56 protein-coding genes and 1 pseudogene (1 of these 57 cut by a window edge) are annotated in these 57,671 nt (G+C 39.0%); 45 read left to right on the forward strand and 12 right to left on the reverse strand.

Going from position 1 to position 57,671, the window contains the following annotated elements:
* The 6 genes and pseudogenes from NQ782_RS03590 to NQ782_RS03615 form a co-directional block, all read left to right on the forward strand.
* A protein-coding gene (locus tag NQ782_RS03590; protein WP_057052384.1) for a T6SS effector BTH_I2691 family protein crosses the window boundary here: on the forward strand, nucleotides 1-563 show its end. Its footprint begins 2,191 nt before the window's first position; the window shows 563 of its 2,754 coding nt (coding positions 2,192-2,754); its start codon lies beyond the left edge, outside the window; the stop codon is at nucleotides 561-563.
* A gap of 1 nt (nucleotide 564) precedes the next feature.
* Nucleotides 565-1,341 (forward strand): putative type VI secretion system effector, encoded by a 777-nt coding sequence (locus tag NQ782_RS03595; protein WP_000864764.1) that lies wholly within the window; start codon nucleotides 565-567, stop codon nucleotides 1,339-1,341.
* Between the two features lie 3 nt (nucleotides 1,342-1,344).
* Nucleotides 1,345-2,128 (forward strand): annotated as a pseudogene (locus NQ782_RS03600) (putative type VI secretion system effector).
* 3 nt (nucleotides 2,129-2,131) lie between these two features.
* Nucleotides 2,132-2,920 (forward strand): putative type VI secretion system effector, encoded by a 789-nt coding sequence (locus NQ782_RS03605; RefSeq protein ID WP_017815965.1) that lies wholly within the window; start codon nucleotides 2,132-2,134, stop codon nucleotides 2,918-2,920.
* A gap of 11 nt (nucleotides 2,921-2,931) precedes the next feature.
* Nucleotides 2,932-3,837 carry a tetratricopeptide repeat protein gene (locus NQ782_RS03610; protein ID WP_057093494.1) on the forward strand — a complete coding sequence of 302 codons (906 nt, stop codon included), beginning with the start codon at nucleotides 2,932-2,934 and terminating at the stop codon, nucleotides 3,835-3,837.
* A 402-nt stretch (nucleotides 3,838-4,239) separates the two neighbouring features.
* On the forward strand, nucleotides 4,240-5,406 hold the full coding sequence (locus NQ782_RS03615; protein WP_057093492.1) for a winged helix-turn-helix domain-containing protein: 1,167 nt from the start codon (nucleotides 4,240-4,242) through the stop codon (nucleotides 5,404-5,406).
* A gap of 79 nt (nucleotides 5,407-5,485) precedes the next feature.
* Here NQ782_RS03615 and NQ782_RS03620 read toward each other — a convergent pair whose 3' ends face one another.
* Nucleotides 5,486-5,944 (reverse strand): GNAT family N-acetyltransferase, encoded by a 459-nt coding sequence (locus NQ782_RS03620; RefSeq protein ID WP_000615565.1) that lies wholly within the window; start codon nucleotides 5,942-5,944, stop codon nucleotides 5,486-5,488.
* Between the two features lie 314 nt (nucleotides 5,945-6,258).
* Nucleotides 6,259-6,918, reverse strand: coding sequence for an epoxyqueuosine reductase QueH (locus NQ782_RS03625; protein ID WP_001007559.1), 660 nt, complete (start codon nucleotides 6,916-6,918; stop codon nucleotides 6,259-6,261).
* A 426-nt stretch (nucleotides 6,919-7,344) separates the two neighbouring features.
* Between NQ782_RS03625 and NQ782_RS03630 the strand changes: the two genes are divergently transcribed.
* From NQ782_RS03630 to NQ782_RS03645, 4 genes are all read left to right on the forward strand, one after another.
* On the forward strand, nucleotides 7,345-7,632 hold the full coding sequence (locus NQ782_RS03630) for a hypothetical protein (protein WP_000342965.1): 288 nt from the start codon (nucleotides 7,345-7,347) through the stop codon (nucleotides 7,630-7,632).
* A gap of 188 nt (nucleotides 7,633-7,820) precedes the next feature.
* Nucleotides 7,821-8,273, forward strand: a complete 453-nt coding sequence (gene soxR / locus NQ782_RS03635; RefSeq protein WP_057093182.1) for a redox-sensitive transcriptional activator SoxR — start codon at nucleotides 7,821-7,823, stop codon at nucleotides 8,271-8,273.
* Between the two features lie 161 nt (nucleotides 8,274-8,434).
* On the forward strand, nucleotides 8,435-8,869 hold the full coding sequence (locus tag NQ782_RS03640) for an I78 family peptidase inhibitor (protein WP_000720055.1): 435 nt from the start codon (nucleotides 8,435-8,437) through the stop codon (nucleotides 8,867-8,869).
* 861 nt (nucleotides 8,870-9,730) lie between these two features.
* On the forward strand, nucleotides 9,731-10,666 hold the full coding sequence (locus NQ782_RS03645; protein ID WP_000065199.1) for a dihydrodipicolinate synthase family protein: 936 nt from the start codon (nucleotides 9,731-9,733) through the stop codon (nucleotides 10,664-10,666).
* Nucleotides 10,667-10,722: 56 nt separating this feature from the next.
* Here NQ782_RS03645 and NQ782_RS03650 read toward each other — a convergent pair whose 3' ends face one another.
* Nucleotides 10,723-11,631, reverse strand: a complete 909-nt coding sequence (locus tag NQ782_RS03650) for a DMT family transporter (protein ID WP_267581177.1) — start codon at nucleotides 11,629-11,631, stop codon at nucleotides 10,723-10,725.
* Nucleotides 11,632-12,048: 417 nt separating this feature from the next.
* Between NQ782_RS03650 and NQ782_RS03655 the strand changes: the two genes are divergently transcribed.
* The 6 genes from NQ782_RS03655 to NQ782_RS03680 all read left to right on the forward strand — a co-directional run bounded on the left by NQ782_RS03655 (nucleotide 12,049) and on the right by NQ782_RS03680 (nucleotide 17,223).
* Complete coding sequence (locus NQ782_RS03655; RefSeq protein WP_057094103.1) at nucleotides 12,049-12,732, forward strand: GntR family transcriptional regulator; 684 nt, start codon at nucleotides 12,049-12,051, stop codon at nucleotides 12,730-12,732.
* A gap of 168 nt (nucleotides 12,733-12,900) precedes the next feature.
* Nucleotides 12,901-13,833: a 4-hydroxyproline epimerase gene (locus NQ782_RS03660; RefSeq protein ID WP_000859583.1), complete on the forward strand. Its 933-nt coding sequence runs from the start codon at nucleotides 12,901-12,903 to the stop codon at nucleotides 13,831-13,833.
* Entirely contained in the window at nucleotides 13,830-14,933 is a 1,104-nt protein-coding gene (locus tag NQ782_RS03665) for an FAD-binding oxidoreductase (protein WP_057094100.1), read from the forward strand. Before NQ782_RS03660 ends, NQ782_RS03665 begins: the two co-directional genes overlap by 4 nt.
* The gene (locus tag NQ782_RS03670) at nucleotides 14,934-15,164 is read left to right on the forward strand and encodes a 2Fe-2S iron-sulfur cluster-binding protein (RefSeq protein ID WP_057094098.1); all 231 of its coding nucleotides are present in this window, start codon (nucleotides 14,934-14,936) and stop codon (nucleotides 15,162-15,164) included.
* The gene (locus tag NQ782_RS03675; RefSeq protein WP_031988360.1) at nucleotides 15,164-16,426 is read left to right on the forward strand and encodes an FAD/NAD(P)-binding oxidoreductase; all 1,263 of its coding nucleotides are present in this window, start codon (nucleotides 15,164-15,166) and stop codon (nucleotides 16,424-16,426) included. Before NQ782_RS03670 ends, NQ782_RS03675 begins: the two co-directional genes overlap by 1 nt.
* A gap of 44 nt (nucleotides 16,427-16,470) precedes the next feature.
* Complete coding sequence (locus NQ782_RS03680; RefSeq protein ID WP_031988361.1) at nucleotides 16,471-17,223, forward strand: AraC family transcriptional regulator; 753 nt, start codon at nucleotides 16,471-16,473, stop codon at nucleotides 17,221-17,223.
* 65 nt (nucleotides 17,224-17,288) lie between these two features.
* On the opposite strand, the gene abaF is transcribed toward NQ782_RS03680, so the two are convergent.
* The 3 genes from abaF to NQ782_RS03695 all read right to left on the reverse strand — a co-directional run bounded on the left by abaF (nucleotide 17,289) and on the right by NQ782_RS03695 (nucleotide 22,038).
* Complete coding sequence (gene abaF / locus NQ782_RS03685; RefSeq protein WP_000214024.1) at nucleotides 17,289-18,578, reverse strand: fosfomycin efflux MFS transporter AbaF; 1,290 nt, start codon at nucleotides 18,576-18,578, stop codon at nucleotides 17,289-17,291.
* Between the two features lie 155 nt (nucleotides 18,579-18,733).
* Nucleotides 18,734-20,314, reverse strand: a complete 1,581-nt coding sequence (locus tag NQ782_RS03690; protein WP_057094096.1) for an aldehyde dehydrogenase (NADP(+)) — start codon at nucleotides 20,312-20,314, stop codon at nucleotides 18,734-18,736.
* A gap of 152 nt (nucleotides 20,315-20,466) precedes the next feature.
* Nucleotides 20,467-22,038 carry an APC family permease gene (locus tag NQ782_RS03695; RefSeq protein ID WP_000203768.1) on the reverse strand — a complete coding sequence of 524 codons (1,572 nt, stop codon included), beginning with the start codon at nucleotides 22,036-22,038 and terminating at the stop codon, nucleotides 20,467-20,469.
* A 449-nt stretch (nucleotides 22,039-22,487) separates the two neighbouring features.
* Here NQ782_RS03695 and NQ782_RS03700 point away from each other — a divergent pair, with 449 nt between their 5' ends.
* Nucleotides 22,488-23,867: an L-serine ammonia-lyase gene (locus tag NQ782_RS03700; RefSeq protein ID WP_057093525.1), complete on the forward strand. Its 1,380-nt coding sequence runs from the start codon at nucleotides 22,488-22,490 to the stop codon at nucleotides 23,865-23,867.
* A gap of 42 nt (nucleotides 23,868-23,909) precedes the next feature.
* Here the strand turns inward: NQ782_RS03700 and paaZ are convergent, their stop codons facing one another.
* Entirely contained in the window at nucleotides 23,910-26,012 is a 2,103-nt protein-coding gene (gene paaZ, locus NQ782_RS03705; protein ID WP_057093527.1) for a phenylacetic acid degradation bifunctional protein PaaZ, read from the reverse strand.
* Nucleotides 26,013-26,277: 265 nt separating this feature from the next.
* Between paaZ and paaA the strand changes: the two genes are divergently transcribed.
* From paaA to NQ782_RS03775, 14 genes are all read left to right on the forward strand, one after another.
* Entirely contained in the window at nucleotides 26,278-27,216 is a 939-nt protein-coding gene (paaA, locus tag NQ782_RS03710; RefSeq protein ID WP_000431128.1) for a 1,2-phenylacetyl-CoA epoxidase subunit PaaA, read from the forward strand.
* A gap of 32 nt (nucleotides 27,217-27,248) precedes the next feature.
* Nucleotides 27,249-27,539, forward strand: coding sequence for a 1,2-phenylacetyl-CoA epoxidase subunit PaaB (gene paaB / locus NQ782_RS03715; protein WP_000389648.1), 291 nt, complete (start codon nucleotides 27,249-27,251; stop codon nucleotides 27,537-27,539).
* 12 nt (nucleotides 27,540-27,551) lie between these two features.
* Nucleotides 27,552-28,307: a 1,2-phenylacetyl-CoA epoxidase subunit PaaC gene (paaC, locus tag NQ782_RS03720; RefSeq protein WP_001016792.1), complete on the forward strand. Its 756-nt coding sequence runs from the start codon at nucleotides 27,552-27,554 to the stop codon at nucleotides 28,305-28,307.
* 16 nt (nucleotides 28,308-28,323) lie between these two features.
* Nucleotides 28,324-28,824 carry a 1,2-phenylacetyl-CoA epoxidase subunit PaaD gene (gene paaD / locus NQ782_RS03725; protein WP_016685655.1) on the forward strand — a complete coding sequence of 167 codons (501 nt, stop codon included), beginning with the start codon at nucleotides 28,324-28,326 and terminating at the stop codon, nucleotides 28,822-28,824.
* Nucleotides 28,825-28,847: 23 nt separating this feature from the next.
* Complete coding sequence (gene paaE, locus NQ782_RS03730) at nucleotides 28,848-29,909, forward strand: 1,2-phenylacetyl-CoA epoxidase subunit PaaE (RefSeq protein ID WP_000077460.1); 1,062 nt, start codon at nucleotides 28,848-28,850, stop codon at nucleotides 29,907-29,909.
* Between the two features lie 8 nt (nucleotides 29,910-29,917).
* Nucleotides 29,918-30,691: an enoyl-CoA hydratase-related protein gene (locus NQ782_RS03735; protein ID WP_057093746.1), complete on the forward strand. Its 774-nt coding sequence runs from the start codon at nucleotides 29,918-29,920 to the stop codon at nucleotides 30,689-30,691.
* Nucleotides 30,691-31,482: a 2-(1,2-epoxy-1,2-dihydrophenyl)acetyl-CoA isomerase PaaG gene (gene paaG, locus NQ782_RS03740; protein ID WP_057093748.1), complete on the forward strand. Its 792-nt coding sequence runs from the start codon at nucleotides 30,691-30,693 to the stop codon at nucleotides 31,480-31,482. The genes NQ782_RS03735 and paaG overlap by 1 nt, the downstream gene beginning before the upstream one ends.
* A gap of 2 nt (nucleotides 31,483-31,484) precedes the next feature.
* Nucleotides 31,485-33,023: a 3-hydroxyacyl-CoA dehydrogenase gene (locus tag NQ782_RS03745; RefSeq protein WP_057093750.1), complete on the forward strand. Its 1,539-nt coding sequence runs from the start codon at nucleotides 31,485-31,487 to the stop codon at nucleotides 33,021-33,023.
* A 12-nt stretch (nucleotides 33,024-33,035) separates the two neighbouring features.
* Complete coding sequence (gene pcaF, locus NQ782_RS03750) at nucleotides 33,036-34,244, forward strand: 3-oxoadipyl-CoA thiolase (protein ID WP_002069396.1); 1,209 nt, start codon at nucleotides 33,036-33,038, stop codon at nucleotides 34,242-34,244.
* A 40-nt stretch (nucleotides 34,245-34,284) separates the two neighbouring features.
* Entirely contained in the window at nucleotides 34,285-35,574 is a 1,290-nt protein-coding gene (gene paaK, locus NQ782_RS03755) for a phenylacetate--CoA ligase PaaK (RefSeq protein ID WP_000377856.1), read from the forward strand.
* Between the two features lie 53 nt (nucleotides 35,575-35,627).
* Nucleotides 35,628-36,593: a phenylacetic acid degradation operon negative regulatory protein PaaX gene (gene paaX, locus NQ782_RS03760; protein ID WP_086231151.1), complete on the forward strand. Its 966-nt coding sequence runs from the start codon at nucleotides 35,628-35,630 to the stop codon at nucleotides 36,591-36,593.
* Entirely contained in the window at nucleotides 36,580-37,185 is a 606-nt protein-coding gene (locus tag NQ782_RS03765) for a DapH/DapD/GlmU-related protein (RefSeq protein WP_057093754.1), read from the forward strand. Before paaX ends, NQ782_RS03765 begins: the two co-directional genes overlap by 14 nt.
* 77 nt (nucleotides 37,186-37,262) lie before the next feature.
* Nucleotides 37,263-37,646, forward strand: coding sequence for a PaaI family thioesterase (locus tag NQ782_RS03770; protein ID WP_057093756.1), 384 nt, complete (start codon nucleotides 37,263-37,265; stop codon nucleotides 37,644-37,646).
* A 126-nt stretch (nucleotides 37,647-37,772) separates the two neighbouring features.
* Entirely contained in the window at nucleotides 37,773-38,021 is a 249-nt protein-coding gene (locus NQ782_RS03775) for a hypothetical protein (RefSeq protein WP_057093758.1), read from the forward strand.
* Nucleotides 38,022-38,103: 82 nt separating this feature from the next.
* Here NQ782_RS03775 and NQ782_RS03780 read toward each other — a convergent pair whose 3' ends face one another.
* Nucleotides 38,104-41,292 (reverse strand): DEAD/DEAH box helicase, encoded by a 3,189-nt coding sequence (locus NQ782_RS03780; RefSeq protein WP_000097769.1) that lies wholly within the window; start codon nucleotides 41,290-41,292, stop codon nucleotides 38,104-38,106.
* A gap of 822 nt (nucleotides 41,293-42,114) precedes the next feature.
* Between NQ782_RS03780 and NQ782_RS03785 the strand changes: the two genes are divergently transcribed.
* The gene (locus NQ782_RS03785; RefSeq protein ID WP_057094554.1) at nucleotides 42,115-42,678 is read left to right on the forward strand and encodes a TetR/AcrR family transcriptional regulator; all 564 of its coding nucleotides are present in this window, start codon (nucleotides 42,115-42,117) and stop codon (nucleotides 42,676-42,678) included.
* Here NQ782_RS03785 and NQ782_RS03790 read toward each other — a convergent pair.
* Nucleotides 42,662-43,066, reverse strand: coding sequence for a helix-turn-helix domain-containing protein (locus NQ782_RS03790; RefSeq protein WP_057094553.1), 405 nt, complete (start codon nucleotides 43,064-43,066; stop codon nucleotides 42,662-42,664). The genes NQ782_RS03785 and NQ782_RS03790 overlap by 17 nt on opposite strands.
* 238 nt (nucleotides 43,067-43,304) lie before the next feature.
* Here NQ782_RS03790 and NQ782_RS03795 point away from each other — a divergent pair, with 238 nt between their 5' ends.
* Both NQ782_RS03795 and NQ782_RS03800 read left to right on the forward strand, forming a co-directional pair.
* Entirely contained in the window at nucleotides 43,305-44,369 is a 1,065-nt protein-coding gene (locus NQ782_RS03795; protein ID WP_057094551.1) for a catalase family peroxidase, read from the forward strand.
* Between the two features lie 12 nt (nucleotides 44,370-44,381).
* On the forward strand, nucleotides 44,382-44,954 hold the full coding sequence (locus NQ782_RS03800; RefSeq protein ID WP_057094549.1) for a cytochrome b: 573 nt from the start codon (nucleotides 44,382-44,384) through the stop codon (nucleotides 44,952-44,954).
* 139 nt (nucleotides 44,955-45,093) lie between these two features.
* Here the strand turns inward: NQ782_RS03800 and NQ782_RS03805 are convergent, their stop codons facing one another.
* Nucleotides 45,094-45,378 (reverse strand): DUF1330 domain-containing protein, encoded by a 285-nt coding sequence (locus NQ782_RS03805; protein WP_001277471.1) that lies wholly within the window; start codon nucleotides 45,376-45,378, stop codon nucleotides 45,094-45,096.
* A gap of 62 nt (nucleotides 45,379-45,440) precedes the next feature.
* Nucleotides 45,441-46,103: a GntR family transcriptional regulator gene (locus tag NQ782_RS03810; protein ID WP_001049495.1), complete on the reverse strand. Its 663-nt coding sequence runs from the start codon at nucleotides 46,101-46,103 to the stop codon at nucleotides 45,441-45,443.
* Between the two features lie 152 nt (nucleotides 46,104-46,255).
* Here NQ782_RS03810 and NQ782_RS03815 point away from each other — a divergent pair, with 152 nt between their 5' ends.
* The 10 genes from NQ782_RS03815 (at nucleotide 46,256) to NQ782_RS03860 (ending at nucleotide 55,984) form a co-directional block, all read left to right on the forward strand.
* Nucleotides 46,256-46,858 carry an amino acid synthesis family protein gene (locus tag NQ782_RS03815; protein ID WP_000420414.1) on the forward strand — a complete coding sequence of 201 codons (603 nt, stop codon included), beginning with the start codon at nucleotides 46,256-46,258 and terminating at the stop codon, nucleotides 46,856-46,858.
* The gene (locus NQ782_RS03820) at nucleotides 46,827-47,618 is read left to right on the forward strand and encodes an alpha/beta fold hydrolase (RefSeq protein WP_057094547.1); all 792 of its coding nucleotides are present in this window, start codon (nucleotides 46,827-46,829) and stop codon (nucleotides 47,616-47,618) included. The genes NQ782_RS03815 and NQ782_RS03820 overlap by 32 nt, the downstream gene beginning before the upstream one ends.
* A 30-nt stretch (nucleotides 47,619-47,648) precedes the next feature.
* Complete coding sequence (gene tgnA / locus NQ782_RS03825) at nucleotides 47,649-48,581, forward strand: flavin-dependent trigonelline monooxygenase reductase component (RefSeq protein ID WP_001293244.1); 933 nt, start codon at nucleotides 47,649-47,651, stop codon at nucleotides 48,579-48,581.
* A gap of 2 nt (nucleotides 48,582-48,583) precedes the next feature.
* Nucleotides 48,584-49,621, forward strand: coding sequence for a flavin-dependent trigonelline monooxygenase oxygenase component (tgnB, locus tag NQ782_RS03830; protein WP_001212561.1), 1,038 nt, complete (start codon nucleotides 48,584-48,586; stop codon nucleotides 49,619-49,621).
* Nucleotides 49,622-49,632: 11 nt separating this feature from the next.
* Nucleotides 49,633-51,102, forward strand: a complete 1,470-nt coding sequence (gene tgnC, locus NQ782_RS03835; protein ID WP_057094545.1) for a (Z)-2-((N-methylformamido)methylene)-5-hydroxybutyrolactone dehydrogenase — start codon at nucleotides 49,633-49,635, stop codon at nucleotides 51,100-51,102.
* A 122-nt stretch (nucleotides 51,103-51,224) separates the two neighbouring features.
* Nucleotides 51,225-51,368: a hypothetical protein gene (locus tag NQ782_RS03840; protein WP_081313759.1), complete on the forward strand. Its 144-nt coding sequence runs from the start codon at nucleotides 51,225-51,227 to the stop codon at nucleotides 51,366-51,368.
* 38 nt (nucleotides 51,369-51,406) lie between these two features.
* Nucleotides 51,407-52,813 (forward strand): cytosine permease, encoded by a 1,407-nt coding sequence (locus tag NQ782_RS03845; RefSeq protein ID WP_000081163.1) that lies wholly within the window; start codon nucleotides 51,407-51,409, stop codon nucleotides 52,811-52,813.
* Between the two features lie 25 nt (nucleotides 52,814-52,838).
* Complete coding sequence (locus NQ782_RS03850; RefSeq protein ID WP_032046157.1) at nucleotides 52,839-54,008, forward strand: hypothetical protein; 1,170 nt, start codon at nucleotides 52,839-52,841, stop codon at nucleotides 54,006-54,008.
* 138 nt (nucleotides 54,009-54,146) lie between these two features.
* Nucleotides 54,147-55,604 carry an NAD-dependent succinate-semialdehyde dehydrogenase gene (locus NQ782_RS03855; RefSeq protein ID WP_086267432.1) on the forward strand — a complete coding sequence of 486 codons (1,458 nt, stop codon included), beginning with the start codon at nucleotides 54,147-54,149 and terminating at the stop codon, nucleotides 55,602-55,604.
* The gene (locus NQ782_RS03860; protein ID WP_000064100.1) at nucleotides 55,601-55,984 is read left to right on the forward strand and encodes a carboxymuconolactone decarboxylase family protein; all 384 of its coding nucleotides are present in this window, start codon (nucleotides 55,601-55,603) and stop codon (nucleotides 55,982-55,984) included. Before NQ782_RS03855 ends, NQ782_RS03860 begins: the two co-directional genes overlap by 4 nt.
* Nucleotides 55,985-56,047: 63 nt before the next feature.
* On the opposite strand, the gene NQ782_RS03865 is transcribed toward NQ782_RS03860, so the two are convergent.
* Complete coding sequence (locus NQ782_RS03865) at nucleotides 56,048-56,953, reverse strand: LysR family transcriptional regulator (RefSeq protein ID WP_001163450.1); 906 nt, start codon at nucleotides 56,951-56,953, stop codon at nucleotides 56,048-56,050.
* A gap of 98 nt (nucleotides 56,954-57,051) precedes the next feature.
* Between NQ782_RS03865 and NQ782_RS03870 the strand changes: the two genes are divergently transcribed.
* Nucleotides 57,052-57,648 carry an NAD(P)H-dependent oxidoreductase gene (locus NQ782_RS03870; RefSeq protein ID WP_057094541.1) on the forward strand — a complete coding sequence of 199 codons (597 nt, stop codon included), beginning with the start codon at nucleotides 57,052-57,054 and terminating at the stop codon, nucleotides 57,646-57,648.
* Nucleotides 57,649-57,671: the final 23 nt, after the last annotated feature.

Genomic DNA, 57,671 nt, shown 5'->3' on the forward strand with positions numbered 1-57,671 from the left:
GGGAAAATGGGTTTCAATTAATATCAGGTTTATTAGCATCTTCAGCAGCGGTATTGGATATTGCTGGTGGGGGAATGGATGCCTTAAGTTTTCAAGAGAAAGCAAATAAAATTCGATTATATGGTGCAAGACTGGCTGTTTCAGCAGCTATTATATCTTTTTGTATAGATGCATTTGCTGTGTATAAGGAAAAGGAAGGTGATAAAGATAAAATTCTTATGGCTTTTCTATTCACAAAGGCAACCGTATCCTTAGTAATGGTTGGAGTTGGTTTTGGATTGTTACTAAATTTACCGATATTACAAAATTCATGGGTAGTGTCATCAGCTAATAAAATAGCTTTTACAAGAATCCTTTTAAGAGCAAATTTTATACGTATTGCAGCATATTGTAATTGGATCGGTATTGGTTTTTTGGTTATTGAATATTTGCTTAAAACATATGTGTTAGATGATGATTTACAAAAATGGTGTGAGAAATCAATATTTGGTAAAGATTCAAGCAAGTTTAAGCTATTTAAAGATGAAGAAGAAGCTTTTAGTAAAGCTATTATGAGTATTTAGTATGAAAGTTATTCAAGGTGAAATTCAGAAACTTACTATTGAAGATTCTAAAATTCTTCCTTTAAAAAATATAGAAAAACAAGCAGTTGGTTCTGCGATGCTTGGAGCTTTAGCATCAAGTAGTACTTTAATGACTAATGCACCAATTATGCTTATGGCTGCAAGAGGAATTGATGCTAAAACTTTTACTTGTGAAATCAATGGTTATAAGGTCATAGGGCAATTTACTACTGTACAGTTTCAAGAAAATGATCCACTTGTTATTGTGATTAGTGATGAACAAGAACAGGGTCGGCATTTAGCTTACTCTATATTGGATCCTCGGACGGGTCTATTATATATGTTATATGAAATGGGGAGGTCACTTAAAAACTCTTATAAAAATATTTGGCAGCTAGTTTTTATTTGGTCTATAAGTGCTAGTATTATTTTTACGGGACTATTTTTTATATTTGATATTTTTTCTGGAAAAGAAATTTTCAATTTTTCTTATTTAATTGAAAATCTAAAATTATTTTTCTTAATTCTTTGTGTACTTTTAATTTTCTTTAGTTTATTTATGAATCTTGTTTTTAGAAGAAGCTTTAAACAAGCTGCTGAGTTATCAGAGAAAATCTTTTCTATTTTAGGTTTTAAAAATGTAGATGAACAAGATTTTTATAACGATTTTATTATTAAAGATGGAGTACATGTCAGTGTTATGGAGTATCGAAAAAATTTAAAAGGCCCAGATCCATACCCAGAAGATTATTTTAGTAAGAATACAACAAGCGAATAAGTAGTGGAACTTAAATTAAACCTTAAGCTAGTTAAAGGTCCAATACATTCTTTAGAAAAAGCAAATTCTAAAATTCCAGTAAATCAGAATATTGGTGGAATTGCGGCTGGGACCGCTTTTGCTGGTGTGCTCGCTGAGAGTAGTTCGTTGCTGACCAGTGCACCTATATTAGTAATGGCCGCTAAGGCTAAGGATGGTATAACTTTTATTGGTGAAGTAGAGGGATATCCAGTAATCGGACAATTTACGACAGCACGTTTTGAAGAAAATGATGAGTTGATTGCTGTAATTAGCGAAAAACCTGTAGATGGACGTTATCAGGTCTATGCAATTATCGACCCTAAATCAGGCTTATTGTATATGATTTATGAGATGGGGCGTTCAGTAAAAATGGGTTATAAAGCCATTTTTAAGCAAACTTATTATTTTACATTGTTGTCATGGGGTTTTCTCTTAATTTTTATTTTATTTTATTTTTAATTTTTCTTATTCTGTGAATACCATTTTATATTTTCTAGAGATTGTTGGCACTACTTTATTTGTTACTGTAGCAATTTCTGGTTTTGTTAATTATTTTGGTTATAGGAAATCGTATGAAAATTTTGGAACATTATCGGAGCAAATATTTGAAAAGCTAGGATTTGAATATCCAAAAGAACAGGATTTCTATAATGATTTTTTAACTGATGATGGTGTTCAGATTAGTGTAATGAAATATAGAAAAAATTTAAAAGGTCTAGATCCATACCCAGAAGATTATTTTAGTAATAATACAACAAGCGAATAAGTAGTGGAACATAAATTAAACCTTAAGTTAGTTAAAGGTCCAATATATTATTTAGAAAAAGCAAAGTCTAAAATTCCCGTAAATCAGAATATTGGTGGAATTGCGGCTGGAACTGCTTTTGCAGGAGTCCTCGCTGAGAGTAGTTCTCTACTTACCAGCGCACCTATATTAGTGATGGCGGCTAAGGCTAAAGATGGTATAACTTTTATAGGTGAAATAGATAAGTATCCATTAGTAGGGCAATTTACGACAGCACGTTTTGAAGAAAATGACGAGTTGATTGCTGTAATTAGCGAAAAACCTGTGAATGGGCGTCATCAAGTTTATGCAATCCTCGACCCGAAGTCTGGTTTATTATATATGATTTATGAAATGGGGCGATCAGTAAAAAAAGGTTATAAAGCTATTTTTATGCAGACCTATTATTTTGCTCTAATTTGTTTGGGGAGACTTTCTATAATTCTTTTAGTCCTTTATATATTTGATGCTAATTACTCATGGGGTTCCTTTTTTGATTTGATATCTTGGGTTCTCCTATTTTTAATTCTAGCTTTTTTATTTATGGGTTTTATTAATTATTTTGCTTATCGGAAATCATACGAGAATTTTGGTAATTTGTCTGAACAAATATTTGAAAAATTAGGTTTTGAAAATCCTAAAGAGCAGGATTTTTATAATGATTATTTAATTAATGATGGAATCAACATCAGTGTTATGGATTATAGAAAAAACTTAAAAGGTAAAGACCCTTATCCAGAAGATTATTTTGATAAGAAAAATTTTTTGAAGTAAAAGGTTGTTTAATGAAGCTTAGATTGTTTGTCATTACCTTAATATTAGTCACATCTGCATGCAGTCAGCAGAAGGAAGAACACACTTATGGAGCTTTGACTAAAGATTATAAAGATGTGTCTGAATATAAGTCTAAACATGAACTAGAAAAGGCTGCAAAAGCAAATGACGCTGAGGCTATTTTTGTATTGGCATTTATGTATGCCACAGGCGAAGGTGAAAAACTTGATCAAAAGAAAGCATTGGAACTATTTGAGAAATCTGCACAACTAGGCTCCTCAAATGCCATGTTGCAATTAGGATTAATTTATCGGAATGGTAATGATTTAATAAAAAAAGATAATTTAAAAGTATTAAAGTGGTTTGAACAGGGAGCTAAGAAAGGTAATCCTTCAGCTATACATAATTTAGGCGTTTCATATTATAAAGGGTTAGGTATAACAGAAGATAAAGCGAAAGCTTTTAAGTATTTTAGTCAATCTGCAGAATTGGGCTTATTACAATCACAGGTAATAGTTGCGGGTCTTTTATACAACGGTGAAGGTGTAACTAAAGACCACAAAAAGGCTTTTGAGTGGGCATTAAAGGCAGCAAATCAGGGGGATGTTGAGTCGCAAAACAATATCGGTTTAGCTTATGAAAATGGAGATGGGGTTACAAAAGACCCAGTGCTTGCTAAAAAATGGTTTGAAAAAGCAGCTAATAATGGTTCTGTATTAGGGCAATATAATCTTGCTCTTAAGTATTTTGATGGTAATGGTATAGAGCAGAATTTTTCAAAATCAATTGAGTATGCAGAAAAAGCAGCTAATGCGCAGAATAAAGCTGCCATACAATTGTTGGTTGATATCTATTCAAATGATAGAAACCCTAAATATAATCCTGAGAAAGCTAATTATTGGAAATCTAAGCTCTAATTGAGATGAGTATAAGAATTTTTAAGGCATGTTAGTATCAATATGAACATGCCTTTTTTAACTGAGTCATTATAATAAATTATTAAAAAATTAACTTTGTATCGCTGAATGTACTTTAAAATCTTGTTTTTAGGGTGGGTGAAAATAAACATACTGTGTAATATATTTAGGAGAAAACAGTTTTTAACTCTTAGTAAAGAATCGATAGTGCAGAAACAAATTATCAACAAAACTCTGATGGTTCATACATAGCTTGAGGTTGTTCAATTGGCTGCTGAATATTAGCAACACAACGGACAGAATATAAGCGTTATTTTGATTTGGTTTTCTCATTTGGGGTTGGTGAGGCTTTATTTCTAGCTATATTAATACCATCAGCCATCATCAAGTTATCGGCTCCCATTGCTACAGTGGACATCTTCTTTGAAAAAAATAGCTTTATTAAAACAGGGCTTAGGAAAAAATAGTCCATTCGCAGCAGGTAGGCAAGGAACATTAGAGGCGATTGAGCATTTAGGTTATGTACAGATTGATACCATATCTGTCGTTGAACGTGCTCATCACCATATATTGTGGAGTCGAGTGCCAAATTATGATTTAAGCCATTTAAACAGTTTGGTTCGTGAGCGGCAGATTTTCGAATATTGGTATCATGCGGCATCTTATCTTCCTATGAAAGATTATCGATATGCATTACCGGCAATGATGTCTGTCAGAAAAGGGGAAAGTCGCTATTTTAATAGAGGCGATCAACGCCTTATGAATGAAATTCTGGCACGTGTTCGTGCCGAAGGTAAAATTCGGTTAAGGGATATTGATAAGAAAAATAAAGAGAGTTTAGGGAATTGGTGGAATACCGGTCCAGGCCGCCGTGCTTTTGAGCAGTTATATATGCAAGGTGACCTGATGATCTGTGAACGTAATGGTATGGAAAAAGTTTACGATTTAACTGAACGCTGCCTACCTGAAAATATTGATTTAAGTTTGCCTACGCTTTACGAATATGCTCAGTATTTATTTAATAATACGCTTCGAGCTCATGGTGCATTTACGTGGAAACAATTGGTTCATTTAAAGAAAAATGATTTAAAAGAAACCATGCGTGTTGTGCTAAAAGAGCAGATTGATGCAGGTGTTGTATCAGCGATTAAACTTGCTGAGGGACAAACTTTATATGTTGATGTAACTGCAATAGAGCAACAATTGGATACTGATTTTGGTCTAAAAATACTTTCGCCTTTTGATAACTCTCTTATTCATCGTGACCGTTTAACTTCTTTATTTGAATTTGATTATCGGATCGAATGCTATGTACCAGCGGCCAAACGGGTATTTGGATATTTTTGTTTGCCTATTCTTTATCAAAATGAGTTAGTAGGACGAATCGACTGTAAAGCACACCGGACAGTAAAAGAACTAGAAGTGATTAGTCTACATTTAGAAAAAACGGTAAAAGATAAAGAGCATTTCTTTTTTGAATTAGATCAGGAACTCAAGCGTTTTGCAGCATTTAATCAATGCTCAACTGTGAATGATAAGGTAGTCAAACTCATTCGCAGCAAGCTTTAAGTACCAATCTATTTGGGTAGTCAAAAATGATTAAAGCTAAAACACCAAAAGAGTAAAAATTTTTGGTGTTTAACTTCGCTTAGTTCAAAGACATACGGTACTGAATAACGCCGGGATTTTGTGCAATCCAATCATAGAGCTTTTGGGCTGTTTGATTGCTTTCTTGAGTATGCCAATATAAACGTTCACAGCTATGTTCGGTGGCTTGCTTCTGTACATACTCAATAAGTTGTTTACCAATGTGTCGTCCACGAACTTCAGGTGATACATACAGATCTTCTAAATAACAGTAGTTATTTTCTGCCCAAGTAGACCGATGAAACATATAAGTGACAAAACCTAAGATACGTTCTTTATTTTTGGCAACAGCACAATAAATAGGTTCTTTTTCATCGAAAAAACGATCCCAAGTCTTTTTTGTGATATGGAGGGGTAAATTGACCTGATAGAAATTTTGATAGGCAACCCAATATTCTAACCATTGAGTATAGTCTTGTTGTTGAACTGGCGAGACTTCGATCGTTTCATTTTGAATCATAATTACACTTCATTCTGACTAATTGATGAAATTATATATTGGATATGAATGTTTTATAGAAACATTAAAGTATTAAAAACTAACACAATAAATTTGATGAGAAAAGAAATTGCTTATTTTTATAACTTTCTAAAATAAAAATTTTTTTATTAATCTTATTTTAAGCTAGCTTTATTATTCTAATAAAACAAAGCTCGTCTAAGTACACCTTTTAGCCACATTCTCCAGATGTGGCTCTTTTTATTTGCGGTTAGAAAAATCTAGAAGTATATAAATATAATTAAATATTTATTTTTGAATCGCTATAAATTTTTTTAATCATTTTCCATTGCATTACTATAAAACTTAACACCTATTTTAATGCGATCTCGACCATTACTCATACGCCAGCGATTCGTATCACGTAGGGAATACACACAGCCACAATATTCTTGCTGGTAGAATTCTTCACGTTTACTAATCTCAATCATGCGGCTAGAGCCACCATTTTTTCGCCAGTTGTAGTCCCAGTACTGAATATCGGGATAGTGTGAAGCAGCGCGAATCCCGCAGTCATTGATTTGCGCCATATTTTTCCATCTTGAAATCCCTAAAGAGCTGCTGATTAGACTAAACCCATGTTCATATGCATACAAAGCGGTACGCTCGAAGCGCATATCAAAACACATGGTACAGCGGATACCGCGTTCAGGTTCATTTTCCATACCTTTAGCACGGGCAAACCAATTATCGGTGTCATAATCTGCATCAATAAAGGGAATATTATGTTTTTCTGCGAAGCGGATATTTTCTTCTTTACGAATGAGATATTCTTTTACCGGATGAATATTAGGATTATAAAAGAATATAGAAAAGTTTATATTAGACTCAATTAATGACTCCATTACTTCTCCAGAGCAGGGAGCACAGCAAGAATGGAGTAATAATTTATTATGTCCAGATGGGAGTTCGAGTTTTTGACGTTGAATAGCCATAATTAAAAAATAAGTTATATTTTTATATATTTTAGATTTTTTAACTCCTTATAAAAATGAATTTTTTTCAATTAATGATGAAAATATCTAATCTTTATTATTTGTGCTGAATAATAAAGTATTTTTTAATTTTATTACATATAACAAATAATATATTATATTTGTGTAATATTATTAAAAATAATTTTAACTTTCTATTGTTAAAAAAGTGCACTCAATGGAAAATAGTAATAATTTTATATTTGTGTAACTATTTGTCTTTTATATATTTATCTACTAAGTTTTAGCTAGGAAAATTGTGTGATGAACGTCTCAAATAAGTATTATTTTTTAAATTTAAATATTTTTTTAGATTTATATTTTTAATAAATTTATACTAAAACAGTTATTCTATTTTTCTCATTTGAGTATGTGATATTTTAAGATATGGACGATTGGCAATGTAAGTATTGTAATGGTTACATTATGGTTAATCATTCAAGGATAGAGGTAGGGGAAAAAGTTTACTTTTTGGTATATAAATTCGATGCAAAAAATGAAAGAAAAAAACTATATAAAAAAGGAACTGTAATTGCACGTTGTGATAGTATTTTACATATCGAATCAAGAAAAAAGACATATAAAATAGAGGAGGCTAAAGTCTATCCTTTAGGCGCACCTATGCCATTTGTTTATAATATGTTCTGGATATGTGGTTGTGAAAACAGACCATAATATTTTTATTGAATCTAAAATGAATAGTGAATTTAAATAATTTTGATGTTTTTTTATTCAATTTTGCAAATTATAGTTTTTAATTTTTATAAATAGATTAAATTGCTGAAAGGTTAAAGTTAGATTGCAATTTGACAAAATTTTAGCATCCTTTTATAAGACCTCAACTAAGCTTGAGATTAATAAAAATGAGTGAAAGGAATCAAAGTCGTTTGTTAACGGTTGGTGAGGTTGCAAAACGTAGCGGTGTTGCAGTTTCAACCCTTCATTTTTACGAATCTAAAGGTTTAATTAAAAGTATAAGAACCAATGGTAACCAACGCCGTTTTACTCTAGTGGCGTTACGCTACATTGCGATCATTAAAATTGCTCAAAAAGTTGGTATTCCATTAGATGAAATAAAACAAGCCCTAAGTAAATATCCGATGGGTTCTAAATTAACTGCACAACAATGGAAAGAGCTATCTCTCGATTGGCGGAGGAATTTGGATGAGCGTATTCAAAAACTCACAAGACTCAGAGACGAAATGGATTGGTGTATTGGATGTGGTTGTTTGTCATTAGAACAATGTCCATTAAGGAATCCAAATGATGTGTTGGGACAAGAAGGTGCCGGGCCACGTATTTTAGAAAGACCATAGAAGATAAATTTTATTGTTAGATATAACGCATCATAATTTAACATTTGCAATAGAGAATTATTTTGTAAGTTGCTCTCTATGAAGGTTTTTTATTGTAAACAAGTCATATAAAACATAAATTTTTTTGATATCTTTATTTCTTTTAGTAAGAAGCAAAATTTATGAAAAAAATTATCTTTCTTGGTTTAGCGCTTGTTTCGTTAACGGCTTGTTCATCAGTACAACATAAAGATTCAACTCCTCCAAAAATTGGTTCACCAAATCCTGCTAGTCAATATTGCGTTGACCAAGGCGGGAAATTAGAAATTAGAAATGAAGCAAATGGTCAGGTAGGTTATTGCCATTTGCCAAATGGACAAGTCGTCGAAGAGTGGAAATTATTCCGTGATAATCAGGCGAACTGCGTTTCAGAAGAAGCTCAAAAATTAGTTGGGCAATCTGGTTTAACCGATGATCAAATTAAGCAAAAAACGAAGTCAGAAATTGTTCGTAAAGTTGCTCCAGGTCAACCGATGACAATGGATTATCGTTCAAATCGAGTAACTGTCACAATTGATCCAACTTCTAAAAAAATTACTCAAGCAACATGTGGTTAATTCTTTAATTAAAGAATTAATTTAAGTTCGAACAAGAAGGCCTGTCAAAAGACAGGCTTTTTTTAGACAGCCAAATAAATTGTTAAGCTTAATCACATAATTTTTCATAATGCACAAAAACCTGTTAAACCTCATTCAAAGAAAAACAAACATAGGTGTTAAGTTTTAAGTTCCTTTTAAATCATGTGTAGGACCGAGCTATGATGCAAGCAATGTTTTTCTTTAGTGCTGGAGCAGTTTTTGGTTATTGCTATCGTCATTACGATGCTAAAGTTAAAAAAGCCAATGATTCAAAATAAATGATTAAAAAAGCCTGCTTCTTGAGTAGGCTTTTTTCTTTGTATTATTCCCACCCATTGAATAGAACATATTTTAAGTAATCATAAAAAAAGCCCCTAGCGGACTAGAGGCAGAAAAACTTCAGATGCAGGTAACAGGTGAATTATGCATCTGAGTTAAGTAGGTTGTATCAAACCATGTAGAGCACTTTACCAGTAAAAATGAGTAAAAATAGGGATGTGCGACTAATGGCTAATGTTTCCTGTATCTTTTTTAATCATTTTTGAAAGTAAATAATTTTCTTCAGACCCGTTTAATTTTTGAATTTTTATTATTAATAAATCAGAAAAAAGCTTTCAAAATATATCTTATTCATCAGTTCTACAGTTTTTATCTTTGTTTTTTATACGTTTTTTTAGATGAAAAGAATTTTAGAACAAAGACTATTCTTTTTTATGTATATCGTATACGATATATGAAGAATGATTGGACAGCTATTGATACCCATTCCATAACTTTTGAGATGGATTAACTCAAAAGTACAACTACCAATAGTTTTAACTATATTACTGAGGAATAATTATGAGTAATATCTTCACAGGATGTATCCCGGCGCTAATGACTCCATGTACTCCTAACCGTGAGCCAGATTTTGATGCGCTTGTGAAAAAAGGGCATGAGCTTATTGAAGCGGGAATGAGTGCGGTAGTGTATTGTGGTTCAATGGGCGATTGGCCTTTATTGACCGAAGCTCAACGTCAAGAAGGGGTAGCACGACTTGTAGCTGCTGGTATTCCGACAATTGTGGGTACTGGGGCAGTTAATTCAAAAGAAGCAGTTTCTCATGCAGCTCATGCAGAAAAAGTAGGTGCACAAGGGCTTATGGTAATTCCACGTGTATTATCACGTGGTGCATCACCAACTGCACAAAAGGCACACTTTTCTGCGATTTTAAAAGCTGCTCCTAGCTTACCTGCGGTAATTTACAATAGCCCGTATTATGGATTTGCGACTCGTGCAGATTTGTTTTTTGAATTGCGCCGTGAATTTCCAAACTTAATTGGTTTTAAAGAGTTTGGTGGTGCTGCTGATATGCGTTATGCAGCTGAGTTCATCACTTCTCAAGATGATTCTGTAACATTAATGGCTGGTGTAGATACTCAGGTTTTCCATGGTTTTGTTAACTGCAATGCAACGGGTGCAATTACGGGCATTGGTAATGCTTTGCCTAAAGAAGTTTTGCAGTTGGTTGACCTTAGTAAGAAAGCTGCAGCAGGCGATGCGAAAGCTCGTCGTTTGGCACAAGAATTATCAAGCGCTTTAGAAGTTTTATCATCTTTTGATGAAGGTACTGATTTAGTCCTTTATTACAAGTACTTAATGGTACTTAATGGCGATAAAGAATATACCTTACATTTTAATGAAACGGATGCATTGAGTGAATCACAACGTAAATACGTTGAAACTCAGTATGAATTATTCCGTACTTGGTACCGTAACTGGTCAGCTGAAATCTAAGCAAATATCTATAAAAAAAGAGGCTAACGATTTAGCCTCTTTTTTACTTCTATTATTTATTTTTTAGTGAGAACAATAACGCAGAGGAATATTAAAACTAAACCTAAATAACTATTCATTGTTAAACTTTCGCCTACTACAACAACTGCCAATAACGCTGCAACAGGAATTTCGACCAAAGCTAACGTCATGGCTTGACTGGCTGGAATACGTTTTAAACCAAAGCTAAAAAATAAATAGCCTAAGAACATAGGTACGATTGGGATATAAAGGGCTACCCAAATATTATTTGGATAATTAAATAGGTGAGTTGCTGTAATTAATAAAGTAGGTAATAACAGAACTGCTGAAATCCCAAAGATCACGCCCATGGCAGCTCTTGAGTCGATGCCTTTATGGATTAAGTTTTTCATAATCCATGAATATGTTGCATAACTCAGACTTGAGAGTAAGCCAAAAAATACACCTAATAACCGTTCGGATTGGCCCCCTTGATGTTGGTGACTATGTTCGCCTGCATATGAGAGTAAAACGACTCCTAAAAAACCAAGAATAAAACTGATAAGCCATTTTAAAGAAAGCTTACATTTATCTAATAACCACTCAAGCATGACTGAAAACAAAGGGGCGCAACCAATTGAAATAACAGTACCAATAGAAACACCAGCTAATGAGACTGAGGAATAAAAAGCAAACGGGCAAAGAATAGAAACAATGACGGCAATCAAAACTTTAGTTTTATAGTCAAAAAGCTTTCGGTAATCTTTTTTAATAGCTTTTAAACTTAAAAATGTGTGAATTAAACCACCGAAGCCCACAGAAATAGTAGCAATTACAAGTGGACTGATGCCCTTTGCAAAAGATGCTGCTGTGCCTGCCGTACCCCATAGAAAAGCAGCAAATAGTACAGATAAGAAACCCGTATAATAAGTCAGGGAAAATTTTGCTTCTGTTGGCGTACTCATATGAAGTGACTCAAACTCTGAAAGTTTTATGCAGCAAGATTTCTACAAGATAATAATTTTTACCTTGTAAGGAATAATCAGCTCAATGGATAAGAATTTTTGACAGTTTCCCGTCAAGAGAACAGGGTAGTATGCTGGTATTTATGACGATTTGCTTGGTTAAATACAATAAAATAATGACGATTTCGGCATAGTCTAATAATAGTTTTGTGAATTAAATGGTATAAAGTATACTTTGTATATGAATGATTTTAAAAATTATTGGTTTATAGTGATATAAAAATAGTTTTTAAAAGCTTTATATGAAGGATAAGCCGTACCGAAAATGATGCTTTCAAAGCAATAATTTCATTATGGTGGATGACTAAAATTATCATCTTTTTGTTTGTGTCATATTTTGAGGTTAAGAGAATATTCGTGACGCTACCATCTTTTAATGTATCAAATCTTGGTGCAATGCCTTCGGTATCTGAAGTTATTGTCAAATATATTAGAGAAGCAATTATTGCAGGGCATATTGCTGAAGGTGAGCCTATCCGTCAGGATGAAATTGCCAAGCTATTTAATGTCAGCAAAATTCCGGTACGTGAAGCCTTAAAGCAACTTGAAGCCGAAGGCTTAGTAGAGTTTATAAAAAATCGCGGTGCAATTGTGACCCGAATCTCTGAAGAAGAATTAGCTCAGATTTTTGAAGTACGGGTTATGTTAGAAACGAAGCTGATTCAGCTCGCCGTGCCGAATATGACAGAAGAGACTTATAAAAAGGCAGATGAAATTTGTAATGCCTTTATTGATAACATGGATATTGGAAGCTGGACCACATTAAATTGGCAGTTACATGCCTGCCTGTATGAACCAGCACAGCGGCCTTATATGCTCGGATTAATTCGTTCTATTTACGATAAAATTGAGCGTTATTTAAGATTACAAATGAATGTTTCCGAAGGTAAATCGCGTGCAAATGATGAGCACAAAGAAATTGTGAAAGCCTGTAAAGCCAAGGATGTTAATTTGGCGGTTAAGTTAATTGAAGAGCATATTAATGGTGTTTGCCAATCACTTTATGAACATCTACCTCACCATAAAAATGGGAAAAACTAAGCGCTGCATTCTTTATCATTTCAATTAGGCCAATGGCCTAATTTTTTTGTCTTTATTTTAGCTGAAGTAAGTTTTCACTATGCTGATTTCGTCATAGATTTATAAGAAAACGATCAAGCTTGCTGTTTTGAGATCAGTCATCCTAAAGGAAAATGTAAGGATACTTCTATGAAAACAGTAAAAATTTTGGACTCTCATACTGGTGGTGAACCAACACGATTAGTACTTGAAGGTTTTCCTGATTTAGGCACAGGAGATATGGAAAGCCGCCGAAAAATATTATCAGAACAATATGACCATTTCCGTAGAGCAACCATGTTAGAGCCGCGCGGTAATGATGTGTTGGTTGGCGCATTATTGTGTAAGCCAGTGAATCCCAAAGCGAGCGCGGGCGTTATTTTCTTTAATAACACGGGCTACCTTGGCATGTGCGGTCATGGCACGATTGGTTTAGTGGCTTCGTTAGCACATTTGGGAAAAATACAAGTAGGCACGCATTTAATTGAAACTCCAGTAGGTGATGTTGAAGCGACATTGCATGAAGATCATTCAGTGAGTGTGCGAAATGTACCGGCATATCGTTATAAAAAAGCAGTCGAAGTTGATGTTGAAAAATATGGAAAAGTTACTGGTGATATTGCATGGGGCGGTAACTGGTTCTTCTTGATTAATGATCATGGTCAACGTGTTTCAAGTGATAATTTAGATCAACTTACTGAATATGCGTGGACTGTTAGACAAGCACTTACGGCACAAGGAATAACTGGTAAAGATGGGCAAGAAATTGACCATATCGAATTATTTGCAAGTGACACCGAAGCAGATAGTAAAAATTTCGTGCTTTGTCCAGGCAAGGCCTATGACCGTTCACCATGTGGAACCGGAACCAGTGCGAAAATTGCTTGCTTGGCTGCAGATGGCAAACTTGAGTCAGGAAAGTTATGGAAACAAGCCAGCATTATTGGTAGTCAGTTTATTGCCTCTTATGAGCAAGCAGGGGAATATGTGATTCCAACCATTCGTGGAGAAGCTTACATGAGTGCTGAAGCAACTTTATTTATGGATGAAAATGACCCATTTGCTTGGGGTATTCAGCTATGAGAACCGATGCCATCGTCATTGGTGCAGGTATTGTGGGGGCGGCATGTGCTTATGAATTGGCTCGGCAAGGGTTAAATGTGCAAGTTTTGGATGCTCGGATTGGTGGTGCCACAGCCGCGGGCATGGGGCATTTGGTCATTATGGATGACTTGGAAGCCGAATTAAAACTTAGTCATTGGTCAGTTCAGCTATGGCATGAATTAGGACACGAACTTTCGGAAGACTGTGCCTATCGCCAAACGCCAACTTTATGGCTGGCAAGTAGCCCAGAAGAAATGCAGATTGCTGAGGAAAAATATCAACGTCTCACTGCACAAGGTGTCCGTTGCCAACTTCGAAACGCAGATGAAGTTCATCAGCTTGAACCTCACTTAAAGCAGGGTCTTTATGGTGGTTTAGAAGTTTTTGATGATGGAATTTTATATGCACCTTGTGCTGCTGAATGGTTATTAAAAAAATTTCCCCACAAGGTTCAGGTTCAACAAGCTAAAGTTATTCATATTGAAGAAAATCGGGTTCAGTTAAGTGATGGCACATGGCTAAAAGCTGCGTATATCGTTTTGGCTAACGGTATTCATGCGACAGATTTTTTTTCAGAGCTACCGATTGAACCTAAAAAAGGTCATTTGGCGATTACTGACCGTTACCCTGAATTAAATGTAAAACATACATTAGTGGCTTTGGCTTATGCGGCCAGCACTCAAGCGACAAGTGGAATTTCGGTGGCTTGTAATATTCAGCCTAGACCGACGGGCCAGCTTTTTATTGGGTCATCTCGTCAGTTCAATACGGTTGATCCGACCGTGGAGCCGGAAGTCTTTACTCGTGTGCTTAAAGAAGCTGCCGATTATTTTCCAACTTTGGCTGATCTTAATGTTATTCGGGCATGGACTGGCTTTCGTGCTGCTACTCCAGATGGTATTCCGGTAATTGGACGACATCCTGCATTTGAATCGGTTTATTTAGCGGTAGGTCATGAAGGATTAGGTGTAACCACAGCAACAGGTACAGCAAAACTGATTGTCTCACACATATGTGGATTAACTTTTGATATAGATCCAGAACCTTTTTTACCTCATCGCTTTATAGGAGCTGCATAGATGATTCAGCTTTTTATTAACGGCCAACCGGTTTCTGTGATTGAAGGTACGAGTGTTGCTGCTGCTTTAGCACAAGCGAAGTCTTACAGCCGTTTGTCAGTTTGTGGTGAAAAACGTACTCCATTTTGTGGAATGGAAGTTTGTCAGGAATGCCGTGTCAATATTAATGGACTCAGAGTGCTTGCTTGTCAGACGCTGTGCCAGCAAGACATGAAAGTGGAAACACAATAATGGAAAAACAATACGATGTGGTGGTTGTCGGTGCTGGGCCTGCAGGGTTGTCAGCTGCTATTGCAGCCGCCGAAAGTGGCGGGCGAATTTTAATATTGGATAATAACCCACAGGCGGGCGGTCAAATCTGGCGCGCTGGACCGATTTTCCCTGTACCTGAAATGGCGCAGCAGAAATATCAACAAATTAAGGCTCATTCTAATATTGAATTTATGTTTGGTGCGAAAATTGTCGCCGCACCTTTTGCAGGCCAATTGCTTGTTGAGCGACCTCACGACAGCCTAAACTTGTCTTATCGCCAGCTTATATTGTGTACGGGAGCAAGAGAACTGTTTTTGCCTTTTCCCGGTTGGACTTTACCTGGCGTAACAGGGGCAGGTGGTTTGCAAGCCTTAATTAAAGCAGGCACACCTGTCAAAAATGAACGCATTGTGATTGCAGGTTCAGGGCCATTACTTTTAGCAAGTGCGGATACGGCAAAAAAAGCAGAGGCTCAAGTTCTCTATGTTGCCGAACAGGCGGCTTCATCTTCCGTTCGTAAATTTGCACTACAACTTTGGCGTTGGCCTTCGAAAGTAATACAAGCGTTATCTTTACCTCATCGTTTATATCAACCTGACAGTTATGTGGTTGAGGCGATTGGTCAGGAGCGTCTTGAACGAGTAAGGCTACAAACGCCGAAGGGAATCATTGAAATTGAGTGTGATCGACTCGCGTGCGGATTTGGCTTAGTCCCGAATACTCAATTAGGGCAGTTAATGGGTTGTCAAATTAAGGACAATGCGATTACGGTCGATGACTATCAACGTACATCACAGCCACAGGTGTGGGCAGCAGGTGAGTGTACAGGTTTTGGCGGAAGTGAGCTGGCGATGGTTGAAGGTAGCATCGCGGGTTATGCAGCTATAGGCCAAAATGAAAAAGCGAGACAATTATTTGCTCAAAGACAACGGTATCGTTTATTTGCACATCTCCTTGAGAAAAGCTTTAAGTTACGTGCTGAGTTAAAAACGCTTGCACGCTCAGAAACTATTTTTTGTCGATGTGAAGATGTAACTTTTGATAAAGTTGCCGAGCGTAAAAGTTGGATTGATGCAAAATTACATACACGCTGTGGAATGGGGGCGTGCCAAGGAAGCACGTGTGCAACAGCAGCAGCTTGTTTATTTGATTGGCAGTTGCCTAACTCTAGACCACCATTACTTCCTACTCGTGTAAAAAGCCTCATGGCGATGTCTACTTCTCCTTTAAATCAAAAATGAAATGTTCTAGAGTAGACAAGTTATAACTTTGTCCGCTCTAGCTCATGACTTTGGTTCAAATTCCGAAACTAACTACCACTTTGGAAGATTTCTTAAAAAATCTGGAAAGTATAGAACCATTGTTTGATGCTTTATCTTCGGTGGTGTTTTTCATCAAAAATACCGAAGCACGCTATGTATTTGTCAATCAAACATTAGTAAATCGCTGCGGTCTAAAGGATAAAACTGCAATATTGGGAAAAACCTCTTCTGAAGTTTTTCCTCATTCACTTGGAAAAATATATACATCGCAAGACTTGCAAGTTATTCGCCGTGGTAAAAAGTTAACAGAGCAATTAGAACTACATTTATATGCAAAAAATCAGTCGGGTTGGTGTTTAACTTATAAAGAACCATTATTTGATGCGGATGGAAACTTAGTAGGAATAGCGGGTATTTCTAATGATTTAAATGTGCCTGAAAATACACACCCTGCTTTTTACAAAATGGTTCAGGTTGAGGAATATATTAAAAAGAATTATGCCGAAACCATTACTTTGGCAAATTTGACTGCAATTGCTGGCGTGTCGGTGGCTCAGTTAGAACGTTATTGCAAAAAAATATACCATTTAACGCCTCGGCAAATGATTAGCAAAATTCGTCTCCAAGTCGCCACTGAACTGCTTACGACTGACTTACCGATTACTCAAATTGGTTTGCGCTGTGGTTATACCGACCATAGTGCTTTTTGTCGTCAGTTTAAGCTGCATACAGGCATGTCGCCTACCTTATATCGCGCCTCTACCAAAAATATTTAGATAAAAAAATGGGTTGTATAGAACAACCCAAATCATTATTAAGTGCTGAATTTGTATATTAAAGATTAATCTTTAAAAGCCAATGATCGGCCTTTGGTTTCTTTCACCAGCAAAATCGAGACAATAGAAATCAGACTTGCGGCAACCAAATATAAAGAAATCGGAACCGAGCTATTAAATTCTTTGAGTAATGTTAGGGCAATTAATGGAGCAAGCGAACCTGCCATAATGGGTGCGACTTGATAACAAAATGAAAGCGCCGTATAGCGGATGTGAGTTGGAAATAACTCAGTCATTAACGCAGAGTAAGGCGAGTAGGTCATGGACTCAATAAATAAACCAAGCACAATTGCTAACATAATGAGCCAGTCATTGCCTGTATCCATTAAAGGAAAGCCGACAAAACCCCAAAAAGCAGTAAGTACAGCTCCAATAAGATAAATAGGTTTGCGGCCAAATATATCGCTTAAATGCCCCATAAAAGGAATAATAAAGAAATGGATCAGATGAGCGCCAAACATGAGCAGTAAGATCTGCGAAGTATCTTTATGGACGACTAACTTTAAATAACTGATCGAAAAAGTAACCACCATATAGTACAAAATATTTTCTGCAAATCTGGCACCGATACCCGCAATAACAGATTTCTTATGATATTTTAAAACCTCAATAATCCCGAGTTGTTGTTTTTCAAGAAGCTGTTGTTTGGCCTGTGCTTCTTTAAACACTTCGGCATCGTCTACATTTTTTCGAATCCATAATCCAATCAGTACCACGACTGCTGAGAACCAGAATGCACAGCGCCATCCCCAATCTAGGAATTGTTCGGGTGAGAGGTTTTTTGAAAGTAATAATAAAACCAGTGTGGCTACTAAATTTCCGAGCGGTACACCAGTTTGTGGCCAGCTTGCCCAATAACCTCTGCGATCATCTGGACTGTGCTCTGAAACCAAAATAACTGCGCCGCCCCATTCACCACCAAAAGCAAAACCTTGAATTAAACGCAGTATCACTAGGAGTGTAGGTGCCCAATAGCCAATTTGATGAAAGGTCGGAATACAGCCCATTAAAAAGGTAGTGATACCGACAATAATCAGGCTAATTTGCAATAATTTCTTGCGCCCAATTTTATCGCCGTAATGCCCAAACACGAGGCCACCGAGAGGTCTTGCTAAAAAGCCAACAGCATACAAGGCAAAGGCCGCCAAAATTCCATCTATAGCATTGCCAGTTTGTTGAAAGAAAAGTTCGCCAAAGACAAGGGCAGAAGCGGTGCCATAAAGGAAAAATTCATACCATTCTGCTACGGAGCCGACCATAGAGGCCGCGACTACCTTTTTTAGTGTTGTCGTCATATACCAATATCCTTATTTGAAAATATGTTACGCATTGATTTGATGGAGCATCTTGCTATTTATTTTTTGCACTTTTTATTTAAATAATGTGCGATTACGCTGGAGGTTTTGGACTAAAAAAGGAGTTCATCTCTTGGATAAACTCCTTTAAAAAATTAAAGAGCAGCTTTACTCATTTCACCATTAACTAAGCGCGCAATACCAAGCGGATTGGCATTTTGAAGGGCGAGTGGCAATAAGTGATCTGGATAGTTTTGGTAGCATACTGGACGTAAATAACGCTCGATTGCCAAGGTTCCTACCGATGTACCGCGTGCATCTGAAGTTGCAGGATATGGCCCACCGTGTACCATGGCATCACAGACTTCCACACCTGTTGGGTAACCATTTAGAAGTAAACGTCCTGCTTTTTCTTCAAGTAATGGAATAAGTGTCGCGAAGTTCTCAAAATCTTGTGGCTCGGCAATTAATGATGCTGTAAGTTGACCACGTAGACCATTTAAAGCGAGAGCGAGCTGCTCTGCCGATTCAACTTCAATCACAATCGTAGTAGGGCCGAACACTTCTTCTTGAAGTAATTCATCATGCTCGAGTAAAAGAGATACATCGGCTTTAAAGAGCTGAGGATAGGCTTGCTTGCCTTGTTGTGGTTGACCCGCTAAATGCGCTATTTTGTCATGTGCGAGTAATTCTTTCAGGCCATGCTCGTAGCTTCTTAAAGTACCTTTGTTAAGCATAGTTTGTGGCGGTTGCTGAGCCATTGCAGCCTTGAAATGGTCAAGGAATTGGCTAAATTCAGGTGATTTAATTCCAATAATTAGGCCCGGATTAGTACAAAACTGACCGCAGCCTAAAACCACTGAACCACTAAGTTCGGTCGCAATTTTATCACCACGCACTTTTAGAGCTTCGGGTAATAAAATCATTGGGTTAATGCTCGACATTTCGGCAAAAACAGGAATGGGTTCAGGACGTGCGGCAGCTAAATCGCATAGAGCACGACCACCTTTGAGTGAACCTGTAAATCCAACGGCTTTGATTGCTGGATGTTTTACCAGTGGCTCACCGACACCTTGACCATAAATCATGCTAAAGATGCCTTTTGGCATAGAGCATTTCTCAATCGCACTACAAATGGCATTTGCAATGGATTCGGCGGTTGCCATGTGACCGCTATGAGCCTTCACAATAACTGGACATCCAGCCGCAAGTGCCGAAGCTGTATCACCACCAGCAGTAGAAAAGGCAAGAGGGAAATTACTAGCGCCAAATACAGCAACTGGTCCAACACCGATTTTATATTGACGTAAATCTGGACGTGGAAGTGGTTGACGCTCAGGTAAAGCCAAATCAATACGGGCACCTAAATAGTCACCACGGCGTAATACTTGAGCAAACAGACGTAATTGACCTGTAGTTCGCCCACGTTCACCGCGAATACGCGCTTCCGGCAAAGCAGTTTCTTGACAGACTGTTGCAATAAACTGGTCATCAAGCGCATCAATTTCACTGGCAATCGTTTCTAGAAAAACGGCGCGTTGTTCTGGCGTAGTTTGTCTAAAAGCCGGATAAGCCAATGCAGCTGCTTGAGCTGCCTGATCAATTTCTTCAGGAGTTGCTTGAGCAAACTGATAGGGTAATGCTTCATCTGTTGCAGCATCGTAGCTTAATACAAACTTACTGCCTGCACTTGAACGTTGACCTGCAATAAAATTTTGACCAGTGATATTTAACATTATCAACCTCACTTGAGAGTGAACGTCAAAAGTGGTTCTTCTGACGTTGGAGAGTTATCAAAGCGAAGGTTTTACATTTGAAGATATTGTATTTTGTATACGGTATTAATCAAAAGAAAACCTTAACTTATATGTGTTTAAGCAAATGATTGCTAAGCTTCATCGTCATTTTTAATCAGTGCTTTTGGTAAACCTGAGCGTATACCCCAGTAGTAACAACCAAGAGAAATCACCATGACGAATAAGGTGTCGAAAGGCGCTGCCAATAGGTGTGATGCTCCATCACCGAAGCTGCCAAGGTAAGAGGCAAGAATCATTAAAATGTAGTAAACAAGGAGCCACGCTGATGACTTTAACTGTTGGGCAAGGCTGACTTCTTGGGTTGGCACGTAGCGCTTAAAAATGACATAGAGTGCAAACAACACGATTTGTGCGCCTAGCAACCATGAAATGACATTCCAGCCAGACCAATACACAATAAAAGACGCAATGACAAAAGCGAGCGGCCCGAGAACAGTAAATCCTTTTACATAGAATGGACGTTCAAGCTCAGGGGCATTACGGCGTAAAGCACCTACTGTGACAGGAGCAAGGGCATAACTTAAAACTAAAGCTGCCGAAACTACGGAAATTAATTTATCCCAAGATGGAAACGGCATGGTCCAAAATACTGAAAGTGCAAACGTTAACCATAATGCATAACGAGGAATACCTGATTTTGGATCTACACGCGTAAAAATACGGAAGAATGTATTACTGTTTGACCATGCATAAATGACACGTGGAGTTGCAGCCATATAGATATTGCCGCAGCCAGACGGAGAAATAATGGCATCTGAAACAACTAAGAGTGCTAACCATCCCAAACCTAATAACATGGCAATGTCGCGGTAAGGTAATGGGAACTTGTCACTAAGTCCTGACCAACCATTTGCTAACATATCGGTAGGTACTGCACCTAAGAAAGCAACTTGAAGCACTACATAAATAATCGTTGCCAAAACGACAGATAAGATGAGTGCAAAAGGAATCGTAAATTGAGGACGTTTTACTTCACTTGCTACCGAAATAATCGGCGTTAAACCCAAATACGCAAAAATAATACCGCCAGCAGATACGGCACCTTGTACGCCGTGAGCACCCATCGGGGCAAACTCGGTCATTGAGAAGTTTGCAGGTTTAAAATGGTATAGAAGAGCAACCATCACTAAAACCGGAACAGCAAATTTCAATGCACTAATCAGGTTGTTGGCAATTGCAAAGGTTTTTACGCTGTAATAGTTCAATGCAAAAAATACGCATAAAAGTGCAAACTGAAACAACCATCCAATGGTAGTTGGAGACCGAACACCATCATGTACGGCGGTAAGAGAAGGGAACCATGCTGCTGCATATTCGCGGGCAGCGACGACTTCAATTGCAATTAAACTTGAAAAGGCAATGACGGTCACAGAACCCAATAAATATCCTTGTAATGGGCCATGTGAAAATACGGGATAACGGATAATACCGCCTGCTCGGGGTAAGGCTGCGCCTAACTCACAATAAATAATTCCCAGAATTAAAACGGCAAAGCCCCCAATAATCCATGACAATATACCCGCAGGGCCGGCTTGAGAGGCCACATGACTTGCTGAAAATAACCATCCTGAACCGAAAATGGCGCCTAAGCCAATGAATGTAAGATCCATTAGAGATAACTGTTTTTTAAACTGACTTGTCATTACGTTTTCCTTAACGACAGAACTATTGTTCTTTCATATATCGTATACGATATATGGTTGTTGGTAAATAGGGGAATTTTTATTCTATTTATGGACAATGAATGATTTAAATACTATGTAAATGTTTGTTTTTAATTGATTTTAAATATTTTAAATTTCAAGTAAATAACTTGAAAACCAAATATTTTTTATAAAAAATTGGCAAAGGTTTGTGATTTTATTTGCTCAAAAGAACAATTCTTCAATATTGGTTGAGTCATTTACCATTTAAATTAATGGAAAATTCAATTTTTAAAAAAGACTGTATTAGCAATTGATTGTGTTATTTTTAGGCAATGAACCATTTATTTTCAGTGCTTTATAGATGGCTTAATGATAATTTTAGAGCTATCCGAAAGGACACAATAATGACGAACATACGAATAATAATGAATCGAAGGTAGGACCACGTGTTTATTAGTGTATTTGATCTTTTTAAAATTGGCATCGGCCCATCTAGCTCCCATACAGTTGGACCCATGCGAGCGGCATACAGTTTTGTGGATGATTTATTGAAGCAAGACGATTTACAAGCCACCGTTAGAGTTCAGGTGAAGTTATACGGTTCGCTGTCGGCAACCGGTGTCGGTCATGCGACAGATAAGGCTGTTCTGTTAGGTTTAATGGGTTTTGACCCTGAACATATTGATACCCAAGTAAGCACAAGCCTGATTGAAGATGTTCTTGAAAATAAAGCCATCCAGCTTAATCAGCAAAAGAGTATTTCTTTTGATTATAAGCATGATGTGCTTTTTTTAGATGAATCTTTGCCTTATCACCCCAACGCAATGGAATTGATTGCGTATAACGGGGCTCAAGAAATTTTATATGCAGAAACTTACTATTCGGTTGGTGGTGGCTTTATTGTCAGTGAAAGACAATTAACACACACACAAACTGAAACCAACGACGTTAAAGTTCCATATCCATTTCATAGTGCGGCTGAACTTTTAAGCTTATGTAGAACTCATCATTTATCAGTGAGCGAGTTAATGCTTGAAAATGAAAAAAGCTGGCGTAGTGAAGCTGAGATTCGTAGCAAGATTATGGAAATCTGGAAAGTGATGCAGCAATGTATTCACAACGGATTAATTAATGAAGGCATATTACCGGGCGGTTTAAACGTAAAACGTCGGGCTAAAAAAATTCACGATAAGTTATTAAATAAGAAAAACTCAAACCTGATTGTGACGACTTTTCATGCGATGGAATGGGTCAATTTATTTGCCTTAGCGGTAAATGAAGAAAATGCTGCTGGCGGTCGAGTAGTGACGGCACCTACAAATGGGGCCGCAGGAATTATTCCGGCAGTTTTATATTACTACGTGACTTTCTCTAAAGACTTTTCCGAAGATAAAGTAGTTCGCTTTTTTCTAAGTGCGGCAGCCGTTGGCATTTTATGTAAACTCAATGCTTCTATTTCTGGTGCAGAAGTAGGGTGTCAGGGTGAAGTCGGTTCGGCATGTGCAATGGCTTCGGCAGGGTTAGCCGAGATTTTAGGAGCATCGCCTGAACAGGTGGAACATGCGGCTGAAATTGGGCTTGAACATAATTTAGGTTTAACGTGTGACCCGATTGGTGGTTTGGTTCAGGTGCCTTGCATTGAACGAAATGCAATTGCCGCTGTAAAAGCCATTAATGCAGCCCAAATGGCACTTCATGATGACGATGAACACTTTGTCACACTAGATAAAGTCATTCAGACTATGAAGGAAACAGGTAAAGATATGTCTGAGAAATATAAAGAGACTTCAAAAGGTGGCCTTGCTGTTAACGCAATTGAGTGCTAAAAAATGAGATGGGGACGAGGTGACCCCATCTCATTTTAAACATTAAGCCTCACGAGCAACTAAGGTTAAAATGTCGTAAGTTGCGACAAGTTCACCGCGTTGGTTTTTGACTTTAATATCCCATACCACAACGCCATGCGCAGGTTGAGACGGGTCTTTTTGTGGTTTAGGTGTTTTTTGCTTACAGGTCAGTTCAACCTGAATCGAGTCACCGATTTTAACCGGTTCAACAAAACGTAAATTGTCCATACCATAATTGGCAATCACAGGACCTTGTGCTGCATCTACAAATAGACCTGCTGCAGCAGACACAATGAAGTAACCGTGTGCCACACGCTCTCCAAAGAAAGACTCGGCCGCTGCGATTTTGTCAGTATGTGCATAGAAGTAGTCACCGCTTAAACAAGCAAAATTGACAATATCTGCTTCGGTGACTGTACGGCGTGCTGTTAATAGGCGTTCACCAATCATTAACTCATCAAAAGACTTTTTAAATGGATGTACGCGGTCTTCATTAACTTTTGAGCCAGCAGTCCATGAGTGAGTAATTTGTGTCAGACTGTTTGGAGAGCCTTGAATTGCAGTGCGCTGCATATAATGTTTAACCGCGCGAATACCACCTAACTCTTCACCGCCACCTGCACGGCCAGGGCCGCCGTGTACTAAATGTGGAAGTGGTGAACCATGACCTGTACTTTCTTTTGCTGACTCTGCATCGAGTACATGCACACGGCCATGCCAAGGCGCAATTTTTTGAATAATCTGTTCAATATTTTCATCGTTATTTTTAACGACAGAAGCCACTAGGCTACCTTCACCACGTGAAACAAGATCAGCTAGTTCTTCAATGTTTTGATATGGCATGAGTGTACATACCGGACCGAAAGCTTCCGTGGTATGAACATTCGTTGCTTGTAAAGGCTGTTCGCACACCAATAAAGTTGGAGCGAAAAAAGCACCTTTTTCAGGATGGTCTGCATTAAATGTAAAACTATCGTTTCCACCAAAAACAATTTTTGCATCTTTGCTGAGTTCGGCAACTTTTTCTGCAACGTCATGTTTTTGTTTAATGCTCGCTAAAGCCCCCATGGTGGTTTCTTCTTTTTGAGGGTCGCCCACCACAACTTTAGCAAGTTTGGCAGTCAGCTTCTCTTGTACAGTCGCTAACAAGTTTTCAGGAACAAATGCACGACGAATTGCAGTACATTTTTGGCCTGCTTTTGTAGTCATTTCACGGAAGACTTCACGCACAAATAAATCGATAGTTTCTTCATTTGCCTCAGGGCTTAAAATTGCACTGTTTACCGAGTCGGCTTCCATGCTAAATGGAATCGAATATTTATTGAGGTGAGGGTGGTTACGTAGTTTTTGGCCTGTGTAAGCAGAACCCGTAAACGTGACACAGTCTTGTGGGCCTAACTGTTCTAACAGGTCATAAGTCTGACCGCAAATGAGTTGTAGTGAGCCTTTTGGTAAGACATGTGTTTCCTCAATGGCTTTTACAACTGCTTGAGTTAATTGGGCACCATCGGTTGCTGGTTTCACAATACATGGCACGCCTGCAAGTAGCGTCGGTGCAATCTTTTCAAGCATTCCCCAAATTGGGAAGTTAAAAGCATTAATGTGAACGGCAACACCTGCTTTAGGGCTTAAAATGTGTTTAGCGCCGAAAGTGCCATTTTTAGATAATTGAATCCAGCTGTCTTCAGTAATAATTTTTTCATCATTGAGTTCACGGCGAACCAGACTCGAATAAGCAAATAATGTCTGGATCCCGCCTTCAATATCAATCCACGCATCTTTACGAGTTGCGCCTGTCGCATAAGCAAGTTTGTAGAAGTCTTCCTTACGTTCAAGTAAATGTTGGGCAATTTGTTTTAACGCATTGGCACGTTGGTGAAATGTCCAGTTAGCCAGTTCTGAACCATTCTGTTTGGCATACTGAACAACACGTTTCATATCTATGCCATGACTACTTACGGCATAAATCGATTCACCTGTAATGGCATGATAAACGGTACGTAATTCTTCGTCAGACGAATGCCATGTTCCATAGACATAAGAAGCAAGATGAGGCAGTTGATGCTCAGACTGCTGAAAATCTGTGTCAGTTGAGGTTCCTTCTAGGTGTGCTTGTTCAAGCATGACCAAACTCCTTTTTTATTTGATACATCAATTATAAAAATTGCAAAAATATGATTCATAATTTCAGATTAATTTGTATAAAAGTCAACTTTATTTTGATTTTTAAAAGTAAAAAAGTTTTTTGCATTTAACTTAATTTTATAAATTTCAATAGTTTGAATTGTTTTGCTGTTGTAGATTTAATTTGATACTAAAAAATTAGTTGACTTTGTTTTTTGTGTATCGAAAAATAGATTTAAGGGTGATACCTACAGGGAATGAAAGAATGGAAAACAATTACCAGAAATTTGAACAAAATATTGCCAATGAAATTACGATCGAGGCTAAGGATCAAATGCCTGATGCCTACCGCAAAACATTGATTCGTCAAATCGGGCAACATGGCCATTCTGAAATTGTAGGTATGTTGCCTGAAGGAAACTGGATTACTCGTGCGCCAACTTTAAAACGTAAAGCGGTTTTGCTCGCGAAAGTACAAGATGAAGCGGGTCATGGTTTATATCTGTATAGCGCAGCAGAAACCTTAGGTGCTGACCGTGATGACATGATGGAAAAGTTGATTAATGGGAAAATGAAATACTCATCAATCTTTAACTATCCAACTTTGACTTGGGCAGATGTTGCTGCAATTGGTTGGCTTGTCGATGGGGCAGCCATTGTGAACCAAGTTGCGCTTTGCCGTACCTCTTACGGGCCATATGCACGTGCAATGGTACGTATTTGTAAAGAAGAAAGTTTCCACCAACGCCAAGGTTTTGAAGCCATGATGGCTTTGGCAAACGGTACACCGGAACAAAAACAGATGGCACAAGATGCAGTGAACCGTTTCTGGTGGCCAGCACTGATGATGTTTGGTCCAAGTGATGAGCACTCTCCAAACAGCGCACAAAGCATGGCGTGGAAAATCAAACGCTTTAGTAACGATGAATTACGTCAAAAGTTTGTCGATAATACCGTACCTCAAGTGTTGCAACTTGGCTTGGAAGTACCAGACCCAGATTTAAAGTTCAATGAAGAAACAGGCCACTATGAGTTTGGCGAGATTGACTGGCACGAATTTAATGAAGTGATTGCCGGACGTGGACCATGTAATCACGAGCGTATCGAAGCCCGCCGTAAAGCATGGGAAAACGGCAAATGGGTTCGTGATGCAGCAGTAGTCTACGCGAAAAAACAGCAGCTTGAAGCGAACAAAGTGGCTTAACAAGATTTATGGAAAAATTTGAGGAAATCAAAATGGAAGATAAAAATAACTGGTCGCTCTACGAAGTATTTGTACGTAGTAAACAAGGCTTAAGCCACCGTCATGTAGGCAGCTTAAGAGCACCTGATGATGAAATCGCATTGCAACATGCTCGTGATGTTTACACGCGTCGTAATGAAGGAATTAGCATTTGGGTGGTTCGTTCAGAACTGATTAAGTCATCACAGCCAGATGAAAAAGCTGAATTTTTCGATCCTTCTTTAGACAAGGTTTATCGTCATCCGACTTTTTACCATATCCCAGATGGCATTGAGCACATGTAAGGGGAATGGCACATGAATCATTCAGTTTTATCTAAATTCTTATTACATATTGGCGACAGTCAACTGGTTTTATCTCAGCGCTTGGCTGAATGGTGCGGGCATGCACCTGAGCTTGAAATTGATATTGCTTTAGCCAATATCGGTCTGGACTTGTTAGGTCAAGCAAGAAACTTTCTGACTTTAGCGGGTCAATATGATGAAGCTAAGCGTGATGAAGATCAGCTTGCGTATTTCCGTACAGAACGTGAGTTTTTAAACCTCTTATTGTGCGAACAACCCAATGGTGACTTTGCACAAACGATTGTACGCCAGTGGTTGATGGACCATTACCATCTCCATTTATTTACGGCTTTAGCGCAAAGCTCACTTCCTGAATTAAGCGCCCTTGCTGTGAAATCTTTAAAAGAAGTGAAGTATCACATCCGTTTTTCAACAAGCTGGATGGAACGTTTAAGTTTAAGCACAGATGAAGCGCATCAACGTGTACAAGACGGATTAAATAATTTATGGCGCTTTACCGCTGAATTATTTGAACTGAGTGCAGACGAAAAAGCACTAGTTGCAGAAGGTGTGATTCCAGATTTTTCAAATGAAAAAGAGCAATGGAACCAAACCATTGCAGATGAGCTTAAGCGTTTTGAATTAAATGTTGCTGTGAACGGTGCTTATCGCCGTGGTGCGAAACAAGGATTGCATACCGAGCATTTGGGTTATTTGTTGGCTGAAATGCAATGTATTCAAAGAACTTATCCGGGAATGACCTGGTAAGACAAGGAGGTGAGCCATGCAAATGATTCGTCATTGCATCGACCAATGTTGGGATGTTCTACAAACGGTAAGTGACCCTGAAATTCCGGTTTTATCGGTTGTCGATTTGGGCATGATTCGCGGTGTAGAGATTAACGATCAACAAGAAATTATTGTTCGTCTAACTCCGACATATAGCGGTTGCCCAGCAACAGATATGCTCAAAGCACAAATTGTGGAGGCATTTAGCGCAGAAGCTTTGACACCGGTCAAAGTCATGGTCGATTTATCAGAAGCATGGACCACGGACTGGATGTCTGAAGCAGGGAAAAAGAAACTGCAAGTTTATGGCATTGCACCACCTGAGGGGTTGGCGCATCAGTGTGGAACTCACGTTCATTTAAATGATGGTGTCGAGTGCCCACGTTGTAAAAGCCGACATACCCGACTGTTAACAGAGTTTAGTTCTACCGCCTGTAAAGCACTATATAAATGTCAGGACTGTCTTGAGCCTTTTGATTACTTCAAATGTATTTAAGTCTTTAGATAAGGAAATCAGCCATGAGCCAATTTGTACCATTAAAAGTAAAAAGTATTACGCCGCAAACCGATCAGGCAATTTGTATTGCATTTGACGTTGTACCTGAACAACAAGAACAATTTCAATTTCAACCGGGACAACATTTAACCATTCGCCATTTAACTGAAGCGGGTGAAATCCGCCGTTGCTATTCAATTTGTAGCTATGCGGGCAAAGAAGACATCAGTATTGCGGTTAAAAAAATTGATCAGGGTCAATTTTCAAACTGGGCCAATGACCATTTAAAAGTGGGCGATGTGCTTGAAGTCATGCCACCACAAGGTGTGTTTTTTCAAAAAGCAGCCAAGATGGGCGGACAAAACTATTTAGGCGTTGCGGCAGGCAGTGGTATCACGCCAATTCTATCAATTATTAAACAAGTTTTATTTGAACAACCTGAAGCTAACTTTACCTTGCTCTATGGCAATCGCTCATGGAAACAAACCATGTTTGCCGAGCAAATTATGGATTTGAAGGATCAGTTTAAAGAACGCTTTCAACTCATCAATATTTTTTCTCGTGAATTCAACGATAGTGAGTTGATGAACGGTCGTATTGATGCAGAAAAGCTAAAACAACTTTTTGATTTTGAAGTGCTTGAAACAAACTTTGACCATGTGTTTGCCTGCGGCCCAGACGAAATGATGAATGCCGTAGAAAATACTTTACCGAACTTTGGTATTGCCAAAGAGCGCATTCACACCGAACGTTTCCATACAGGCCAAGCGCGTAAACGTAGTGTTGAAGCGGATGCAAACCGTAAAGAAGAAAAAGTAAACATCATTTTAGATGGCCGTGAACTGATTGTTTCTGTGGCTCAAGATGATGAAAGTATTCTTGATGCGGCTTTACGTGCGGGTGCCGACTTACCGTATGCATGTAAAGGTGGGGTGTGTGCGACCTGTCGTTGTAAGGTACTTTCTGGCGAAGTTGATATGTTCCTTAACTATAGTCTTGAAGAAGATGAAGTTGAAAAGGGCTATGTGCTGAGCTGTCAGACCTTACCAAAAGGCTCAAATGTTCGCTTGAGTTTTGATGAATAGAGGCCGTCATGCAAGAGTTGATCAAAGCCAGTACAGCTGCTGACGGTGTTTTGTTATTAACCCTAAACCGTCCAGAAAAAAGAAATGCTTTAAACAATGCAACATTGCAGTGTTTATGCGAGTTGCTCGAAGAAGCTGAACATAATGCTCAAGTCAAAACGGTGGTTTTAACGGGTAATGCTCAGTGTTTTGCGGCTGGAGCAGATCTGAGTGAGTTGGCTGCAATGGACGCCGTAACTTTGCAACTCGATATTCGCCCGAAGCTTTGGCAGAAAATTGATGCGTTTAATAAGCCACTCATTAGCGCAGTTAATGGCTATGCCTTAGGCGCTGGGTTCGAATTGGTTTTGCATTCAGATATGGTGATTTGCGGTGAAAATGCCCGTTTTGCTTTACCTGAAATTGGCCTTGGTATGTTGCCGGGTGCAGGCGGAACACAGCGTTTGGCTCGCTTGGTTGGGCAACAGCTCACCATGCGCTGGGCCATGACAGGTGAAATGATTTCGGCAAAACAGGCAGAGCAACATGGCATTTGCAGTCAAGTGGTGCCGACCGAATTAACCGTCGAATACGCCGTTCAACTTGCAGCCAAAATTGCCAAACAAGCGCCTTTAGCGATTCGTGTGATTAAACAATCAATTAAAAGTATTCATGAAACAACGTTAAGTCAGGGACTCAAGTTTGAACGTCAAAACTTTGTCTGGCTGGCGGCTACAAAAGATCGAAACGAAGGGATTAATGCTTTCTTTGAGAAAAGAAAGCCAGTGTTTAGAGGTGAATGATGGACTATCAAAATATTATTGCTGAAGAAAAAAATGGTGTTGGCTACCTGACATTTAACCGTCCAAAAGCACTGAATAGCTTTAACGTTGATATGCACCGTGAAGTTGTCGAGGTTTTAAACCTGTGGACTAAAAATCCGGATGTTCGCTGTGTGGTGATTAGTGGCGAAGGCCGCGGCTTTTGTGCAGGGCAAGATTTAGGGGACCGTGTAGTAGACCCAAACGCTGAAGCTCCAGATTTAGGATATTCCATTGAAACTTACTATAACCCGCTCATTAAAACGATTGTAAATATGCCAAAGCCTGTGATTTGCGCCGTAAATGGTGTGGCGGCAGGTGCAGGGGCAAATATTGCACTGGCATGTGATTTGGTGATTGCGGCTAAATCGGCAAACTTCGTACAAGCATTTTGCCGCTTAGGTTTGGTTCCAGACTCGGCGGGTACATGGTTTTTACCACGTGCTGTAGGTCATGCGCGTGCTATGGGATTGGCTTTGTTAGGTGACAAGCTCCCAGCAGAAACCGCAAAAGAATGGGGCATGATTTGGGATGTGGTTGAAGACGCCGAGCTTAAAACAAAAGTGACTGAACTCGCTGAACGTTTAGCGAAACAGCCTACATTTGGTCTATCTCTCATTAAAAAAGCCATTCATCAATCAAGCAATAACACTTTTGATGAGCAAATGCTGTTAGAGCGTGACTTACAACGCATTGCAGGCCGTTCCGAAGATTATCGTGAAGGGGTACAAGCCTTTATGAATAAACGTGAACCAAATTTTAAAGGGCGCTAAGCATGACAGATTTAGACTTATCTCGTGCCCGAATTGCCGTTATTGGTTCTGGTACCATGGGCATCGGCATTGCCCAGTTAGCCATCGTTAATGGGCACTCGACCATTTTATATGATCTGGACGCTCAAAAAGCGCAACAAGCCGCTCAAGGCTTAGGGCAGACTTTTAAAAAGCTGGTCGAAAAGAACAAGCTCACACAACAGCAAGCTGATGAAGCCTTAGCGCGTTTAACGGTGGTCAATCAAGTTGAAGCACTCCGTGATGCTGACTTGGTTATTGAAGCAGTTGTTGAGAAAAAAGAAGTTAAACAGTCTTTATTTAAGCAACTCGCTGAAATTTGTAGCGCGCAAACCATTTTTGCAAGTAACACATCTTCAATTTCAGTGACTGCAATTTCGGCGGGTATTGCTCATCCTGAGCGCGTAGTAGGTTTACACTTTTTTAACCCTGCGCCAGTCATGAAATTGGTCGAAATTGTACAAGGCTTAAAAACACCAAACAGCTTATGTTTGGCTCTAAAAAATTTGATGTTGAATTGGAAAAAAATTCCAGTACTCACCAAGTCGACTCCCGGTTTTATTGTTAACCGAATTGCACGGCCGTTTTATGCAGAAGGCTTTAGAGCGCTGCAAGAACAAGTCACCAGCTATGACCAGCTAGATTATGCCTTAAAGCAATGTGGCGGTTTTGCGATGGGGCCTTGTGAACTCACCGACCTCATTGGGCAAGATGTTAACTTTTCGGTAACCCAAAGCGTTTACCAAGAGTTTTTTTACGAACCACGCTACCGTCCAAGCCTCATTCAAAAAGAATTGGTCGATGCAGGTGCTTGGGGCCGTAAGTCAAAACAAGGCTTTTATACCTATAACGAAAAAAATCAGTACGAGACATTTCAGCCTCAAGCTGTGGTTGCCAAGCCTGTCGATGCCCATATTCAGCTAAAAGGGACTTGGTCTCAGCTACCTGCGTTTTTAACCCGTTTAGGTTTAAAAATCGGATCTGCGAGTGATGACAATATCCTTCAAATTGATGATATCGACTTGCGTTTAAGCCAAGGTGAGTCAGCCAATATTCATTACCTAAGCCGTAAAGTGGTTTTAATGGATTGGCATCATGATTTTGAGCAGGCGGAGGCTTTAGTACTGAGTCATAACGAGCTTTGTGAAGCAAGTGATCTGGCTAAAGTTGAGGCTTACTTTGCACAGTTTGGTATCAGCGTGATGTGGATTAAAGACCATCCGGCACTGTTAACCTTACGCACCATCGCTTTACTCATTAATGAAGCTTGCGAAGCAAGTTTACATGGTGTTGCGAGTCTGGAAGATATTGATAATGCCATGAAATATGGAGTGAATTATCCTAAAGGCCCTTACCAGTGGTTGACACAAATGGGCGGTGCTTATGTGCTCCAAACCTTAAATAACTTATATGCACTGTATGGAGAGGAAAAATATCGCGCGAGTATCTACCTCAAGCAATATGTAGCGAAAAATCAAAACATTGCTACCCAATATTCACGCGATATGACCGAATTTGCATAATCAGGAGTCAACATGGAAGACGTTTTAATTTGCGATTTTATTCGTACCCCAATTGGACGATATGCAGGTGCCTTAAGTGCAGTACGTGCAGATGATCTAGCTGCATTGCCAATCAAATATTTAAAAGATAAATACCCGAACTTGCCGTGGAATACGGTAGACGAAGTGTTTTTAGGATGTGCCAACCAAGCAGGTGAAGACAACCGTAACGTTGCACGTATGGCAACACTCTTGGCGGGCTTACCAGATACAGTTCCGGCCATGACTGTTAATCGCTTATGCGCTTCAGGCCTAGATGCGGTAGGGCTTGCAGCACGCTCAATTAAAGCAGGTGAAGCGCAGTTTGTGTTGGCAGGTGGTGTGGAGTCAATGAGCCGTGCACCATTTGTACAAGCTAAACCGACCGAAGCGTTTAGCCGTACACCTGAAATTTATGACACCACCATTGGCTGGCGCTTTGTAAATAAGCAACTTAAAGCACAATACGGTACCGACAGCATGCCGGAAACTGCCGAAAATGTGGCTGAAAAATATCAAATTAGTCGTGAAGACCAAGATGCGTTTGCATTGCGTAGCCAACAAAAAACGGCTGCTGCACAACAAAACGGTTTCTTTAACGATGAGATTTTGCCTGTCGAGATTATAGACCGTAAGAAAAACGTGAACGTTGTGAATCGTGATGAACATCCGCGTGAAACGACACTTGAAGCACTTGCTAAGCTAAAAGCGCCGTTTAAAAAAGAAGGTGGTTCGGTGACTGCCGGAAATGCCTCTGGTGTAAATGATGGTGCCGCGTGTGTATTAATTACCAACCGTGAATTTGCAGATACACATGGTTTAAAACCTTTAGCACGCGTGATTGGCATTGCAAGTGCAGGGGTTGAACCCAAATATATGGGTATAGGTCCTGTTCCGGCTGTACAGAAAATTTTAAAGCAAACAGGTTTAACGCTAGATCAGATGGATGTGATTGAGCTGAATGAAGCATTCGCAGCCCAATCTTTAGCTTGTATGCGTGAACTTGGTTTAAAAGATGATGATGAACGCGTGAACCCAAATGGTGGTGCAATTGCGTTAGGACATCCGCTCGGTATGAGCGGTACACGTTTAGTCATTACCGCAACACGTGAGCTAAAAAAACGCGGTGGACGCTATGCACTTTGCACGATGTGTGTAGGTGTTGGACAAGGTGTTGCACTGATTTTGGAAAACTTAAATTAATTCAGACGGTTTTTAAAATTACATAATGAGGAGAGAGGCGATGGACAGCCTTACAATGGATAATGTTGAGCAATTAACACTTGCAGAGCTTAGAGAGCTGCAAACTAAACGGTTAAAACAAACCCTGACTTTTGTATATGAAAATAGTCCGGTCTATAAGAAAAAGTTCGATGAAGCAGGTGTACATCCTGATGACTTCGTGACTTTAGACGATCTGGCAAAGTTTCCATTTACCACCAAACAGGATTTAAGAGACAACTATCCTTTTGGAATGTTTGCCGTACCGCAAGAGCAAATTGTGCGTTTACATGCATCATCGGGTACAACGGGTAAACCGACTGTGGTGGGGTATACCCAAAAAGATATTAACACTTGGTCGGACATTGTTGCGCGTTGCTTACGTATGGCAGGTTTAACCGCGAAAGACATGGTTCAGGTGGCTTATGGCTATGGACTGTTTACAGGTGGACTAGGTGCACATTATGGTGCTGAGCGCTTAGGTGCAACGGTTATTCCAATGTCTGGCGGGCAAACTGAAAAGCAAGTTCAGCTTATTCAAGACTTTAAACCGACTGCAATTATGGTTACGCCATCGTATTGCGTGAGTATTATTGAAAAGCTCGAGCAACAATTTGGTACTGCACGTAATACCTCTTTAAAAGTCGGTATTTTTGGTGCCGAGCCGTGGACCAATGAACTACGCCGTGAAATTGAAGAACGTCTCAATATTAAAGCACTCGATATTTATGGTTTGTCTGAGGTCATGGGGCCGGGCGTTGCGATGCAGTGCTTAGGTGAGGGCGAAGGACTAACCATTTGGGAAGATCATTTCTACCCAGAAATTATTAACCCTGAAACAGGTGAAGTCTGCAAAGATGGCGAACTTGGCGAGTTAGTCTTTACCACGATTACCAAAGAAGGCTTACCGATTATTCGTTACCGTACTCGTGATTTGACCCGCTTACTACCGGGAGAAAATCTGGCAATGCGTAAGATGGATAAAATTGTGGGTCGTAGCGACGACATGCTGATTATTCGCGGCGTGAACGTTTTCCCGACTCAGATTGAAGAGCAAATTTTGCAAGTTCCACATTTAGTTCCAAATTATGAAATTTTGGTGACTAAAAAAGGCCATATGGATACTTTGCATATTCGTACAGAGATGTGTCATAACTGTACTATACAGGCCAATCAACTTGCTCAGGAGTTGATGAAACGCATTAAAACCATGATTGGGATTAGCGTTACTGTAGAAGTTGTGACAGAAGCGACCTTACCTCGTTCGGAAGGTAAGGCAAAGCGGGTAATCGATATGCGTCAGATTGCTTAACATCAAGATCATTCAGGGTATAGAATCTATACCCTGAAACTAAACGCCAAGACATGAGTATGAGTGCAAAAATACAGCAAATAATTGATTCTGTTGTAAAGAATGAAACCTTAAGTGGAACTTCGCTTATTTCGACAATTTTTGGAGATTCAGTACTTCATCGGGGTGGAAATATTAGTCTTGCAAGCCTGATTCAGTTATTAGAGCTATTTGGTTTTAATGACCGCGCTGTAAGAACCTCTGTTTTTCGTTTAGTTAAAAATGATTGGTTATGTTCAGACAAAATCGGCAGAACCAGTTTTTACCGAATTACCGATTCAAGCCGTTCGACTTATTTGCAAGCTGAGCAACGCATTTACAACGACCAGATGAAAGAGTGGGACCATTATTGGGATCTTATTCTGATGTCTAGCCTCGATACTGAAAATAAAGCGTTGTTAAAGAAAGAACTTGAATGGTTAGGATTTGCCAATATTTCGACAAACTTAATGGCTTATCCGGGTTGTAACCGTATTGAACTGCAACGCTTGTTGGTTGACTTAAATATGAGTGAGCAAGTGGTGGTGTTTAAGGCCGAAACCTTGCAGCTCTTTAATAATTCGCTCGATACCATTGGACGTATGCTCAGAACCAACTGGCCCATCGATGAATTACGCCAAAGATACCTACAGTTTCTCGATATTTTTAGAGAAATTGGGGTATTGCTGATGCAGGAAAACGAACAACTCGAACCTGTTCAGGCCTTTCAAATTCGAACTTTGCTGATTCATTATTATCGACGGATTTTGTTGAAAGACCCTGCATTGCCACTTGAGTTGTTGCCAACTGATTGGCCCGCGATTAGTGCACGAACTTTATCAATGAATATTTATAAAAAAGTATTTGAACCTGCGGATGAATACTTCTTGTCTGTTGCTGCAACAGCAGAAGGGCCAATGCCAAATGCCACAGCACATTATTGGCGCCGTTTCGGAGGTTTGGTTGCGACAAATGAGAGGTTAAATCATGCCTTGTTATAGTATTGACGGTGTTATTCCAGTTGTTAGCCCAGATGCTTTTGTACACCCAACCGCTGTTTTAATTGGTGATGTGATTATTGAAGCGGGCGTGTATGTGGGGCCATTTGCTTCATTGCGTGCCGATTTTGGACGTATCCATATTAAGCAAAATGCCAATATACAAGATAGCTGCACCGTACATGGTTTTCCGCAAAGCGTGACTTTAGTTGAAGAAATGGGGCACATAGGGCATGGGGCAATTTTGCATGGCTGCCGCATTGGTAAAAATGTTTTGGTCGGCATGAACAGCGTAATTTTGGACTATGCCGAAATTGGTGAAAACACCATTATTGGCGCAAATAGTCTGGTCAAAACCAAAGATATTATTCCTGCAAATGTATTGGCAATGGGTAGTCCTGCCAAGGTTGCACGTGATTTATCAGAACAAGAAAAAAAGTGGAAAACTAGAGGCACGCAAGAATACATGGAGCTTGCACAGCGCTGCTTAAATTCAATGCAAGAAGTTCAGCCTTTAGCCTCAGAGTTGGATGGCCGCCTGACCTATAAGGACTTTAGTTCTTCAAACTATCAGATTAAACAAGATAGTGTTTAACGGCTATTCATAAGTCGATTTCAATATAGATAGATTTATAACACTTAAGGAATACTCGCACGAGTAGGGAGACGTTTGTGCAAAATATGGAAACTACCGCAGTTGATCAATTCGCAGAGCTATTGGGTGTTCAAGTGCTGCATCGCAGTTTTGATGAAGCACGTTGTCAGCTTAATATAAAAGACGAACACATGAATGCATTGGGCGGCGTACATGGTGGAGTCATATTTTCTTTAGCCGATATTGCTTTTGCGATGGCTTGTAATGCAGGGGATGCACCATATACTGGCCTACAGGCGGATATTCGCTATATGAGCGGTGCGAAAGATAAGGTGTTATTTGCAACGGCAACCAAGGTTGGTAGTAGTAAAAAATTCGCGCATTATGAAGTGTTGATAACAGACGGTTTAAATAATAGAGTCGCTTTATTTACATCTACCTGTTACAGGCTTGCGCCATAAGATGCGGGTAGTTGGTTGTTAGAGCTAGAGCAAAAATTAACTAACACGACAGTTTGAGTCGTTTATATATTGATCAATTTAACGACTTAGATATGATAAAAGCTTCTTAACTATGGGGTTTTTATTATGTCAAAAAATTCAAAACAAACTTCTAATAAAGTCGCTAAATTAGCTTCAGAAGTATTGCGAGATCCATCTTCCTCAGCAATTCAGAAAAAGTTAGCTGGATCAGCTTTAGCCCAAACACATTCCTCTAAACAAACGGGGAATGAAATGGAATCAGAAGCTTCTAAAGTATTAAAGAGCGACAAATATAATGACACGACAAAGACTTTAGCTGCTTCATTAGTATCGCAGTCTAATAAAGAAAGATAAGTTATTTCACTTATTAATAATAATTAGCTGTATATGAGTACAGCTAATTATATTTAAAGCCAGTATTTTTACTAACTACGGTTCAACTATTGAAATAGCAGAGAAGCTTTGTTTCTGTCATATCAACTACTGCGGAGTAGGTAGAACTTAACAAATCTGTCATTTCATTATTTAAGGCACTATAACTAACACCTGGTTGAGCAATTGAGAAAAGGAAGCGAACGTTTTTATATTTTAGTTCATCACGAATAGTATTCAGTATAGCTTCATTACCTTTATAAAAACGTTTACCTGCTAATACACCCGTTTTATTTCTTCTTTTTAAGTGGCTAATTAGATCTTCTGGTTTCCATTTATATCTAAGAGATACGATTACTTGTCCACACACTTCATAAAGATCTGATAGGCGTGAACCAGATTCTTGCTTAGAGTATTTACAGTGGGTGACTTTAAAGATAATTTCTTCTTCAGTTGAATAGATGGCTACAACATCTGCAACTTCACCTGAATTATCATCATTGAATACTATATCTGCATTTTCATTAACATATTTTTTCATTATGTATTCTTGGACAGAATTTTCTCTTATAACCCCATTCTTATACATTGATTCATGAGGAAAATGTACATTTTCCCAATCTAGAATATGGATTTGATCGGAAGGAATTCTATAAGTAGGTTGAGTATTGTAAATAGTATGAATACAGCCACTAATTGTGTCACTATTTGATAGAAATAATGTTGGCGGATAGTTTTCAAAGAATTTCTTTAAAGAAATATCTTCTCTTTTTAAATTTGAAATACAAATTTTTTCATTATCTAGGTTTTGAATATTAAAACCATTTTCACCACCTGTCAGCTCTATTGAAAAGTCTAAAGTTTCTATTTCTGTTTTTATAGCGAGATCAATCTTTTTAGAACTCACATTTTTTATGATAAGTTTAGTTTCATAAAGACAGTATTCATGTTGGTCAGTCTTGAGCGTAATTCGATGAATTTTTTCATACAATTCTTCGGCCCAATCAGCGGCTAAAATTTTGATGTTTTCAGGAAATTCAACGATATCTTGCTTTTTAGCAGAGTCTTCAAGAATTTGATCTGAATTAATATTCGGATCAGTTATTAAAGCTCCAATTTGAATACACCATTCTTTCCATTCTTTTAAATCTGCAATTTTCGCAGGACTCCAAATTTTTCCTTTGGCTGAAGCTCCAATACTTATAGGTTTTCCATTACGATAACCTATACCTACAAAATCAGATTTCTTACATTTACTACCTTCTCTAATCTTACTCAATTCAATTGTGACATCAGCACCACTGAATCTTGAATATCGATGCAAGTGATTAGCAGGTTTGAACACACCTGCATGAACTATACTTAGGCGTTTGATATCATTAAAAGATTTGAAAACATCATCTTTATCTATTTTCTTTGCAGTTCCCAGTGAAATGATTTGTACTAAATTATCTATATCAAGTAATTTATCTGAATAACCTAAATACAATAATTTTTTTGATTTATCGAAATGAAGAACGACTAAACCCCAAATTTGATCTTTAATATGATCTGATTTAGCCCATTTCACTTTATCTCTACATTGAGTCGTAAAGTAAAAAACATTTTCCACTTCATTAATAAATGGCTGAGAAAGAGAATAGTATTTTGTATTAAAAGCCTCTCTAAATTTATACCAATCTACTTTTTGGGCGTGGAAACATACAAAGCTTAGGGCCGGAAAAACGATTTTAGGATTTAAATCTATATCAGGAGAATCAAAACCGGATAAAGGCTTACATTCCTGTAAAAAGGCGAGTAAGGAGGCAGCTTGTTCTTTTCTGGTATCTGCAATTTGGCTAATTACGTTTTCCCACCCAGTTCCTTCTTGGAAAAGACTCTCTAATTCCATTGTGAGTTTTTCTTCTGCAAAATTCACAATAAATGATGCATCACCAAGATTGTCTTTCGTGCGTGTAAAACGTCCAATAAATTGTAGCAAGACCGAAATAGATTTATGCATACCATGAACTGCTGCTATTTTGAAATTCGGATAGTCAAAACCTTCCTTTAACATATCGACGCATATAACAATATCAAACTCATGATTTTTAATAGATTCAATTATTTGTTTTTTCCCTGAAACTTTAGAATGAACAAGAGTTATTTTTTCTTCAGGAAACCACATACGATATTTGCTTAGTAAGTCTTCTGCTTTTTCTCTAGTCTCTGCTCTAACCATGACTTTATGGTTATAAAAACCTCTTTGGCGATCTTTATATAATTGATTAATAGCAGTATGAGCTATTTCATAATCTTTTTTACTTGGATGACGTTCGTCTACTGAGATTAATGAAATTTTAGAAAAACATTTATCATTAAGAGCTTGTGATAAAGGATAATTGTAAACAACTTTTCCTTGAATCGGTTGTCTATCTAATCGATAAGGCGTAGCAGTAAATTGGACAATTTTTGAAGCTGAGAATAATTGTTTTAGCATATCCCATTCTTTTGCTGTTACATGATGGGCTTCATCAAAATATACATGACTAAAAAAGTTTTTTAATTTATGTTTTATAGCAGATGGGCTTCTTGCTAAAAGAGCTGGGGTAGAAATAATAACTTCTGCATTTAATAAATATTCAACTTCTTCTTCAGATTTAATAGTCTCTTTTAAAGCAATAATTTTAGGATTTCGAAAATTTTGAGGTATCACACCTAGATCTTTAAGGATTCCCCAACTACTAAATTTTTGAAAGAGTTGTTCTTTTAATTCAATAGTAGGAACAATTACTAATGTTCTTTTAGATTGGTCGACTAATGTTGTTAATAGCATAGTCTCCGTTTTTCCAGTGCCTGTAGGTAAGACTACCGTTGCAGGCTCTTTAGATAGAGTCCAATGTGCTATTAATGAGTATAGAGCACCAATTTGAGCTGCTCTTAATCTTTCTCCATTTTCATTAATTGCATTGATATTAATTGCAGAGGATGTAGTAATAAATTCAAATAATGGAATAAGTAGATTTTTTTCAACTTTTAGTATTCCTTGATTTCTTTTTAAGGTGGCCTTAAATAAAAGATTTGTACTTAAACTTTTTAAAGTATATGTACTTTTATCTTGATAACAGATGGCGAAAGTATTTTTTCTTTCAGGTAATGCTAATTCTTGGATTTGACCAAGACGACTATGTTTATCCCAATAAGTATAGAGAAATTGATCAAATATTATTTCTTCTTGGAAAAGTTGATGTTGTTCAAAGCTATTTGAAGACATAGTGTTTAATTTCCTTATCATCACTCTTAATTAATTATTATTTTTTTTTAAGAATTGTTAAAGAGAAAAAAGAATTAATATTAATTTATAATAAAGATACAAATTTGATTTAATGGAAAAAAGAACAATATAGAAATATGAAACGAATAAAAAGACAATTAATTTCTAATTTCCCACTTATATTGCAAAATTAGCACAGCATTAATAGTTAAAACCTTAAGTTTTACAACCCCACTTAACAATAACCCACTCATTATTTAGCCTTACTTTTCTAATGATTTAATTTAAAACAAATGGCATTTTGTGTGCTTGACTGCAAAAGGGTTGGGCACTATTCTTTGCCTGCTGGCCACATTGCCAGCCGGTCGTCGCGGACCGATTACAACAGCATCAGAATTATTCCTTTCTGAGGGATAATTTTGTGTGAGCATCTCCTCGTCTCCTCCCGTAGCGGTAGGACGGGAGAGGGACACCTTCGGGTGTGCTGGTTGTTGTACCAGTCCGCGAACCCTTTCTCGTTCTGCCACCATAATTCTATAAATGTCTGGCAGAACTCCCAATAAAAAGGAGTTGGCTTTGCACATCCAATATTTCTTGGCTCTCAATGCCAAAAGCTATAACGACACAGCTTAAAAAATAAAGCAGCTTGAATGCCTTAAGGTTTTTCAGGCTTAAAGTCATTTTTACTTAAAACTCAGCAACAACAAAACTTGAGATGTGCCAAGCACAGTCTTTACGGCTTTGCTGTGCCTTTTTTCTCCCAAAAAGGGCACAGGCTTTTTTATCTCTACATACAACAAAAATTTTTATAACGGTAAAACTATGCCAAATTTAGTTCTCCCAACACGTACCTTATATGTTGTAAATAAAGCAATTGATCTGTTTCACCACCGTGGGTTTCACCTTATTGGGGTCGATAGAATAGTGAAAGAATCAGAAATTACGAAAGCGACTTTTTATAATTATTTCCACTCCAAAGAGCGGCTTATTGAAATCTGCCTTGTGGTGCAAAAAGAAAAGCTCCAAGAACAAGTGGTCGCAATGGTCGAATATGACTTAAGTACCCCTACCATCGATAAACTCAAAAAGCTTTATTATTTACATACCGATTTAGAAGGGCCGTATTACTTATTATTTAAAGCTATTTTTGAGATTAAAAATAGTTATCCAAAAGCCTATCAGACTGCAATGCGCTATAGAACATGGCTCAAAAATGAAATTTACAGTCAGCTTAGAATGCTAAACGCGGATGCTTCTTTTACCGATGCCAAGCTATTTGTATACATGGTGGAGGGCACAATTATTCAGCTTTTAAGTTCAGATGGGGCAATCGAGCAGGAAAAGATGTTGGAGCGTTTTCTTATCGCCACTATCCATCCTCACTAGCTAAAGAGGCTGCTTTAATATCGCTTAAATTAACCTCTAACCAATCGGCAAGTGCAGCAACATGTTTAGCGACTTCCTCACCTAATAAGGTTAAATCATATTCGACGTGGGGAGGGACGACTGGATAAGAAGTTCTGCGTATAAAACCATCTCTTTCTAAATGATGGAGGGTCTGAGTCAGCATTTTTTCGCTAACCCCGTTTGCTTTACGGCGTAACTCACTATAACGATGGGTGCCGTCACGTAAAGCAATCAGGCATATCACTCCCCAGAGGCTTGTAACATGAGCAAATGCTTCTCGGGACTGACAATTATTCTCTCCAGTAAAAAGATCACCTCTTCGGACTCTTTCGGTCAAGGTGGGGACTTTTACATTTTTCGTACCCATGCTTTATTTATCTCCATTTAAATGTGAATAAGCTTAATACTAACCTTGAGGTACGTACCTTATATGGCTCAGGAATAAATATTATATTAAGGCTCATCTCTATATTGGATCCAGAAATTTTAGGATTTTATTTACTCAACTAATTTTGAACATGGTTCCATCAATGTAAGTAATACTCTTTTTATAGGATCAAACTTTTCTTTATAAATGCAGCTATATAATTTACACAGGATGAAGAATGAATAATTTGAATTTTAAAACTCTAAAGAAGTACTGGCTGCGATTCGTGGGTATTGCTGTAATCGCAGGCGCTTTAGTATTGGCATTTGCTTGGACCGCTGGTCTATTTGGACATCGAACAACATCCAAAACTTTTTTGGGTGACACATTAAAAAACTTTGATCCCGGATATCGACGTGCACACGGTAAAGGTATTTGTTTTGATGGCACTTACCATAGTAATGGTGCGGCAGCAGCACTCTCTAAAGCCACGGTATTTGCCAAGTCTGATATACCAGCAATTGGCCGATTTTCTATTGGAAGCGGTAATCCGCATGCGGCAGATAATTCTACCGCAACAGTGAGTATGGCTTTATTGCTTTCTCCAGCCGATCATTCGCAGTGGCGTATGAAATTAAACAACTTTCCTTATTTCCCGACGCGAAATGCTGAAGGTTTTTTGGCGCAGCAAAAAGCATTTAAACCGGTTCCGTCTACTGGTAAACCTGATCCAGCCCTTGTTGAGGCATTTTTAAAAGAATATCCCGAAGCGCGTAAGTCTATTGAGCAAAAGGCCAAGATGCCATTAACCGGTAGTTTCAGCGGTGCAGAATTTTATGTCGTAAATGCTTTTATATTGCGGGCAGCCAATGGACAAGAACAGCCAGTCCGTTGGTCTATGCGTCCTCATTCAAAATTTATTAGTCTGACGAAAGAACAACGTGATCAAGCTGATCATGATTTCTTATTTAAAGACATCAAAAAACGTTTGGCTGAAGGGCCGCTCTATTGGGACTTAGTATTGCAACTTGCCGAGCCGGGAGACCCGGTGAATGACCCATCTCAGCCTTGGCCAAAAGAACGTAAAGAAATTATAGCCGGAACATTAGAAGTCAAAAATGTGACTGATCAGGTAAATGGCGCTTGTCGTGATATTAACTTTGACCCAACTTTGGTGCCACCGGGAATTGAGTTATCAGATGACCCAGTACTCGCAGCACGAGCGGCTATCTATTCACAGTCTTACAATGCTCGATTACGTGAAATTGGGTTTGGCAAAGCAACGGATGCCGTGGGCAAATAGGAGAGCTGAACAATGCAAAATAAATCTAACGATAATGCTCCACGTCATTTTAATTTGATTGCTCGAATACTGCATTGGCTTATGGCGGCAGCAATTCTGGCTATGCTATTTATTGGGGTAGGAATGACCACCTCAATGACTTGGCGTCCGTGGTTAATTGATATTCACCGTCCTTTAGGAATCGCAATCTTACTATTGGTCATCATAAGATTAATAAATCGACTCTGTTATCCAATTCCACCTTTGCCGCCGACTGTACCGCGCTGGCAGGCGTTTCTTGCCCATGCATCACATTGGCTACTTTATATTTTGATGTTTAGTTTGCCATTGCTCGGATGGGCGACGCTATCGGCAGGTAATTGGCCTGTCACTTTATTTCCGGGTTGGGATCTTCCACCTATAGCACCAACCAACTCTACGCTTTACGCTTGGTTCCGTACTCTACACGGAATTTTGGCTTGGCTATTATTTGCTGTCGTCATTGGTCATCTGTCCGCTGCGTTATTACATGCATGGATTTATCGCGATGGCGTATTTTCGAGTATGGCTTTGGGGTCTTCTTCTAAAAAAGAGAATATCGATTAGTTTGCTTGAAAGTTTTCGATTGAATGATGAGTTAATGGTGAGGTTTTTATAGGATTTATTTAAAACATATAAATAAGCTCTCTGATATAACAACTTAAAATAGAATTGATTTCTCAAGTTGAGAAATCAATTCAGCAATTTAGATCCCTTCAACAAAACTCACCATGACATCACAGCAGCCTTGGCGTTTACTTTTGGCAAGCTGATACTCAGGTGAAAAATAACATTCACGTGCAGTTTCCATATCTGGAAACTCAATTACCACATGACGTTCAAACTCTTGTCCTTCTAAGACTTCTGAGGCACCGCCACGCGCAAGAAACTTGGCGCCGTACTTTTGAAAAGCTTGCGGAGCAGTGGCCATATATTGTTTATATTGTTCCATATCATGAATGGTGACATGAGCAATCCAGTACGCAGACATATCGTATTTCCCTATAACTTATTCAATAAAGGTCTATTTACCTTTTCCTAAAATTTGTGATTTCACGCATCTAAAATATTTTTTGCGACAGCAGCAGCTTCAGCAATATGTTCAGCAACAGCTTGTTTTGCCTTTTCAGGGTCTTTGTGAAGATAGATGGCCTCACACATATTTTTAATACGTTGATAACCAGAAATTTCACGCTTTGTTGATTTCATGGTCATTGCACGAAGACGGCTAATTCGGCCATTTAAACGTTGAACCACTTCCCAAGCAATATGGTGATTGGCTGTTGTAAAAATAGTTTCATAAAGCCGGGTAGAGGTCGCAATAATGAGATTGATGTCATCGGCGGCAAACGCAGCTTTAAGATCTTCTAATAGAAGTTTTAATTTTTCAGCAGTTTTTTCATCTAGATTTTTAGTGCAGTCGACCACAGCACTTTGCTCTAACAAAAGACGAATTTCATAAATTTGTGAAGCGATGTCCCAGTTAAGTAGTGAAACAATAGGGCCTTTGTTTGGCAAAATCTCGACTAAACCTTCTGCTTCCAAATAACGAATCACTTCGCGAACGACAGAACGGCTCACGCCAAGTTCTTCACATAACGTTCTTTCAACCAATCTTTTTCCTGAAGGGAAATAGCCCGTAATAATGGCATTACGCACTTTATCTAAACACAGCTCTCGTAAAGTTACGGGCGGGTTTTCAATTTTAAGATTCATAGGTAATTAAATTTTCCTGTTTTTTAACATGTTGAGTTTCATTACATGTTTTTCAATAAAAATTAGCATAGCAAACTCTTGCTTTTTTTTCAGTATGTATTATGGTATACCATAATACGAATGACAAGATAATTTACTTGCAAGGAAGAGCAATGGAACTCATACGTAAAACTGTGCTTCATGTAGAAACCACTTATGTAGATGGCGGCAAAGAAGCAGCCAAGCCTTTAAAAATGGTGGCAGCAGCAGCGGTAATTAAAAATCCGTGGGCAGGGCAAGGTTATGTAGAAAACCTAACACCGGAAATTCGTCGCATTGCGCCAATCTTAAGCGAGCATTTAACCAAGCTTATTCTTGATGAAGTCGGTTCGGGCGAGGCTGTTGAAGCTTTTGGTAAAAGTGCAGTGGTGGGCTTAAATGGTGAACTTGAGCATGCATCAGCTTTAATTCACACCTTACATTTTGGTAATACTTACCGTAGTGCTGTTGGCGCGAAGTCTTATTTGGCATTTAACAATACCCGTGGCCCAGCAAATGCGCCGATTTTAATTCCAATGATGGATAAAAATGACGAAGGCCGCCGTTCTCATTACTTAACATTGCAATTTGCAATTCCAGATGCACCTGCTGCTGACGAACTGGTTGTTGTGATTGGTGCAGCGACAGGTGGTCGACCACATCATCGTATTGGTGATCGTTATAAAGATTTGGAAGAGTTAGGTCATGATGTCAAAAAACCTGCAGCTGTCAAATAACCGTATTGCTCACTATTTTGAGCAAGGCGAAGGAGAGCCTCTGGTTCTGATCCATGGAGTGGGAATGCAAGCTGCGGCATGGTATCCACAAATTGAATATTTTTCTAAACATTATCATGTGATTTCAGTAGATATGCCGGGACATGGTCAAAGTAACAAATTACCGGCAGACGCAAAATTACAAGATTTTGTTGAATGGACCATCGAATTTATTACAGCCTTAAATCTAGGCCCGGTAAATTTAGCAGGGCATTCAATGGGCTCGCTAATTACCACAGGCGTCAGTGTTACCCGTCCTGATTTAGTTAAACGGATGGCTGTACTCAATGGTGTGTATAAACGGACACCACAGGCACGTCATGCAGTCATCCAAAGAGCTGAAGAGTTAAAAACAGGCCGTATTGATGTTGAAACTCCGCTACAACGCTGGTTTGGTGAAAGTGAAGTCGAGCGTATAGCAGCTGCCAAAGTGAAAACTTGGCTCGAAAATGTCGACTTATCTGGTTATACCACTGCGTATTCTGCGTTTGCACAAGGCGATGAAACTTATGCAGATGACTGGTCAAAGATCACTTGTCCTGCTTTGGTGTTGACCGGTACGGATGATCCGAATTCAACTGCAGAAATGGCAATACAAATGGCAAAACAGGCAAAGCATGGCACTGCAATTGTCATTGAAAATGAACGTCATATGGTGAATTTAACTGCACCTGACAAAGTGAATAATGCAATGCAAGCGTGGTTGGAAACCAGCGTTTAATTTGCCACACATTGCTGAAGGAATATAACAATGAGTGAAATGGATACTATTAATAAAATGCGTGAACTTCGTGATGCTTTCGGGTCATTTATGACAGGCGTTACGGTGGTCACAACCTGTAAAGAAGATGGAACACCACTTGGCTTTACAGCGAACTCTTTTGCTTCGGTGTCTTTGGACCCAGCTTTACTTCTAGTGAGTATTGCCAAGACATCAAGCAATTATCATAACTTTGCAAATGCCACACATTTTGCAATCAATATTTTGGCAGAAGAGCAAAAGGATGTTTCAAATACCTTTGCTCGTCCAAGCGAAGATCGTTTTGCAAATATTTCATGGTCAAAAAGCGCTTGCCAGAACCCGCTGATCGATCATGTCAGTGCATGGTTTGACTGTACAACCTACCAAGTTGTCGATGCAGGTGACCATGCCATTTTAATTGGTAAAGTTGAAGACTTCGCTTCGACAGGTTTTGCAGGACTTGGTTATTATCGTGGTGGATACTTCACTCCGGCCAAACTTTCTGCCGAGGTCATCTCTGGTCCTAAAGTGGTGATGAGTGCAATTATTGGTCATGAAAATACCATTTTACTTGAAGAAACTGCCGATCATAAATGGACTATTCCGCATGTCATGGTAGATAAAGACGGTGCCGATAAAGCGCTTGAGAAAATCTTTGCACAATATCAGCCAGATGCTTCTGCCAACTTCATTTACTCTGTATATGAAAACGTTGAAAACCAGCAGCAATATATTTCATTTTTATGCAACACACCCGTAGCTCAAGCCACTAAAGGTCAGTTTGTCGATTTAAATGATCTTGAGAAACTTGAGTTTGTAGACAGTGCTTTAGAAAGTATGCTGATGCGCTATCGCAAAGAAAACCATTTGAAAACTTATGGTGTTTATTACGGAAATCAGACAACAGGTACAGTTCGTCAAATCGTTAAAGAGGAAGTTTAATCATGCGTTTTTCATTATTTGTGCATATGGAACGTGTTTCTGATCAGCAAACCCAGAAGCAGCTTTATGATGAAATGATTGAGCTTTGTCAGATTGCAGACCGTGGCGGTATGCATGCGGTTTGGACAGGCGAACACCATGCCATGAACTTTACCATTGCACCGAACCCATTTTTAAATCTGGTCGATTTAGCGAATAAAACCAAAAATGTTCGTTTAGGTACAGGTACGGTGGTAGCGCCATTCTGGCATCCGATTAAACTTGCAGGTGAAGCTGCAATGACCGACATTATTACCAATGGCCGTTTAGATATTGGTATTGCTCGTGGGGCTTATTCGTTTGAATATGAACGTATGGTTCCGGGCATGGATGCATGGAGTGCAGGTCAGCGTTTACGTGAAATGATTCCCGCAATTAAAAACCTTTGGAAAGGCGATTATGAGCATAACGGGGAATTTTGGCAGTTTCCAAAAACCACCTCAGCACCTCAACCGCTTCAACAACCGCATCCACCAATTTGGGTTGCTGCCCGTGATCCAAATAGCCACGAATTTGCTGTGCAAAATGGCTGTAATGTACAGGTAACGCCGTTACATTTAGGTGACGAAGAAGTTGAAAAACTCATGGGACATTTCAATGCAGCTTGTGAAAAGTTCAGTGATGTACCGCGTCCGGAAATTATGTTGCTCCGCCATACCTATGTGGCAGATAGTGAAGAAGATGCTCAACTGGCAGCAGATGAAATCAATACCTTCTATAACTATTTCGGCGCTTGGTTTAAAAATGAGCGTGAAATTCATCAAGGTTTAATCGCACCTTTAAGTGCTGAAGAAATTGCTGCACATCCTTTTTATACACCTGAGGCGATGCGCAAAAATAACGTGATTGGACAAGCCCAAGAAGTCATTGACCGCTTAAAAGCTTATGAAGCAATGGGCTATAACGAATATTCTTTCTGGATTGATACGGGCATGAGCTTTGAGCGTAAAAAAGCATCATTAGAACGTATGATCAATGAAGTTATGCCGGCATTTGCATAGAGGCGAATATCATGACAGCAGATTTTCAGCTTTATATTAATGGTCAATTTGAATCTGGTGCAGCAACGTTTGAAAGTATTAATCCTGCAACAGGTGAAGTCTGGGCACATATGCCGGAAGCTCGAACCGATGAAGTCAATCGAGCAGTTCAAGCGGCATCTCAGGCATTAAAAGCACCGGAGTGGGCAGGTTTAACGGCCTCCCAGCGCGGTAAATTGCTCTATAAGTTAGCTGATTTAATTGAAAAAGCTGCACCGCAACTTGCCCAAATTGAAACCAGTGATACGGGCAAAATTATTCGTGAAACATCGAGCCAGATTGCCTATGTCGCTGAATATTATCGCTACTATGCAGGTATTGCCGACAAATTAGAGGGTAGTTTTCTACCGATTGATAAGGCAGACATGCAAGCATGGATTGTTCGTGAACCAGTAGGCGTGGTTGCTGCAATTGTTCCTTGGAACAGTCAGTTATTTCTATCGGCAGTAAAGGTTGGCCCAGCTTTAGCGGCAGGTTGTACCGTCGTGCTAAAAGCTTCTGAAGACGGCCCTGGACCATTGTTAGCCTTTGCCAAATTAGTCCATGAAGCGGGTTTCCCGGCAGGAGTGGTCAATGTGATTACCGGTTTCGGGCCTGAATGTGGCGCCGTGTTGAGTAGTCATCCTGATGTTGCCCATGTTGCGTTTACAGGTGGTCCAGAAACGGCACGGCACATTGTGCGTAACTCGGCTGAAAATCTTGCAAAAGTTTCACTCGAATTAGGTGGTAAATCACCATTTATTGTATTTGCTGATGCAGATATTCAAAGTGCGGTAAATGCTCAGGTCGCTGCTATTTTTGCTGCTACTGGTCAGAGTTGTGTGGCAGGTTCACGCTTACTGGTTGAAGAAAGCATTAAAGATGAATTTGTTCAACGTTTGGTTGAGCGCGTACAAACCATAAAAATTGGTTTACCTCATGAAATGGCAACCGAGTTTGGACCACTTTGTACTTTACGCCAACGTCAAAAAATCGAGCAAGTCGTTGCAAGTTCAATCCAGCAAGGGGCAAAACTGCTTACTGGGGGTAAAAGCCTTGAGCGAGCAGGTTATTACTATCCACCAACCATTTTAGATTGCACCGATGCACCTCAAGCAGATTGCATTACCACGGAACTATTTGGTCCGGTGTTATCAGTAGATAATTTCAAAGATGAAGCGGAAGCCGTGCAAAAAGCCAATAGCACGCCTTACGGATTGGCAGCAGGCGTTTTTACTACCAATTTAAGCCGTGCTCACCGCATGACAAAAGTGATTGGATCGGGAATTGTTTGGCTAAATACTTACCGTGCTGTTTCTCCACTTGCACCTTTTGGTGGACATGGGCTTTCGGGACATGGGAGGGAAGGTGGCGCAAATGCGGTTCTAGATTACACCACCACCAAAACAGTTTGGTTACGTACCTCAGATGAGCCAATTGATGACCCATTTGTCATGAGATAAATCATGACTTGAGGTATGAAAATATAACGGGATTTTAATTTCAAGGATGAAAAAATGAATCAGTCAAACTTAGCAATCGCCTAAAGCTTTAAATAGTTGAAAACGTAAAACTAGATGTATCGATGCTTAATCAAGTATTGATTGGACTGGCTTTACCTTTTTCTTGGCTAAAACAACACAAACAGAGAAATAAGCTGTTTGTAAAAGGAATTAAAAAGATGAGGCCGAGTCATACCGACATGACTTTGGCTGGGCAGATTTTTTGATGTTGAGGAAATGAATTCCTCAAAGAGAGATTAAGGATATGAGCCAAAACGAAAATAGCAATAATGCTTTCGCTATCGAAAGTCATTCCATTGATTATGTTGCTCCCTCTGAACGTAATGGGAAAGTTCGCGATCTATTCACATTATGGTTTTGTACCAATATTGCACCGCTCGCCGTCATTACGGGTGCAATGTCAATTTTAACGTTTAACCTCAATATTGTAAGTGCATTGCTTGCGATCTGCTGCGGACATTTTTTTGGTGCAGCGATTTTAGCTTTAACCTCTGCACAAGGCCCACAGGTCGGCATTCCTCAAATGATTCAGAGCCGTGCACAGTTCGGGCGTTATGGGGCATTGCTGGTTGTACTGTTTACCACCCTCATTTATTTAGGTTTTTTCATCTCTAACATTATTTTGTCAGGTAAAACCCTTCATACCGTTGTTCCTGCTATTCCTGTGCCGACCGCGACCGTGATTGGCGCAATTGCAGCAACTACCATAGGCGTGATCGGTTATCACTTTATTCATAAGTTCAATAAAATTGGAACTTGGTTTATGGGTGGTTCGTTGCTCATCGGCCTCATGATTATGGTGCCGCATATTAATGCAGATGTACTTGCTAAAGGCTCTTTCAATATGAAAGGCTGGTTTGCCATGTTTGGTTTGTGTGCGGTATGGCAAATTAGTTTCTCACCTTATACCTCAGACTATTCACGATATTTACCGAAATCGATTGGTATTTATAAGCCATTTATTTTTACCTATTTAGGCGCATCGTTAGGAACTATTTTTGCGATGGCATTTGGTACGATTGCGGTCAGTATTGGCTCAACCACAGATGCTATGGAAGCGGTAAAGTCAGGCACTGGGCTGTTCGGTTATGTTCTTATGATTTTGTTCTTATGCAATATCATTGGTCATAATGCCATGAACCTATACGGTGCGGTTCTGTCATGTATTACCTCAATTCAGACTTTTGCAGGGCAGTGGATGCCAAGCCGAAATATCCGAGTCGTGTTATCAATCATTGTGTTAGTTCTAGCGACTTTAACGGCGCTTTGGGCATCAAGTAACTTTATTAGTTTCTTCTTGAATGTGATTTTTGCCTTGTTATTTATTTTGGTGCCATGGGTGTCTATTAATTTACTAGATTTCTATGTCGTGAATAAAAAGTCTTATGACATTCAATCGATTTTTGCACGTGATGGTGGTATTTACGGCAAATTTAATGCAAAAGCGCTTACGGCTTATTTCATTGGGATTGCGGTACAAATTCCGTTCTTAAAAAATGCGTTTTTCACAGGTGCATTGGCTGATGTAATTCCGGATGCGGATATTTCATGGGTTATTGGATTGGTGGTGAGTCTGGTGGTGTATTACGTCTTTAATCTAGGAAAGATTAAATGTTCTGCACCTGCATTAAACGCAAAATTACCTCAATAAGCATTGTAGTGAAAGGAATCCCACAATGAAAAAAAGCTATTTACAAGCAGCTTTAAGCACAGCATTAATGGCTGTAATCTATCCGAGTTACGCAGGTATAAGTTTTGGAAACACCGATGATGAATACGGCAAGCTCACCGTATCCGGCTATGTTCGCGCTAACTATCAAGATAAACACTATGGAGAGTCTGCTTCTGATCAAAAAATTCGTTTTGATGCTGCGCAGTTAAAACTGGACTACGAGCGTGGACCGTTATTTGGTCATGCGGAATATCGTTGTTATCAATATGACCGTCTATGTGATTTTTCTACGTTAATTGATGGTTATGTAGGGTACAAATTAAATAAAACAGATCAAGTGGTGGCAGGTGTTCAGCCGATTCCATTTGGGCCGGGACGTTTTTGGGGTAATAGCTTATATGGAAGTATGAGCACAACCGCAGGTTTAGAAGATGTTCATAATCTTGGTTTGAATTATCATTTTGAATTGCCGACAGCAACCAAGTTTGATGTGGGTTATTTTGCGGTAGATGGTGGGAACTACACAGGTTCTACCCAAGATTCAGGTCGCTACACTGCAAATTATGTGAGTTCAGACGATCCGAATAAAACCGATTTGCAAGAAAAGAACATGTGGGTAGGCCGAGTGACTCAAGATATAAATCTTGGAATTAATGGTTTAACCACACAACTCGGTGGCTCCTATTGGACATCCGATATTGAAAATAAAACTGCTTCGAGTGATGGGCGGCGTCATGCATGGGCACTTTTTGGTAAAGCCAATTATGGCAATTTAAATGTGACCCTTACTGGCGGTAAAAATGATGTAACTAATCAGGATCAGCTTAATCCTAATCAGTCGCTCATGGGCTCTTACGACAGTGAATATTATGTAGCTAACAAAGGAACATTCTATACAGCAGATGTTGGTTATTCTTTCAAAAATGTTAAGCAAATCGGAAACATTACGCCGTACTTTATGTACAGCCATTACGATAAAGATCAGGACAGTATGAAAGATTCGATTCGTAATATTATTGGTGTGTCTATTGACCATAAACAGCTATCTTTGGTGGCTGAATACATCATGAGTAAAAATGACCCATTCATTGGTGGGACTCAAGATTCATTGGCAAAAGGGGATGATAACCAGTGGAATAAGTTGCTTAACTTAACGCTGTTTTATTATTTCTAAAGACATTTAAACATTCGGGCATACCGAAAATTTTTTTAAATTAATTTTTGGTATGCCATAATACAAAGTTGATGGTGAGCTATTTAATTTATGTATCGCTCCACTATCAATGCAGAAGATCTTAATAGGATAATGATCATGCAGCTTAATGAACTCGCTTTATTTCGTCAGCAAGCTTTTGTTGCTGGAAAGTGGTGCGATGCAGACCATCAACAAACATCCGAAATTTTAAATCCAGCGACATTAGAGATTATTGGTACTGTCCCGAATATGGGCAAGGCTGAAGCCGAGCGTGCCATTGAAGCTGCCAAAGAAGCTTGGCCGCTATGGAAAAATAAAACAGCAAAAGATCGATCAATTATTTTAAAAAAATGGTTCGATTTAATCATTTCAAATGCAGATGAATTAGCTTTTATTTTAACGAGTGAGCAAGGAAAGCCCTTAGCTGAAGCCAAGGGTGAAATTTTATATGCTGCCAGTTTTATTGAATGGTTTGCCGAAGAAGCAAAACGAGTGTATGGAGATATTATTCCAAGCCCATATCCAGATGCTCGTATTGTTGTAAATAAACAGCCTATTGGCGTCGTTGCAGCTATTACGCCGTGGAATTTTCCTGCTGCCATGATTACGCGTAAGGTTGCTCCAGCCTTGGCGGCAGGTTGTCCTTGTATTGTAAAACCAGCACCAGAAACGCCTTTTACTGCTTTGGCCTTAGTGGACTTAGCTCTGCAAGCCGGCGTGCCTGCTGAAATTTTTAGTGTGATTACAGGCGATGCAGTTCATATTGGTGATGCAATTTTTGAAAGTGATGTCGTACGTAAGTTTACTTTTACGGGTTCAACACCAGTTGGCAAAATGCTGCTTGAGCGTTCAGCAAAAACCTTAAAAAAAGTTTCCTTAGAGTTGGGTGGCAATGCGCCGTTTATTGTATTTGATGATGCCGATTTAGATGCAGCAATTGAGGGAGCACTCATTGCTAAATTTAGAAATGCAGGGCAAACCTGTGTCTGCGTCAATCGATTCTTAGTGCAGGCAGGCATTTATGAAAAATTTATTGCTGCCTTAAGCCAAAAAATTCAAAACTTTAATATTGGTAATGGATTAGAAGCAGGGCATGACATTGGGCCATTAATTAATGCCAATGCGGTGAAAAAAGTTGAAGCTCATATTCAAGATGCATTAGATAAAAATGGTCGTCTTGTGGTTGGTGGTAAAAGGCATACTGCGGGTGAATTATTTTTTGAACCGACACTGATTGCAGATGTTACCGCTGATATGGATGTGGCAACTCAAGAAACGTTTGGCCCTCTGGCAGCCGTATTTAAATTTGAAACCGAGCAACAAGCGGTAGAAATGGCAAACGCAACTGAATTTGGTTTAGCCGCATATTGTTATACCAAAGATTTAGGCCGTGCTTGGCGAATGAGTGAACAGCTTGAATATGGCATGGTCGGAATTAATAAAGGCCTTATTTCAAATGAAGTTGCACCGTTTGGTGGAATTAAACAGTCTGGTTTAGGGCGTGAAGGTTCTAAATACGGTATTGAAGATTATCTGGAAATTAAATACACCTTGTTTGGAGGATTGAATATATGAGTAATGAAAAATTTGAAAAGGGTTTAGCAATCCGCAAACAAGTTCTTGGTGAAGAATATGTAAATAATTCAATCAACAATGCTGATGAGTTTAATCTTCCTCTTCAAGAATTAGTCACTGAATATTGCTGGGGAGCTGTTTGGGGGCGTGAAGAATTAAGTAAGCCTGAGCGCAGTTTAATTAACTTGGCAATGATCTCAGCTTTAAATCGTCCGCATGAATTAAAACTACATGTTAAAGGTGCACTTCGAAATGGTGTACCTAAAGAGAAAATTCGTGAAGTGCTTTTGCAGGTTGCAATTTACTGTGGCGTGCCTGCTGCTGTAGATAGCTTTCGAATTGCTAAAGAGGCAATTAAAGAGTTTGAATCTGAGCAATAAACGTTGCCTTTGAATAATTAAAAAAGCCTTGTTCAAGTGGACGAGGCTTTTTTATTTTTAAGCTTATTTGTTCAGTTCAGGGGGTAAATGCTGCGCCAAATAATCAATTGCAAGACGGGTTTTGAGTGGCATAAAAGGCAGTGTAGGCCATACCAAATGAATCGGAAAAGCAGTGCTCGACATGGTTTCTAACACTTGTACTAGCTTACCATCCTGTAATTCATTTTGAATGAGCCAGTCGGGCAGCCAAGCAATACCTGCGTCAGCAAGTGCTGCATTTTTAATAGCTTGCAGATCATTTAAAAGAAGTTTTGCTTTGGGTTTAATAAATAAAGGCTCGTCATTTTCCTTTTGAAGTCGCCATTTCTGCATTTGACCAAAATGCGGATCGGCAATCGTCGCGTGCTGGTCTAAGTCTTCAATATGTTCTACGGGACCTGCTTTATTTAAATAGTCAGGTGAGGCACAAAGTAGCATTCGATGCTCACCAATCGGTTTGGCAACGAGCTGAGTGGTGTCAGGCAATGCCCCGATTCTTATACATAAATCAAAACCTTCTTCGATCAAGTCTACATTTCGGTCATTAAATGAAATTTCTAACTGTAAGTCCGCATGTTGCTGAGCAAATTTAACCATGAGCGGGGCAGCAAAAAGTTGCCCGAACAGCACTGGCACAGACATTCTTAATCGGCCTGTTGCGTTAATTTTGCCTTGGTCTAATAACGCCGCCGCATTTTGTATTTCACTTAACGCTCGGCGGCTATGCTCATAAAACAAAGTACCTTCGTCAGTCATGCTGAGTGAACGTGTAGTTCTTTTAAATAGAACTACACCAAGCTGTTCTTCAAGCCGAGCAATATTTTTACTTATGGCTGAGCGAGTTAAATGCAATTGCTCGGCAGCTTTTACAAAACTTCCAGCTTCAACCACAGTCACAAATATAGAAATTGCACTTAGCTCATGTTGCATGATTGTTGCCTAAAAGGAACCAATATAATGAAATAATATCACCACTGTTGAATTTATTGTGGAGTTAATATGGCTTCATCAAAAACGTGGAGACGGTCATGGCTAAAATATTGGTATTAAAATCCAGCATTATGGGTGAGGGTTCACAAACCAATCGCCTAATTGATGTCATGCTTGAATATCGAAAAGACCAAGGTTTGCAAGATGACATTACCATACGCAATTTAGCTGAAATGAATCTGCCTGTATTAGATCTAGAAATTTTCCAAGCGCTGCGTGGGGCTGAAAATGTAAATCAAGACATTCAACAAATCGTTGCTTTGTCGGACGAATTAATTGCTGAATTAAAAAATACTGATTTATTGGTCATTGGCGCACCGATGTACAACTTAAATGTCCCGTCTCAACTCAAAAACTGGTTTGATTTAGTTGCACGAGCCAGACAAACATTCCGCTACACCGAAACTTATCCTCAAGGTTTGGTTGAAGGCGTAAAAGCTGTGGTGGTAAGTAGTCGGGGCGGTATTCATGTCGGCCAAGAAACTGAGGCAGTCACGCCTTATCTCAAAGCTGTGTTAGGGCTAATGGGCATTCATGACGTCGATTTTATTTATGCAGAAGGCTTAGACATGCAGGCCTATCGCAGCAATGCTTTAGATCTGGCAAGCCAACAAGTCAAAAAATTCGCTATTTAAAATTATGAGTTAAAACTCTTGTA

Origin of the sequence: Acinetobacter sp. BD54, assembly GCF_044778325.1 — a bacterium.
Lineage (GTDB): Bacteria > Pseudomonadota > Gammaproteobacteria > Pseudomonadales > Moraxellaceae > Acinetobacter > Acinetobacter baumannii.

Excerpts from the sequence above, each read along its gene's own strand:
- NQ782_RS03610 (WP_057093494.1), top strand. The coding sequence starts at position 2,932 with ATGAAGCTTAGATTGTTTGTCATTACCTTAATATTAGTCACATCTGCA.
- NQ782_RS03865 (WP_001163450.1), bottom strand. The coding sequence starts at position 56,953 with ATGCAACATGAGCTAAGTGCAATTTCTATATTTGTGACTGTGGTTGAA.
- paaG (WP_057093748.1), top strand. The coding sequence starts at position 30,691 with ATGGACTATCAAAATATTATTGCTGAAGAAAAAAATGGTGTTGGCTAC.
- NQ782_RS03620 (WP_000615565.1), bottom strand. The coding sequence starts at position 5,944 with ATGATTCAAAATGAAACGATCGAAGTCTCGCCAGTTCAACAACAAGAC.
- NQ782_RS03675 (WP_031988360.1), top strand. The coding sequence starts at position 15,164 with ATGGAAAAACAATACGATGTGGTGGTTGTCGGTGCTGGGCCTGCAGGG.
- NQ782_RS03645 (WP_000065199.1), top strand. The coding sequence starts at position 9,731 with ATGAGTAATATCTTCACAGGATGTATCCCGGCGCTAATGACTCCATGT.
- paaX (WP_086231151.1), top strand. The coding sequence starts at position 35,628 with ATGAGTATGAGTGCAAAAATACAGCAAATAATTGATTCTGTTGTAAAG.
- NQ782_RS03795 (WP_057094551.1), top strand. The coding sequence starts at position 43,305 with ATGAATAATTTGAATTTTAAAACTCTAAAGAAGTACTGGCTGCGATTC.
- NQ782_RS03650 (WP_267581177.1), bottom strand. The coding sequence starts at position 11,631 with ATGAGTACGCCAACAGAAGCAAAATTTTCCCTGACTTATTATACGGGT.
- NQ782_RS03640 (WP_000720055.1), top strand. The coding sequence starts at position 8,435 with ATGAAAAAAATTATCTTTCTTGGTTTAGCGCTTGTTTCGTTAACGGCT.
- NQ782_RS03735 (WP_057093746.1), top strand. The coding sequence starts at position 29,918 with ATGCAAGAGTTGATCAAAGCCAGTACAGCTGCTGACGGTGTTTTGTTA.
- soxR (WP_057093182.1), top strand. The coding sequence starts at position 7,821 with ATGAGTGAAAGGAATCAAAGTCGTTTGTTAACGGTTGGTGAGGTTGCA.
- paaB (WP_000389648.1), top strand. The coding sequence starts at position 27,249 with ATGGAAGATAAAAATAACTGGTCGCTCTACGAAGTATTTGTACGTAGT.
- NQ782_RS03810 (WP_001049495.1), bottom strand. The coding sequence starts at position 46,103 with ATGAATCTTAAAATTGAAAACCCGCCCGTAACTTTACGAGAGCTGTGT.
- NQ782_RS03680 (WP_031988361.1), top strand. The coding sequence starts at position 16,471 with ATGACTTTGGTTCAAATTCCGAAACTAACTACCACTTTGGAAGATTTC.
- NQ782_RS03670 (WP_057094098.1), top strand. The coding sequence starts at position 14,934 with ATGATTCAGCTTTTTATTAACGGCCAACCGGTTTCTGTGATTGAAGGT.
- NQ782_RS03595 (WP_000864764.1), top strand. The coding sequence starts at position 565 with ATGAAAGTTATTCAAGGTGAAATTCAGAAACTTACTATTGAAGATTCT.
- NQ782_RS03850 (WP_032046157.1), top strand. The coding sequence starts at position 52,839 with ATGAAAAAAAGCTATTTACAAGCAGCTTTAAGCACAGCATTAATGGCT.
- NQ782_RS03845 (WP_000081163.1), top strand. The coding sequence starts at position 51,407 with ATGAGCCAAAACGAAAATAGCAATAATGCTTTCGCTATCGAAAGTCAT.
- NQ782_RS03815 (WP_000420414.1), top strand. The coding sequence starts at position 46,256 with ATGGAACTCATACGTAAAACTGTGCTTCATGTAGAAACCACTTATGTA.
- NQ782_RS03855 (WP_086267432.1), top strand. The coding sequence starts at position 54,147 with ATGCAGCTTAATGAACTCGCTTTATTTCGTCAGCAAGCTTTTGTTGCT.
- NQ782_RS03695 (WP_000203768.1), bottom strand. The coding sequence starts at position 22,038 with ATGACAAGTCAGTTTAAAAAACAGTTATCTCTAATGGATCTTACATTC.
- tgnA (WP_001293244.1), top strand. The coding sequence starts at position 47,649 with ATGAGTGAAATGGATACTATTAATAAAATGCGTGAACTTCGTGATGCT.
- NQ782_RS03665 (WP_057094100.1), top strand. The coding sequence starts at position 13,830 with ATGAGAACCGATGCCATCGTCATTGGTGCAGGTATTGTGGGGGCGGCA.
- tgnC (WP_057094545.1), top strand. The coding sequence starts at position 49,633 with ATGACAGCAGATTTTCAGCTTTATATTAATGGTCAATTTGAATCTGGT.
- NQ782_RS03790 (WP_057094553.1), bottom strand. The coding sequence starts at position 43,066 with ATGGGTACGAAAAATGTAAAAGTCCCCACCTTGACCGAAAGAGTCCGA.
- paaC (WP_001016792.1), top strand. The coding sequence starts at position 27,552 with ATGAATCATTCAGTTTTATCTAAATTCTTATTACATATTGGCGACAGT.
- paaA (WP_000431128.1), top strand. The coding sequence starts at position 26,278 with ATGGAAAACAATTACCAGAAATTTGAACAAAATATTGCCAATGAAATT.
- NQ782_RS03765 (WP_057093754.1), top strand. The coding sequence starts at position 36,580 with ATGCCTTGTTATAGTATTGACGGTGTTATTCCAGTTGTTAGCCCAGAT.
- NQ782_RS03805 (WP_001277471.1), bottom strand. The coding sequence starts at position 45,378 with ATGTCTGCGTACTGGATTGCTCATGTCACCATTCATGATATGGAACAA.
- NQ782_RS03840 (WP_081313759.1), top strand. The coding sequence starts at position 51,225 with ATGCTTAATCAAGTATTGATTGGACTGGCTTTACCTTTTTCTTGGCTA.
- paaD (WP_016685655.1), top strand. The coding sequence starts at position 28,324 with ATGCAAATGATTCGTCATTGCATCGACCAATGTTGGGATGTTCTACAA.
- NQ782_RS03785 (WP_057094554.1), top strand. The coding sequence starts at position 42,115 with ATGCCAAATTTAGTTCTCCCAACACGTACCTTATATGTTGTAAATAAA.
- paaZ (WP_057093527.1), bottom strand. The coding sequence starts at position 26,012 with ATGCTTGAACAAGCACACCTAGAAGGAACCTCAACTGACACAGATTTT.
- NQ782_RS03775 (WP_057093758.1), top strand. The coding sequence starts at position 37,773 with ATGTCAAAAAATTCAAAACAAACTTCTAATAAAGTCGCTAAATTAGCT.
- NQ782_RS03660 (WP_000859583.1), top strand. The coding sequence starts at position 12,901 with ATGAAAACAGTAAAAATTTTGGACTCTCATACTGGTGGTGAACCAACA.
- NQ782_RS03745 (WP_057093750.1), top strand. The coding sequence starts at position 31,485 with ATGACAGATTTAGACTTATCTCGTGCCCGAATTGCCGTTATTGGTTCT.
- tgnB (WP_001212561.1), top strand. The coding sequence starts at position 48,584 with ATGCGTTTTTCATTATTTGTGCATATGGAACGTGTTTCTGATCAGCAA.
- NQ782_RS03860 (WP_000064100.1), top strand. The coding sequence starts at position 55,601 with ATGAGTAATGAAAAATTTGAAAAGGGTTTAGCAATCCGCAAACAAGTT.
- NQ782_RS03800 (WP_057094549.1), top strand. The coding sequence starts at position 44,382 with ATGCAAAATAAATCTAACGATAATGCTCCACGTCATTTTAATTTGATT.
- NQ782_RS03870 (WP_057094541.1), top strand. The coding sequence starts at position 57,052 with ATGGCTAAAATATTGGTATTAAAATCCAGCATTATGGGTGAGGGTTCA.
- NQ782_RS03630 (WP_000342965.1), top strand. The coding sequence starts at position 7,345 with ATGGACGATTGGCAATGTAAGTATTGTAATGGTTACATTATGGTTAAT.
- paaE (WP_000077460.1), top strand. The coding sequence starts at position 28,848 with ATGAGCCAATTTGTACCATTAAAAGTAAAAAGTATTACGCCGCAAACC.
- NQ782_RS03625 (WP_001007559.1), bottom strand. The coding sequence starts at position 6,918 with ATGGCTATTCAACGTCAAAAACTCGAACTCCCATCTGGACATAATAAA.
- NQ782_RS03780 (WP_000097769.1), bottom strand. The coding sequence starts at position 41,292 with ATGTCTTCAAATAGCTTTGAACAACATCAACTTTTCCAAGAAGAAATA.
- pcaF (WP_002069396.1), top strand. The coding sequence starts at position 33,036 with ATGGAAGACGTTTTAATTTGCGATTTTATTCGTACCCCAATTGGACGA.
- NQ782_RS03820 (WP_057094547.1), top strand. The coding sequence starts at position 46,827 with ATGATGTCAAAAAACCTGCAGCTGTCAAATAACCGTATTGCTCACTAT.
- NQ782_RS03690 (WP_057094096.1), bottom strand. The coding sequence starts at position 20,314 with ATGTTAAATATCACTGGTCAAAATTTTATTGCAGGTCAACGTTCAAGT.
- abaF (WP_000214024.1), bottom strand. The coding sequence starts at position 18,578 with ATGACGACAACACTAAAAAAGGTAGTCGCGGCCTCTATGGTCGGCTCC.
- paaK (WP_000377856.1), top strand. The coding sequence starts at position 34,285 with ATGGACAGCCTTACAATGGATAATGTTGAGCAATTAACACTTGCAGAG.